Here is a 57,671-nt window from a genome sequence, read left to right on the forward strand (position 1 = left end):
TCCGAACCAGGTGATGAGTCCGAGCGCGGATACTGAGATTGAGGAAGGCTGGTTTCTGGCATTTCATCCTGATTTTATTTACGGCTCAGATTTAGGCAGAAAAATTCATAAGTACAGTTTTTTCCAATATGACAGCAATGAAGCACTTCACATTTCGGAAGATGAAAAAATTTTGCTTGATGAGGTGATTGTAAGAATTAAAAAAGAATATTCCCAGAATATTGACCAACATACACAAGGCTTGATTTTAAATCAGATTGAAATGGTTTTGAATTACTCAGACCGATTTTACGACCGGCAGTTTTTTACCCGCAACAAAACAGGAAACGATATAACACAACGCTTTGAAAGTCTCCTTAATGATTATTTTAATGATGAAGAATTGATTGAAAAAGGCATTCCCGAAGTAAAATATTTTGCCGAAAAGCTTAATCTTTCACCCAATTATTTATCGGACCTGCTTAGTAAATCTACCGGGAAAACAACCATTGAGCATATTCATCTTAATGTGGTTGAAAAAGCAAAGCATATACTTTTGGGAACTTCAAAAACGGTTAGTGAAATTGCTTATGAACTCGGATTTGAGCATCCTTCACACTTTACCAAGGTCTTTAAGGCCAAGGCCGGGATTTCGCCGCTGCACTTCAGAAAACAGTTTCCCGGGCAGAACTAAATCAAAAATATCTTAAAAAAATTTTGATGATAACTACTTCGCCGCTTCTTTTTTATACTGGACAGGTGTAACACCCACCACTTTTTTAAACAACCTTGTAAAGTAGGACGGGCTTTCGAAACCTAAATCATAGGCAATTCCGGCAACATTATTTTCTGAACTCAGCAAAAGATTTTTAGCTTCTTTAATTAAGTAAATATGAACGTGCTCTAACGCTGTTTTTCCGGTTTCCTGCTTCAGAATATCACTAAGGTAACGGGGCGAAACAGCTAATTCATTAGCCATAAAATTTACTGTAGGCAAACCATCTTCCAAGTGCTTATTTTCCTTAAAATAGTTATCTAAAACCGTAAGGAATTTTTTAACCATTGTTCCGGAAACGTTGGAACTGCGATCAATGAACTGTCTTTTGTAAAAACGGTCAGAATATTTTAAAATAGAATCGATATGTGACAGGATAATTTCCCTGCTGAACTCATCAGAATTTTCCTCATATTCTCTTCTGATTTTTTCATACAGTTCCCACATAATCACTTCTTCAGAAGGCGAGATGTGAAGCGCTTCATTAATTTCATATTCAAAATAGCCGTATTTTTTAATCTGGTCATTCAGCGGATGTCCTGACAAATAATCTTCGTGAAAAAACATCACAAACCCCTTTTCTGCAAACTGTACATTTTGCACCTCAATAATCTGTCTGGGTTTCATAAAAACCGCGGAACCATTGTTATGATCATATTTGGTCTTTCCATACAAAACGTAGCCCGATTTTATTTTCTTTAAACCAATCATATAAAAGTCTCCTGTAAAACGGTCTTCCCCTACCGAGTACGTCATCAGTTCTTTACAGGTCATTAGACTTAATAAAGGATTTTTCGGAGGTTCAAATCCGCTTTTTTCATGCAGCTCTGTGATGCTTTTATAGTGATTGATTTTTTCCATATTCAATTTGGAGTTAGAAGCTTTTATGTCTTGAATTTTTTTATTTAACCACAAAAGGCACAAAAGATTTAGATAAAATATTTAAAGTCACAAATTAAACTGAAAATAAAAACACGCAAGCTTTTAAAAATCTTTGATTTTTATCCTTTTGAGAGCTTTTTATTATCCATTTGTAAAAATTGCTTTTGTATCTTTTGTGGTTAAATTTAAAAATTAGTTTAAACAGAATTTAATCAAATTTACTCAATTAAAAATAGAAATGAAAAGCACTTCTGTTTTATATAGTAACTGACTTTATCCGTGAGCTGCTTCTGAAACTTCTTTCCAGTCGTTCCAGACCCGCAGTTTTTCTGCGTACACTCTTTCCGTTTTCCTCAATCCTACTTTTCCCAGGAATAAACGAAGCGGCGGATTCTCACTGTCAATTAATTTCAAAATCGCAGGAACCGTTGCTTCCGGTTTTCCATAATCTTCAGGTAACAGACCTTCTGCTTCTCCTAAACTCGATTTTAAAGCATCATAAGCCGGAATGGCATCACCGTGAACTGCCGAGCTTCCGCCAAAATCGGTTGTGTAACCATTAGGCTCAATCATCGTAACGTGAATTCCAAAATCTTTCACTTCTGTTGCCAAAGCTTCGCTGAAGCCTTCCACAGCAAATTTTGTCGCATTGTAAATTCCCAAAGTAGGCAAGCTCCAAACGCCCAAAACACTTGACAGCTGGATCACGTGGCCACTTCCCTGCGCTCTGAAAATCGGTAAAGCCGCCTGTGTTACCCAAAGTGTCCCGAAAACATTCGCTTCAAAAACATCTTTGGCCACCTTCTCTCCTACTTCTTCTACCGCTCCGAAAACGCCATAACCCGCATTATTAATAACAACATCCAGACTTCCAAAGTGATTTTTAACTTTATTTACTGCTTCAAAAACTGCTTCCCGGTCTGTAATGTCCAAAGAAACAGGCAAAAACTGATCTCCGTATTGTTCTGCCAGATCTTTAAAAGCTTCCACATTTCTTGATGTTGCCGCTACTTTATCGCCTCTTTTAAGAAAAGCTTCTGTCCAAAGTTTTCCAAATCCTCTTGATGCTCCTGTGATAAAAATTGTCTTTTTCATTTTTAAATTGTTTTGTTATTTAATTTTGATAAGACAAAGTTATCTCGCATCGAAGCCAAGCTTGTAGCTCAAATCAGCGGAAGAATAGCACAGAATTACGGAACGTTTCTGGCTTGTTCAATTAATTATTTTATATATGATTCTTAAGATGTTCTTCAAAAGAAACCAGCTCCTGTTCGATATTCGGATTTTTGAATACATCATAAAAAGCAAACGTCGGTAACGGCTGAACGCCCACAAACTGAAGCGTAGCTGTGAAAGGCCTGGTAAATTCTTCCATTGAATGATTTTCCAGCAACTGACCTGAGTTTCCAAAAGTTTCTTCGGGAGCGTTCCAGGTATTCACAATGATTCCTTTAGACTTCAGAAGACCGCCAGTTCCGTAGTTTCCGCCACTATTCCTGCCGTCTCCGGCATAGATTTTTCCGTAGCCGCTCATCAGAACTTTATCGATATAATCTTTTGTTTTTGCAGGCATTCCAAACCAGTTGATCGGGAAATGAAACAGAATGACATCGGCATTTACCCACTTTTCGATTTCCTCTGGAATTTCGTAGCCATTATCAATGACCGTTTCCAGAATTTCGTATCCTTTTACGTTGAAAGCCTGTTTACTTTTCTCAAAAATGGTTTTGTTAAGATTTCCTTCTGCAATTTGCGGCCATTTGATGTGCCCGTTGATGATTAATGCTTTCATTGAATTACAAATATTTTCCAAGGTTAAGTTCAACATCGCCATAGGTTTGTAATCCCTGGTCTAAGAGTTTTTTAATTCTGGTTCTCGCTTCAGGCTCTGTTAATGATGCGAAGAAGGCTATCTGCGTTTCCATAATATGTTCATTTTTTGGAATAATTACCCTTTCGTTCATCGTTGCCTTTATTTTCCTGATGATTTTCAAATCAAATGAGTCGATTCTTTTTGCCAAATTTTCTACGAATGCGTCCAGTTCATTATCCGGAAATGCTCGGTTGATCCAACCATAATCAGCGGCAGTTTGGGCATCATAATCGTCGCCGCTCAAAATAATTTCCAGAGCTCTTGCTTTCCCTGTTAACAAATGAAGACGCTCCAATCCACCTCCGCCGGGAAAAGAGCCGATTCCAATTTCGGGTTGTGCAAAAACAGCTTTTTCCTTGCTTGCAAAACGCATATCGAAAGCCTGGATAAACTCGCTTCCCAACCCTCTCGCTCTTCCTCTGATAGAGGCTATGCTTACAAACGGAGCCTGTTCGAGACGTTTGGCAACATCAGGCCAAGATTTTGAAAGTCCTGTTTTTCCCTCACCTTTCGGAAAATCAAAAATATTGACCAATTCTGCGTGAGCGACATAAAATTCCGGGTTGGAACTTTCAAAAACCACTACTTTCAAATTTTCGTTGGCTTCCAATTCATCCATTAATGTTCTTAACTGAACTGAAAATTCAGGATCGAATACGTTTACCGGAGGATGATTAATGGCTACTTTCCAATAGCTTTCTGTTATTTTTTGTGTTGTAAAAATCATAGTAATAATTTTAAATTGATGTAAATCTTTAAGACATAACTTTTTGTCTGTTCAAAATTAATTGCACAAATACTGGATTTTTAACACAAATCGGGGAATATCTTATCCTTTTCTCTGATTTCTGATTTCTGTAGGAGAAATACCTTTAATTTTCTTAAAAAATCTGGAGAAATAAGGAACGTTCGTAAAGCCTAATTGGTAAGCCACATCGCTGATATTCATATTGGTCTGAAGAAGCAGAATTTCGGCCTGTTCAATCACAAATTCCTGAATAATGCTGATGGTACTTTTCCCGGTTTCTGCACGGATAAGGTCTGTAAGATAGTTGGAAGACATATTGAGCTCTTCGGCAACAGACGAGACGGTAGGAAAATTTGAAACGGGTTTGGATAGATCGTTATAATGGTTTTGCAGGAAGCTTTTTAATTTTGAAGACACTGAAAGGGTTTTTGTGGCTTTGTCTTTAAATTGTCTTTCATAAAAAACATCTGCATACGAAAGCACGACATTTAACAGCGACAGAATAATATTGATATTGGCATTGGTTTTATTTTCCACCAGCTCCATATGAATTTTTGTAAAAAGCCAGGTAATAGTCTCTTCTTCCTCCGCAGTCATAAACAACGCATCATTGATCTCGTAACTGAAATATTTATACTGATGGATTTTGGCAGCAACCGGATTTTGTTTAATGAGATCAGGATGGAAAACAAAAGCATAACCGTCCCAGAAAGTCAGGCTATCCCAGGAAACGACCTGTCCCGGTTCGCTAAAAAGCATCAATCCGTTCTCGGTATAATATTTATTGTTTCCGTAATTGATGTCTCCGGTAAAGTTTTTCTTCAGCGAAATCTTGAACATATTAACCTGAATTTCACTACTCGCCTGCGGAAAATTTGGAATGGCCTGTTTGCAGACCCTGCTGTCCATCAATGGATGCAGAGGAGCTGTGAGATTCAGGTATTTGTTATAATTTGTAAGATCGCTGAAAGTTTTCATAGGAGCAAAGTTGCGAAATTATTATATAATTTACTTTTAATTTAGAAAAGGAATATTAAATCGTAACATCAGAAAACTTTTACCTAGAAATTTTATAAGCCAGATTCGGATCGGTGCTATCTCCCGAAATCATCCTGTACTCTTATTATATCGTCTTCATCTGAATGATTATCTTTATCTGTATGTAGCCATATTTCTGCAACAATACCCCAGTCTTCCAAACCTATCAGGCGATGTCTTTCTCCTTGTTGAAGTTTTATCTGATCTTTAGGATAGTATTCTATTAAATTTCCCTCTTCATCATTATTACTTTTTTTCACTCCGACTACTCCTTCAACCACCTGCCATATTTCGGCTCTTCTATTGTGATATTGCCAGCTTAATCTTGTTTTTGGGGCAACCAAAAGAATTTTAGGGCTTAATTTTCCGCCTATTCGCAGATTTTCTACATCAATTTTATCAAAATACTGATTGGCAAAATCCTGAGCCTGGTTTTCATCAATTACAAAAAAACCGCCCCAAGGTCTTGTGTCATCCTTCGTAACGATGTTAAAACCTTGTGATGTCAGCATTTTTTCTACTCTTTCAAATATTTGTTGTTTTTCTGCACTCATTTTTTATTTCTTTAAATATTGCTTTTGTTTATTTATTATTTTATTTTTCTTTTGACATGGAATACGGGAAATCTTTTTCCTGCGAACCTCTCTCTTTATTGGGCTGGTTATTCATTTGAAACTCTAACACTGCTCCCTGCATCAATTCTTTATGGCTCAACCAGTTTTTGGAGTACGGCTGCAGATTCAGGTTTAATGATTTTACATAAAAGTTTTTAGCACTGTTTTCAGGTGCTTTTATTTCAATTTTCTTACCATTTTCCAGATGAATTGTTGCTTGCCTGAATAATGGTGCTCCCAGAACATACTGGTCCGTTGCCGGTGTTACCGGATAAAATCCTAATGCTGAAAATACATACCATGCGGAAGTCTGCCCATTATCTTCATCTCCGCAATATCCATCCGGCGTTGCATAATATAATTTATCCATTACCTGTCGCACCCAATATTGTGTTTTGTAAGGAGCTCCGGCATAATTGTATAAATAAATCATATGTTGGATAGGCTGATTACCGTGCGCATATTGTCCCATGTTCATAATCTGCATCTCACGGATCTCATGAATGACGCTTCCATAGTAACTATCGTCAAAAATTGGCGGTAATGAGAAAACCTCATCCAGTTTGGCTTCAAATTTCTTTTTTCCGCCCATTAATTTTGATAATCCGTCAATATCCTGAAAAACAGACCATGTATAATGCCAGCTGTTTCCTTCGGTGAAGGCATCACCCCATTTAAAAGGATTGAAAGGTGACTGAAACTTTCCGTCTTTATTTTTTCCCCGCATTAAACCTGATTCCGTATCAAATACATTTTTATAGTTATATGCCCTTTTTTTATAGATTTCAATTTGAGACTCCGGCTTTCCTAAAGCTTTCCCCAATTGATAGATGGAAAAATCATCGTAAGCATATTCTAAAGTGCGGGCAGCATTTTCATTGATCTTTACGTCATATGGAACATATCCTAATGAATTGTAGTACTCCACTCCTTTTCGTCCCACTGCACTGATCGGACCTTCATTGTTGGCTCCATGTTTTACCGCCTGCCAAAGGGTTTCGATATCATAACCGCTAAGTCCTTTTATATAAGCATCTGCTACTACGGAAGCTGAATTGTTTCCAATCATGATATCAGAATATCCGGGACTGCTCCATTCCGGTAAAAATCCTCCTTCTTTATAAGCATTAGCAAGTCCTTCCTGCATTTCAACGTTGATACTTGGATAGACTAAATTCAGGAAAGGATATAAAGCACGGAAAGTATCCCAAAAGCCGGTTCCGGCAAACATTCTTCCGTCTACTATTTTGCTATTGTAAGGACTCCAATGTTTTATTTTATTTTGAGCATCTATCTCATAAAGCTTTTGCGGAAAGAATAAAGTTCTGTATAAAGAGGAATAAAAGGTCCTCATTTGTTGATCCGTCCCTCCTTTCACTTCAATTCTTCCTAAAGTTTTGTTCCAGATATTTTTGGCATCGGCTTTTACCTGTTCAAAATTACGTTTTCCGATTTCTCTGTTCAAGTTCAATTCTGCCTGTTCAAAACTGATGAATGAAGAGGCTGCTTTTGCATAAACAACATCTTTGGTTTTAAGCTTAAATCCAACAACTGCTCCTGCATGATCACTTGTGATCTCCAGTTGGTCATTGATAAATTTATCATCCTTCCAGCCTCTTGTTACATCAAAATCTTTATCAAACTGAACAACAAAATAGTTTTTGAAGTTTTCATATTTACCTCTGGAATATTTGGTGGTATAGCCTATAATTTTTCTTTCTTTGGGAAGAATCTTTATGTAAGAGCCTTTATTGAGAGCGTCAATCACAACGTACGCGCTGTCTGTTTTAGGGAAATCAAATTTAAAGTAAGCAGCTCTTTCTGTAGGCGTGAATTCTGTAGTTACATTGATATCTGCCAGATAAACACTATAAAAATAAGGTGTTGCTACTTCTGCTTTATGACTGAACCAGCTCGCTCTATCTTCTTCTTTAAATTTCAATTTTCCCACTCCAGGCATCATGGCAAAAGCCCCATAATCATTCATCCAGGGAGATGGCTGATGTGTTTGTTTAAAGCCTCTTATTTTGTCTGCGTCATAAGTATAAGACCATCCGTCACCCATTTTACCTGTCTGTGGTGTCCAGATATTCATTCCCCAGGGAAGTCCTATTGCAGGATAAGTATTTCCGTTGGATAAAGATGGTTTGGACTGCGTTCCCATCAAAGGATTTACATAATCAACAGGAGAAACCTCCTGACCGAAAACCCAAATACTGAATACAATAAAGAAAGTTGAAAATAGAGGCTTCATTATATATGTTTATTAATTCTTTGCATTTTCTTCAAGACGTAACTGGCTGCACCCAAAATAGCAGCATCTTCAAAAATAGCAGAAATTTTAACAGGCATACTGATATTATTTTTTACTAAATTCTTATTAAATTTTTCTTCAAAATAAGGATATGTTTTCGCAATATTCCCTCCTATAACCAAAACCTCAGGATCATAGAACCTAACATATTTTATGACAAATTCTGCAAGAGAGTCTGCATATTCATCAAACATTCTGGATTGTATTTCTTTTGGTTTTTCCAATAAATCTTTGGTTCCTGAGATTTGCTCACCTGTTAATGCTGTATAACGGTTGATAAACCATCGTGTTGCCAAATAGTCTTCACAGATGGAATCTTTTAGCTGAAAATTCCACAAGGCTTCATCAGTTGCTTTATTCCCGTCATAAAAAGTGGTTCCAAATCCCGTCCCCAAAGTTACACCAAAAACTCTTTTATAACCCTTGGCACAGCCTCCTAATACTTCACCCTTCAAAAAGGCTGCAGCATCATTCACAAAATGGAACTGATCTTCAGAAATGGATAATCTTTTAGCCAATTCTTCTTTAATATTAATCCTGTAAATATCAATATATTTCCCTTGCCGTATAAGAGAAATCCCTTTTTCATAATCAAAAGGTCCGGGCATTGCGATACCTATCAAAAGCCCTTCTTTTGTGAGACCTTTAGCTCCTCTTTCTATTGCGGAAACCCATTTGGAAAATATAACTTCCCTGCATTCAAAAGAATCAACATGTTCCCTGATATAAGTTGAAGCAATAATTTCACGTTTTTCAGGCTGCACCTGAGCAATCGTGATATGTGAACCTCCAATGTCAATTCCCAGTATATTTTGCATTATTTTCTCAATCTGTTTTGCTTAGCAGTTTATTATGAAATTAAATAAATAGACAAACAAGAAAGCAAGTTAAGTATTTTAATGCAAACATTGCTTATTGTCGCCTATTCCAGACTGAAACTCTAAATCCTAATTTTAGTTTTTCCGTTATATATTCTTCCGCCTTTTATGATTAAAATACTATTTGAGAGACCAGATAAAAATTATGTGACACTATTACATATCAATAGTGCCACATAATTTTTATAAGTGTCCAAAATTTTATATTTCATTATCGTCAGACTAATCCGTATTCCATCGCTAATTTTACTGCAGTACTTATATTTGTGGTTTTGAATTTGGCAATCAGGTTTTTGCGATGACTTTCTACTGTATGTGGACTGATGCACAGCTTATCCGCTATTTGAATTGTGGTAAGACCTAAAGATGCTTCCTGCAAAATTTCTTTTTCTCTACGGGTTAATTTAGGTATCGTATTTAATCCGGAATTCGCTTTCATCTCTACAATTTTTTTAGTTTGATTGCATAAAAACTTCTCCCCTTTAAGTATGGTCTGTATTCCTAAAATGATTTCTGAGACCAAAGCATTCTTCTGTATATATCCCATAGCACCTTCTTCCAGAGTACTATTGATCACTGCAAACTCATTATGCACACTCAAAATCATGATCTGAATAGCCGGATATTTTTTTAATATGGGTTTAATCAAATCTATACTATTGCCATCGGACAGGTTAATGTCTAGTAATAAAACATCTAAAGCCTGGTTTTCCAGTCCTTTAAAAAGTTCAGTTGAAGAGGAATAGCAGCCAACAATCATAAAATTCTCCTGCTGGGAAAGAATATTTTTTAGGCCTTCCAAAAGTAATGGATGATCATCGGTTATAGCAATTTTAATCATAATCTTTTTATTTGGGAAATTTGATTTCAATATTGGTTCCTATATTGATTTGGGATTCTATCTGCATTGTTCCTTTCAAAAACTCAACCCGCGAACGTATATTGTGAAATCCTGCAGAATGCAGATGATTCAGAATACTTGTGTCAAATCCTTTTCCGTCGTCTTCTGCAATAATGACGTAATCGGATTCATTTTCGATGAACTGAATAATAATTTGCTCTGCAACAGCATGTTTTACAGCATTATTGACCAATTCCTGAACAATCCTGTAAACCAACAACTGACTTTCCGGTGGCAGCTGATTGGTATAATATAAAAACTGAACATCAATATCCAGCTTCGGGGTGGCCATTCGAGACACATATTCCGTCAATGTTTCCTGAAGGCCATACTTCAGCAACAGATCCGGCATAAGATTATGGGCAACGCGGCGCAGTTCGTCAACGGCAATATCAATCTGTGCCATTGACCTTTCTATTTGCGGCTGATCTTCATCCTTTGATTTATCCTTTAATAAAAATAGATTCATTTTGGTACCGGAAAGCAAACTTCCGAGACCGTCGTGCAGATCCCGGGCAATTCTTTCCCTTTCCTGTTCCTGGCCTTTTAGCATCAATGTAAGATTGGATATTTTCGAACTCTGGGTCATCTTTTCCATTTCAAGAAGATGTAATTTTTCTTTTTGCCTGATACCTTTTGTTCTCTGAAAATAAGCATAAAGGAGAAGTACAAGCAATAAAGAAACTGAAGCTGTCAAACCAATATAAAATGTATTGATTTTCTCTTTATAACTGATCCGTTCTTTATAGAGATCCACTTCTTGTTTTCTATTAAAGGATTCCAGTTGCGACAAACGAAGTTCCTGGGCTTTTTTACTGTTTTCTATTTCAGTAAATTTCAGTTTTCTAAGCTGGTTTTCTTTCGTTAATTCAAGATTTTCCAATTTCTGAGCCTGCCGTAAACTTTGCCAACTCATTTCTTTAAGCTGCTGTTCCTGCTTTTGAGAGGCTAACTGTAAGCGGAGCAATTGTTGCTTTTGCTTCTCCCTTTCATATTGCACCTCCAGTTTTTTGCCTAAAGCCGCATTCTTTTGATCATAGATTTGTTTAAAGGTTTCTATATATTTCTTTTGGTAGAATATAGCCTCTTTAAAATTATTTTCATTTTGGAAAAGCTGGGAAAGGTTTTCAAAAATGGCCAGCTTGATCTGCGGATTAGTATCATTACTGTATTCTGATTCTGCAAGTGCTGTTAACAGATAATCTTTTGCTTCTTTATTATTCCCATTCTGTAAGGCTATTTCAGCCAGAAGACCGCTTGCGGAAGCCACATGGTCATGATTTTCTGTAGCAATACCCTGGGCTTTAGCCAAATTAGCATAATACAGCGCTTTCCCTTTGTAGGATTTAGGGAAGTAATTTAAATACAAATTAGCCAGATTTATCGCCACAAAAGAAAGATGGGAAGGAATCGGCATACGTGTCTTATTGGCATTATAAGTATCTATCGCTTTGATATAGTATGACTCTGCACTTCGGATAAAAGTTTTATTTTCAGTAGATTCATACCGCTTTTCATATACATATCCCATAGCCATATAAGCCTCAAACAAACCCATTGGATCATTTTGCTGCAAGGCAATTTCCAATGATAACTTACTGTATTTTTCCTGCAGTTCATACTCATTCCAATCGGCGTAAATGCTATTAAGTTCCCGATATACAGATGCCTTTCTACCGTTTAAACTTTCAGAATTAGTGGATTTTTCATAGAATGATAAAGCTTTTAAAAAGTAGCGGATCGCTTCAGCTTCTTTATTATTACGGGCACAGATCCAGCCCAGTCCATAGGCTACATATCCTTTTGTTTCCTGATCTTTTGTTTTTAATTCATAGAATTGGGCAAGCCTGGACGCATTTTCAGAGGCTTTAACATTATCCAACAGCTTATAATTTATTGCCGCAACTGTATATAAATAAGCAGCATATTTTCCGTCTGTCTCCTTTTTGGCATAAGCAATATTTTCATTTAAAATGGCAAGAGCTTTATTTTCTTGTTTATTAAAGAAAAGGGCTTGTGCATATTTTCCGGTTATCATCATTCGCCGGATGCTTCCCGGCTTATATTTTTGGTATTGCTGTTCCAGATTATTGGTCAATTTCTGTGCCGATGTGCCGTGGCCTGTTAATACAAGACATATAAAAATAATGGTGAAACGAAAAAAAGAAAAAATTTTGATCAGCATTTTTTAGGTGATGAAAGGGTGCAAAGTTATCACTTTATCATTTCTTCCGGGTTATTTTTCATATTCAATTATAATATGACAGTATATACTGTCAATAGAGTGATGTTAAAAATCGTTATTCTTATTCAATTTTTCAATCCCTGATTTCAGCTAATTTGCCTTCCTATTTCATTCATTAAAAATTAGCTGAAATCAGGGATTTTTTTAGAGGTTAATTTTCCTCAAATTTGCCCAAGATATTTCTAAAAACACAAATGATGAAGAAATATCTAATGATATGAATACCTGTAATTACAATAACGAATTGGAATTTTAGAGTCCCAGGATTTGCGTATTTTAAGCATATCAAAAAAAGTAAACAATGAAGAAGCGAATTATTTTTTTATCAACCCTGATTGTACTGTTTTCCTGTAAAGACAAAACAGAAAAAACCGAGCACCATACGAACAATGATAAAAAAGAAAATCATTTAAATAATAAAACTACCGAAACCAAACCCGCAGTAACTGAAAAAATAAATGATACTTTCGAAATTCTCATTCCTAAAGAATATCGGGACCAGGGGGAAGAAAATGAAGTCAATGAATTAACAAAGAACTGGCTCGATTTATACAAAAAGAATGGAAAGTATTATTTAGGTAAAGCAGATTATAATATTGCCAGAGGTTTTTCCGAATGTTCCGGGGATTCTACAAAGGTTATTCATTCTAAAAACAATTCCATTTTACTGATGAACAGTCCTCAACTGGCACTTGGTGAAGTAGAGACCATTACAATTGGGAAAAATAAAATTTGGCCAAAAGAGAAATTGAAATTCCGTTTTGCCAATCAAGAATATACATTGCGTGCAGAAGGTAAGGTACTTTCATCGGAAAAAATAACCACCGATAATGGTGAGGAAATATTTCAAAATGTAAAAAATTACAAACTGTATATATCAACAACTAATGCTCCGGAACAGCTTTTCTTAGAAGAAGAATCATTTAATGACACTTTTGTTGAGCTTCTTTTTATCGGGGATATTGATAAGGATGGGAAACCTGACTTCATTTTTGGTGCCAACAGAGATTACGAAGAAGAACGGGTGATTTTATACCTTTCTTCCAGAGCAACCAAAGGGAAATTAATTAAAAAAGTATCGGAAGCAGATATCCAATTTGATTGTTAAAATATCAACTGGTAACATTTACTTAGTTACAATAAGCCCTAAAAGCAATTTCTTTCGATTATTTAATAAAAGCACATATATGCTTTATGGCTTTTTTATATTCCTAAATCTTAAAAAAACATGAAAAAATTATTTACATCAGCGGTTCTAGCCCTGATCATAAGCATTCACGCAAGTGCACAGGAAAAAATCTATTTTGATGAAAACTGGGAAAAAACCACCCCAGGCAAAATGGAATATTATCGTGAAACAGAAAGCAAAGGAAAACTTACCTTAATCAGAGATTATTATAAAAATGGAACGCTTCAAATGGAAGGTCTTGTTTCTGATGCCACACCGGGAAGTGAAGTCTTCGAAGGTAAAATTACATGGTACAATCCTGAAGGTAAGATATTGAGTACAGGGACATTTTCCGGAGGCAACCAGATTGGGCCGGCTAAAACTTTTGATGAACAGGGAAGAATTCTGGAGGATCTGACTTATAAAGCAGATGGCACTTTTACAGGTAAGATTTACATGTATAAAAATCCGGAAGAAATGTCTTATAATAATACGGTTACAACCTATGACACTCCGGATAATTTCAGGTCGGTGGTTTATGACGAAGATATAAAAGGAATACGTTATGAAATCATCACCGATAATAAAAAAGGGTCGTATGAAACTAAATTCTATGGTGAAAAAGGAAAATATATTGGCTCCAATAACTCTGGAAATTCCGGGGATAATGTAACGGTAGAGTATTATTATGATCCGATGAAAGTTGCTAAAATTGAAAAGCAAAATAAAGACGGAATAGTAACGGAAAGTATCATCTACTCCAAAAAAGGCGACATACTACAGGAAGAAAAGAAAAGCAGAAAAGACGGCTATAAGAAAACCTATGACGAAACCGGTAAGCAAATAGGTAATCTGGCTTACATTTACGACAAAGAAAACGAGTTCTATAAACCGTTTGAAGGCGAGGATTACCAATTCAATTATCTGTATTCAGGTTTTACTTCTATCGATACTTATAAAAACGGAGCTTCCGTTCTTAAAAAGTTTTTTGATGAAGATGGGAAATTGTCTTACGAACAGACATTGAAGGATGAAATGATCCAGGACATCAAATATTATGATCCGGACGGAAAACTGAAAGGAGCAATAACTTATAAAGATGATATGCCTGATACGGGTACTCTTTACGAAGGTCTTATCGAACAGCAATATAAAGATGGCGTTTTAGTGAATTCAAAATCTCTCAGAGAAGATGGAAAATTAAAAAAAGAAACAAAGATCAATAAGGATCAAACTGTATACAATTCTACTGTTTATGATGAAAATGGAACTGTTGCCTATACGTATAGTCAGCCGGTTGACCAGGAAAGTGGTTTCACAGCACAGATTGTACAGTATGCTAAGGGAAAAGCTGCCAATAAAGCAGTTGTAAAAGATGGCGTACTTCAAAGCGGAAAAATTAAATATAAATGTCAACACGGTTTAAAGGAGCTCGAGCGTAATGGAAAATGGGTGCTGATAAAGCTTTTCAGCCAGGAAGGAAAATTAATTCAGGAATCTAAAGTTCTTGCAGAAATGGAGGAAGAGCAGGATCCTTACAATTCATTAAATACCCTGATTACCGAAGATGATCTTCAGTATGAATTTTATGAATCTTTATAAATATCTAAATATATAACAGATTATTTTAAGACCAACCAATCGCAGGAAGTATTTCACCAAATCAAATTTAAATACAAAGGACATTATAGTTTATCTCCAACAACAGTCCAAATTCAAATTCCTGCGATTTGGGTGGTAATTCATCTGATATTTATCTTTTTGTATATTCATAAGTTTTAGACTTTAATCTTCTTTCATAATCAAAGCTGTCTAAGTAAAAAGAACCTCAACAGTTATTGATGAAGCAAATTAAATTACATTAAAAGGCTGATCTTACGATCAGCCTTTTGAATTTCTACTTTATTTATCAAAATAAATATTACCAGCTTTTAATTTGTTATCTACTATTTACCAAACAAAATCACACGGCTGCTGTCTTTCTGCAATCACTCGTAATGAATTTGTGACATACAATCTAAGGAAACAATGCTGTTCTATATAATATATGGTTTTACCATTTATCTGAACTTCCAGACCATTACCTTTTTGATCAAAATTATAAATGACTATCTGTTGTTTAGGGTAAATTTTATTAAAATTAACACGCATATCAACCTGGTCCGCTACAATATGGATAAGCCTATTTCTATCATCTACATCGAGGGTGCTATAAGCATCGATTCCATATTCGTGCGGATTTAATCTAATGGCATATTTTGCATTAACAATTTCATCTCGGAGAGTAGCTATCTGACCGTCCGGAATGAACATTGTATCTGGTTTTTCCTCCTCTGATTTAAAATTTCCTATGGCCTTAACACAACCTTCAACTCTTACTTTGTTAGAGTCAATATCACCGCCAATTCCGATATTTTTTTTACCTAAATCATAATTGATTCCTTCTAATCCATCAATACTACTTCCATATTTATAATATTCACCAATTTTACCCGCTATAAATGCTTTTTGATGAATATCAATTAATCCTGATTCTCCCCCAATTTTGTCATCTGACAACATCAAACCAGTCCCTAAATTCGTAGTGAACTCTACATTTAACTGGATTTGATTCGCAAAATTAGATGACACCCAGGATTGAGTAGCCAAGAATACATAGCCATCAGTAGCATGATATATATAAGGGGCTCCCGTGGATGAGCCTGAAGAAAAACCTAGTGCATAAGCATTTTCCCAGGTATTAACTTTAGTTGCAGGATTAAAATTAGCCGAAGTCCAGAAATCACTTAAAGGTTTATGATCTCCATATCCTAATAGTACAAAATTGTTTGATGAACCTGCTTTTAAGAATCCGCCTGCTCGAACATTCTGTTTAAACTCACCAAAGCCTGTTGATGTAACTTGAAATAGATTATCAAGTGTAGAATAGTTCTTAACAGCAAATCCTGAACTTACTCCAAAACCGTCCGTATCATCTGAAAAGTGCCTAATATAATGGGCTGTATCGGATGAGCCTTTAAGATAAATAGATTGACCATTCGCCATGGCAAGAGTAGTATAAAACTCCTTTAATGCTGTTATAGCCTGTACTGTATTTGTGGTAACAAATGACTGTCCATTAATCCAATTCTGAGTAGCTATTGTAGCTATTGGAATACGTACTCTTTTAATACCTCCCGGATCTGCTGCATCAGCTATTTGATATGCTCTATTTGTCGTAGTTGTCACACCTGCTGATGTAACATCAGTTACTTTTACAGAAAATCCTTGCCAATAAGATAGTCTTGGGAACCAAAAACAAAGTTCACCATTTAGATTTAAAGCAATAATTTCCGTTAACAGTGGGTGCGTAGAATAACCAACAGCATTGATAATAGTATCATTGTAAATATAACCCTGTATCTTACAATCCATTACCATACCTCCACCATACATGTTTCCTTTAATTTCTACTAAAAATGCAGCACCAGACCATTGAGAGTAGTCTATATTAGTAAGTATTCGGGTACCTTGAGTGAAATCTCTACCTGAATGAAGCCATGCACTATCTTTTGAATCAGGATTGAAATTTCCTGCATTCCAAACTAAATTATCATTTACATATAAACCACCTGAATGATTTAGTTTTAAAGAAGCAGTATTAGCTGTTGAACCAGGCACATTGATTTCTACGTGATCTCCGTAAGTTGGATTCCAACCTCTTCCTAATAATTTTCTCTGAGCCCATCCACTTGCCCCTGCTGTTATAATATTAGTTAAAATATCCGAATAATCAATTGTTGCTCCATTATGAAAATAATCTACATACTTACTATACCTATTACCATCTTGCCAAGGTCCTTGAAATTGCCTTATTCCAAAACCATTTTTATTGAATGCGATTAAGTTTTGCTGTCCTCCTGATGCATCTGTGTAACCACCAAAGTGTAAGAAGTCTGCATAAGTCGATGTCGTTATATCATTATTCCAAGTAGTAAATCCATATGAAATTTGCATTGGAGATATCTCATTAGGATTTATTTCTCTATTATCCTGATAGTCTCTATAATTACCGGAAGCAAAGCTTGTTCTAGGTAAATGTCCTCCTCCTCCTAATAGTAAGTATGAATCATCTGAGCCTCCTTTTATAAACTTGGCAGCATTTACATCTGTCAGTAAAGTACCTGAATAATCCATAAAGTTAAATCCATTAGATCTAAAACTTAATGTAGCAGCATATTGCCCTGGTTGATGAAATCCTATTGATGGGTATACAGTAGAACCGTTACCTCTTGTTTCAATTGCTGTTAAATTATAAGAATTACCGATTGCTCCCGAAAAATATTTTCTTCCTAATATATTTTGCTCTGAATACTTATCAATATACTCTGTACCATCCAAAGAGCCATCAGCCTTTAAAAAGTGGGCGGCTGTACCGCCCACTACTCTATAGCCTTTAGAAGTATTATAATATGCGTATTTTATATCCATATTAAATGTCTTTACTGGTTACTGTTACTGATACAGTATTAGGTAAAGCAGAATCAAATTCAATATCTATTTTATTCGGATCAGTTAATTTTATTCTGCCATCAATTTTGTAAAATGTTACAGTATCATACATTGCAACATCCACATTTCTAGTTCCTAAATTGTGCGCTATACTTGAAGTTCCGGAAATAGCAGTCGTATATGATCTTACAGTATTACTTCCGGCAGTAACTCTACCTTTAGAATCAACAGTAACCTGATCATAAGTTCCGGCGGTTACTCCTGTTGCAGCCAATGTCAATGCAGAGGTAACGTTTACCGAACCGTCAAAGGTTGTCGTCCACGAAGCGTCACCTGTAGCAGAAATTGTTCGCGGTGTTGTCAGTTTTGCCGCCGATCCTGTTGTATTGATTGCTGCAGTCCCCGTTAACAATGTTGCCGGAACAGCAGTAACAGGAATTGCTACATTTCCAGAACCATCAATACTCTGTGCTGTTGCGGTTACTCCGGAAAGCGAAATAGTTCTAGGGGTAATCCATTTAGTAGCGGTAAGAACATTTTTCGCTGCATCTGCCGTATTATCAACGTTACTTAAACCGACATGAGATTTATTTAAAACTACAACACCTGTCAATCCATTTACAGAATCTACAGCACCAGAAGTGATATAAACGAACGTTGTTCCTGTCCATCTGTAAGTTTTGTTAGTGTCAAGAGATACATAAATTTTACCTGTTTCTCCAGCAATAAGATTGGTATAAGCTGCTTCTTTATAAAACTTTCCGTCAGCAGTTTTATAATATCCTTCCAAAACGTCATCCACATAAGATGGCAATTGAGATGCCGGAACCTGCCCTGCTCCATCCAAAGTAGCAACCCCATTTGCCGCACCTTTCTGAGATAATGGGATATAATTAGCCAAATCCGTTGAAGTAGGCATAGAGCCAAGATTCACCGTTATTCCGTTAGCCGTCTGAGTAATTCCGGTAACCACATTTCCTGTACCTGAAGTAGCGACTGGCAAGGAAAATGAAGTTCCTGTTAATGTCAGGCCATTACCTGCGCTATACGTTGTATCGGTAGCAGCTAATGTGATAGTATTCCCGGTTTGATTAATCGTCACGTTAGAACCTGCTGCAAGGGTCACATCGCCGGATACTAAAGATCCTGATGCACCACCTTTCAGACGGGTAATTGTGTCCGGCGTAGTAAATGATCTGTTTGCCGACAAATCATAAACTGTACCATTAATTGTTAATGTCCGCGTTTTAGGCACATAATCTAAAGGATTAAAGTTGCCATCATGCCAAAAAGAATTGATTGACCTCGTGCTACCGCCTGCGGTTAAAATGTCATTGTCTGTTTTTCCTTCGATTTTGTACCCTACAGAGCTTCGATAATAAGCGTATTTAATGTCCATAATTATATTTTTTTAATTGTTAACTGAATGATATTGGGTGGTATTGAATCAAACAACACTTCAATAGTATTGCTGTCTATTCTTCTTACCTTAAGGGGTATTGTAAACATTGTAACTGTGTCGTAAGCATCAATCACAAAACTTAATGTATCAAGATTATGTTTTATCACAGAGTCACCCCTGACTCTCTCTTCATATTTGTTTTTTTCGGAACTGGTGTCATCTTCGATAGTTTCAATTTTATCATATACCAAATCATTGAACTGATTTTGATAAGTGACAGCTCCCCAGTTTAAATAACTTCCAACAAGGCGGATTTTATCATCTGAACTATTGATAACAGCCTCTTTAAGCAATTCTATCTGTTCTTTATTTTCTTTAATATAGTCTACTATTTCCTGAAGCTCATCCAAAGAAGGATCATTGGAAAGGAGTAACCTTTTAATCTTTTCGATCTCCGATGTTAAGTCTTTATCCACATCTTTCAACTTACCAACAAAATCATCTACCTGTATTTTGGTGTACACATTACCCACTTGATCGGAGCTATCAATCGTGGCAATATTGCCAATGCCGAGCTTACTCTTCCAACTCTCTATATGAGCCGGGGCTAGATTACTGGCATCAAGCAGAGCCAGAAATTCCGAATGAGCCTTTGGATCTGTTAAATGCTCTTTAAATGCTTCTGCACTCGCAAACAATTGAAACATTTCTTCAAACCCTTCAATATTCTCTATAGGAATTAAGCTATCCTTATGATAAAAGGATGAAAACGTTTCTTTAAATTGTGCCTCTGTTGGAAAATCTCCAGCTTCAAACCAACTGAAAATTATATCTAGTGGTGTACTCATTTGATTATTTGATAATTAGTTTTGATAAAAATTGATAATTTGAGAGATTCAATAGTGGGTTACAAAACCACCTGCGTTTTTTGCTAATATTTTTGAACTCAATGATGATTCATCTTTTTTAAGAATTCAAATTTTATATTTCTTCGGCTTTTATAAAAGTTTTTTGACCTCTCTATTCTGTAGTTGCAGTACCTTTTGTTTTTTGAAATTGAATGGTACTGATTGTAATTTCAATGCTCAAAATTCACTTTTTTTTCGTTCCTGTGAAAGTTTTTTGGGGTCTCTATTCTGTAGTTGCAGCAAGTCCCAAATCTCATTTTGGTAAATTCAGAACAATTTTTCTGTACAAGGATTCAACAGATAAAAACTATTTATGTATTCCATCATACTTGTACCCGGATTTTTAGAGGTCGTGAAAAAAGTAAGAGCAATTGATTAAAAATTTTAAAAACATAAATTTTATTTTCTATATTTGCCCAGCAAAAAAAGAAATGATATTATCTAACTTAAAAAAGGGAAAGAAACAGTACTTACGTCGAACGTCGTGAGTCATTTTCCTTTGGTTAGAACCCACATACAGGAGCTTGTCATCACGACAAGCTCTTTTTTTGTTTTAATAATTAACATTTTTACCTATACTATGAAAGTTTTAAAATTTGGAGGCACTTCGGTTGGAAGTCCGGAAAGGATTGAGCAGTTATTACCTATTATCAGTTCTCAGGCAGCAGACAAACACCTGGTTGTTTTATCAGCCGTATCAGGAACCACTAATGATTTGGTAACCTTATCCACATTATATGCAAAAAAAGACATTCAAGCCGCTTACGCACACATTGACAAGCTTTATGAGCAATATAAAAAATTTGTTCATCAATTATTTAAAACGGAAGAAGGTATTTTAGAAGCTACCGAGTTCATTGACAAAATATTCGATTTATTTTACCAATTTAAGAATAAGAATTTCACCTCAACTGCTGAACGAATCATTCTTGCTCAAGGTGAAATCATTTCCACTACCCTTTTCCATTTGCATTTAAAAGAAATTGAAGTTCCTTCTGTACTTTTACCAGCGCTGGATTTTATGCTGATTGATGAAAACAACGAGCCCGATATCGAATATCTTCAAGAGCACCTAAGTGTGGAAATTGCAAAATATCCTGAGGAAAAACTGTTTATCACGCAAGGTTATATCTGCAAAAATGCTGAAGGGGAAATTGATAATCTTCGCCGTGGAGGTTCTGATTATACTGCTTCATTAATAGGTGCGGCACTACAGGTTGAAGAGATTCAGATCTGGACAGATATTGATGGATTTCACAATAATGATCCGAGATATGTACCAAATACAAAATCCATTGCCAAACTTAGTTTTGATGAAGCGGCAGAGCTGTCCTATTTTGGAGCCAAAATCCTGCATCCCCAAAGCGTTTTCCCGGCAAGAAAATATAATGTTCCTGTAAGATTACTGGATACAATGAACCCAACAGCACAAGGCACGTTGATTTCAGGAGAAACCAGCAATCAGAATCAGATTGTAGCCATCGCTGCTAAAGACGGTATTACAGCGATCCGTATTCAATCTTCCCGAATGCTGATGGCATACGGATTCTTGAGAAAGGTTTTTGAAGTTTTTGAACGTTTCAAAACTCCTATTGATATGATCACAACTTCTGAAGTAGCCGTTTCACTTACCATAGATGAAACCGGCTCTCTTCCTGAAATTATAAAAGAGCTGGAACTATTTTCTGCCGTTGAAATTGACAATGATCAATCGATCATCTGTATTGTCGGAGATTTCAGAAAAAGCAATCACGGATATGCAAGCATTGTTTCGGATGCCGTAAAACATATCCCTATTAGAATGATCTCTTACGGAGGAAGCGAAAATAATATTTCATTGCTGGTTCCTTCCACTCACAAAATTGAAGCATTAAGATCTTTACACAACAGATTATTTTAACTTATTTAAACTTATTTTATCAAAAATCACTTTACTCGTAAAGTGATTTTTGATATATATGTTCTATAAAAATAGTACATAGCTATATAATAAAAGTGGAACATAAATATTCGTAAAGTTTAAAAATTCTTTTCTAGCTTTGCTTTAATGAAAAAATTTCCAAACTTTAAAGCGCTAATTAATTATTACTCCACTGAAAAAGGAGGACTGGTAAGTCCTGTATCTACAGGATTTCGGGCAACATTTCTGTTTCCTTTTGAATTGCAGACTTATATTGGTGCTCAGACTTTTGAAGAGGAAGAGCTTATTTTTCCCGGAGACTCTGTTACCGTTGATGTTACACTGATCAATGCGGAATTATTTCTGGATAAATTGTATACCGGAATGGATTTCGAAATTTCCGACAATACCGGCACGATTGGTAACGGGATCATCGTTGCTGTTTATTCTTAATTTTTAGGCAAATCAACTATTATCTTTATTCTGAAAAGCTTTATTGGCGATTAAATTAGCCATTATTTTCATCTTTCTTTACTCTTTCATTTCACGTAAGTTGGATTTAGCCGTAAGTTTTCTTATATTTAGGCAGCAACGTACTTCTATGAAAAATCTAATATTTTTAAATCTTCTTTTATTGTTGCTTGTAAACTGCAATAACAAGGATAAAACGAAAGAATTAGCTTTAAAAGAGCAGCAGCTCTTGGAAAAAGAAAAATTATTTGCCCAAAAGGAAGCAGAATACAATGCTTTGCTGAAAATGAGAGACAGCATTTTTAATACACAACATGCAGATTCAATCAAAATTATTAAATGGCCTGATAGTATTGCTGGGTCATGGACCGGAAAAGTGGTCTGTACTGAATCTAACTGCAGCGATTATGTTGTCGGAGATCAACGAACCGATATTTGGGAATTTGCCAGTGACTCTATTCAGCTATTCACAAAAATCATCAACAATAATAATTTGGTAAGATCATATTCCGGTAATTTTGAGAATAACGAGATCAGGCTTAATTTCAAAACAGATTCTACTGCCAAAAAAAAGGTGGATATGAATGTTTTGCTCAATGATATTTCGGCAGATAAAATCCGGGGAACAAGGACTATAGCTGTTGACAATTGCATGGCAAAATTCTCAGTTGAGCTGATACGTTCTAAAAAATAAATGTTCATGACTTTACTTACCCTACATACAAATCTTCCCGTTGAAGATCCAGTACTGAAATTTCTTTTGGTTCTCATCATTATTCTGGCAGCACCACTTTTATTGAATAAGATTAAAGTTCCTCATTTACTGGGTTTAATTATAGCCGGAGCAGTTATTGGTCCCAATGGATTCAATATTCTGGCAAGAGACAGCAGTATTGTTGTGACCGGAACAACCGGGCTTCTTTATATCATGTTTTTGGCGGGTCTGGAAATAGACATGGGGGATTTTAAAAAAAATAAATGGAAAAGTCTCACTTTTGGAATCTACACCTTTACTGTACCTTTTATTTTAGGGTATCTGGGAGGAGTCTATATTCTGAATTTCTCGGTACTGACTTCCATACTTTTTGCAAGTTTATTTTCATCGCACACGTTAATAGCTTATCCTTTAGTCAGTAAATTAGGAATATCCAAAAACTCTGCAGTGAACATCACCGTGGGCGGAACAATGATTACCGATATTTTAGCACTCCTGGTCCTTGCGATTATTGTAGGAATGTCTCAGGGAGATGTTAAGACAGAATTCTGGGTCAAACTTTCAGTTTCTTTTATTGCATTTGCTTTGGTTGTACTGCTGATATTCCCGATTATCGGACGATGGTTTTTCAAAAAGGTAGATGATAAAATTTCCCAATATATCTTTGTTTTGGTAATGATTTACCTTGCTGCCCTATTAGCAGAATTTGCAGGCGTTGAAGCAATCATAGGCGCATTCTTTGCGGGGCTGGCTTTGAACAGGCTTATTCCGCATACTTCTTCATTGATGAACCGCGTAGAATTTGTAGGGAATGCGATATTCATTCCGTTCTTCCTTATCAGTGTCGGAATGCTGATAGATTTTAAAGTTTTTTTTAAAAGCTGGGAAACTTTAGAAGTGGCGGCAATTATGCTTATTGCATCTATAGGAGGAAAATATCTTTCTGCTGTTATGACCCAAAAAACTTTCAGACTTAGCAAAGAAGAAGGTCTGTTAATTTTCGGATTAAGTTCCGCATCTGCTGCTGCCACATTAGCTTCTGTAATGGTTGGATACAATATTATTCTTTCCGAAAGTGAAACAGGAGAACCCGTTAGATTATTAAATGAACACGTTTTAAATGGGAGTATTCTATTAATTCTCATCTCATGTACTATTTCATCATTTATATCAATGTCTAATGCACAAAAAATTGCAGAGCAAGATAATGAAGAGACCGTATCCGGAAACAGTCACGAACAGGAAAATATTCTTTTGGCACTGAATTATGAAACAACAGTGGAAAGAATGGTTAATCTTGGGATTTTAATTAAAGCACCTACCAATCTGGAAAGCCTGTTTGCTTTAAATGTCATTAATGAAGATAAAAATGAATCGTCCGTAAAAAATGCCGAGAAACTATTACATCAGGCTACTGATGTTGCCGCTGCCGCAGATGTAAAAATACAGTCTTTAAAAAGATATGATAATGACGTGATCAACGGAATAAACAACGTCATTAAAGAACAAAATATTACAGACCTCATCATTGGGCTGGAAGATGATAAAGGCTTCTCCCCGTCCTTTGTTTATAATCTTTATAATGGATATCTACAGAATGATGATGTGAATGTAATGGTTTACCACGCCGCACAACCTTTATCTACCATAAAAAGATACGCTGTTATGATTCCGGAGAATGCACACCGCGAAGCCGGATTTTTCCATGCTTTGCTCAGAGTATGGAATATCGCACGGAATTCCGGGGCAACCATCACTTTTTACGCTTCTGAAGAAATTATAGCAATCCTGCAGAGAATTATAAAAAAAGCCAATATTGAAGCGGAATTCATCATCCTAAATAAATGGAAAGATGGCGAAAAAACAGCAACGGAACTGAGAGATAACGAAGCGCTTATTATTTTTATGGCAAAAAGAGGAATGATATCTTATATTCCTCAGATGAGACTGATTCCTGAACTGCTGAACAGATATTTGATCGATAAAAATTATTTGCTTATTTTTCCTTTTTCTGAATTTGACAATACCAATACTGAAAAAAGGTCGGTAGGAAATCATGTTGACTTTATAGAAATCGGAAAAATCATCACTAAAATTTTTAAATAGCATTTTAATGAGTTTTTAAATTGCTCTTTAAAAATTAACGATGAAAAATAAAAGGTAAATAGCAGCTTTCTATTTACCTTTTATTTTGACATTTTATACTTGTTCTATGATATATTTTGCTACTTTTTCTTCAAGATCATCCAGATCAAAAGGTTTTGAAATATAATCATCTGCCAAAGCTTCCGATGCCAGAGCAGCAATATTATTATTTGCTGTCATGTAGATTACCGGAATATGCTTAAATTCTTCATTGTTTTTAAGGATTTTGGTAGCTTCCACGCCTCCGATCTTCGGAATCCAGTTATCCATTAAAATAACATCCGGTCTACATTCAGCTACTTTTTCAAGAATATCGTGTGAAGTCTCCGAAATCCTGACTTCGTAGCCATTTTCTTCAAAGATGATAGTAACTACTTCTAAAATAGCAGCATCATCATCAAATATTAAAATTTTCTTATTCTCCATATTTTTATGTTTAATTCATTCTATATATTATAATTGATTGATATCATTCGCTAAACTATCCGGTCTTATGATGAGATCATAATCAATTTCTTCCATGGCATGCTTAGGCATATAATCCACTTCTGCTGTTTCAGGATCCTGGATCCAGATTTTTCCTTTATACTTTTTTATGTAGCTCAATCCTTCGGTTCCATCAGCATTTGCCCCTGATAAAAGAATTCCTATCATATTTTTTCCATAAATTTCTGCCGCACTTCTAAAAGTAACATCAATGGAAGGACGGGAATAATTCATTTTCTCCGAACTGTCCAATGACATATATTTTTTGCTTTCAAACAGCAAATGATAGTCTGCGGGAACAATATATATGACATTATTCTTAATCTCAGTTTTGTCCTCAACTTCAACAACCGGTTTTCTTGTAAACTGCTCCAGCAAGGTACGCAAAATATCACCAGATTGTGCTTTGCGATGAACAACCAGTACAATGGGAATATCTACTGTGTCATCAAGATTTTTGATCATTTGTATAATGACCTGCAAACTCCCTGCTGATCCTCCGATAACAATTAACTCTATGGTACCCTGTGATTCCAATCTCTAAATTTATTTAATGATGATCAATTTTTTTCCAGATTTTCTGTTCTTCGACCTGATGATAGTTCCTCTCTATAGTAGAAAACCTAAGGGTTTCTTTCGCTCCCAGCGCCAAAAATCCCAGATTTTCCAAGCTATTATCAAACAAATTGAAAACTCTTTCCTGTAATTCCCTGTCAAAATAAATCAAAACATTTCTGCAAATAATCAGTTGAAAGCTGTTAAAAGAGCTGTCCGAAACCAAATTATGGGTAGATAAAATCAGTTTTTCCTGTAAACTTTTGTCAAACCTCACACTATCATAATTAGCGGTATAATACGTAGAAAAATCTTTAATTCCTCCTGAAAGCATATAATTCTCAGAATACTGTTTCATCTGCTGCAAAGGAAAAACACCCGCTCTTGCAGTTTCCAAAACAGAAGGATTCAGGTCCGTACCATAAATAAGAGATTTATGATAAAGCCCGGCTTCTTTCAGCAAAATGGCTATAGAATAGGCTTCTTCACCTGTTGAGCAACCGGCAATCCATATCCTGATCAGCGGATAGGTGCCAAGCTGCGGTAATATATCTTCTCTTAAAGCTTTAAAAAAAAGAGGGTCTCTGAACATTTCTGTGACGTTTACAGTGATTTCTTCTACAAAACGCGTTATATAGTCCGGATCATTCATGATCGTGTATCTAAGCTCGGCAAAGCTGGTAAACCTATCCAAGAGACATATCCTGTTCATTCTTCTTTTAAGGGAAGCTCTGCTGTAGCCCGAAAAATCATAGCCATACATCTCATAGACATCATGAATAAGGTATTCTACCTCCTGATCTTTTATGATATTCGGTTCCAGCATTTAGATAAATTTTTCTATCGCAGTTAATAAAAGATCTACATCAATGGGCTTTGAGATATAATCATTCGCACCCACTTCAATACATTTCTGACGGTCTTCAGGCATTGCCTGTGCAGTCACTGCAATAATGGGAATATCTTTGATTTCAGGAGTGTTTCTTATGATTCTGACGGCTTCATAGCCATCTATTTCGGGCATCATCATATCCATCAAAATAACAGAAAAATCGTATTCAGACTTCAGAATATCAAAAGCTTCCTGAGCCATTGTACAAGTTTCAACGGCATAACCACGCGCCTTAAGGGTTAGCTTTAAAGCAAATATATTACGTGGATCATCATCCACTATTAAAATTTTCTTATTCATCAGAATTTTATCTCTTTAACTTTCATATAACCATACTCGAAGCAATGACAAAAGCTGATCAATATCTACCGGCTTTGAAATATAATCTGAAGCTCCTGCATTAAGACATTTTTCACGATCTCCAATCATGGACTTAGCAGTCACCGCGATAATAGGCAGCTTTTTGAATGCCGGTATTTTCCTGATTTCCATAATGGATTCATAGCCATCCATTTCAGGCATCATCATATCCATTAAAATAACATCTATATCCGGATTGTCACGGAGCTGCTGAAGCGCATGCTTTCCATCCATTGCTACAATAACGTCAACTTTATATTTTTCCAGCGCTTTGGTCAAAGAAAAGATATTTCTTACATCATCATCTGTGATGAGAACTTTTTTCCCGCTTAGCACTTCCGTCAGAGATCCCAGAGCTTTTCCTCTGGTACTCTCAGCGGAGTTTTTTTTCTCTTCTACCAAATGTAAGAATAATCCCACCTCATCTAAGATTCTTTGATAAGAGTGCGCCGTTTTTACCACAATAGAGTCAGCATATTGTTTTATTTTCAATTCTTCTTCTTTTGATAAATTGTGTTCCGTAAAAATAATAATCGGAAGATTCTCCAAGCCTTCATAACTTTTTATGGATTCTATTACCTGGTATTTATTTCCTTTTAAGCTTCCGATGTCAAGAATAACGCAATCAGCTTGATTGGAAGTCAACGCTTTGACACTGTCTTCTACATTGTGCTCTACAGAAAGAGAAATATTAAAATTACTCAGATAATAAGATAATGCACTGGCATGTTTGGCATTTTCTTCAACAATAAGAACTTTTTGAGGGCCCTTTTTTAAAGCTTCTTCAATTTTTCTAAATACATCGGTCATTTTATCAAGAGCTACCGGTTTACTGATGAAGTCAACCGCACCTTTCATGAGGCTTTCTTTTTTAACGTGCAAAACAGACATCATATGCACCGGAATATGTCTGGTCTCTGTATGAGATTTTAGCTCATCCATCACCTTCCATCCGTCTTTTACAGGAAGCTGAACATCCAATAAGATGGCATTTGGCTTAAACTTCTGAGCAGCTGAAAGCCCTTGATCTCCTCTTACCACAACAACACCTTTATAATCCTGTAAATGGGCATATTTTAATAAAGCTTTCGCAAAATTGATATCATCTTCGATAATCAGAATTACTTTATCCCCATCCTTAATATTTTCTCTGTCGTCCTCTACATCTTCAGGAATTTCAAGCTTACTTACCTGAGCTGTGTCTATTCCGGTTTCATCAAGTATATGTTGAATTTCTTCAACATCCTCACGGATAATCTCTACCAAATCATTTTCTGTTTCAACCTGCCTGTTTTCAGGTACAGCATTCACAGGAATAATAAAGCTGAATTCACTTCCTTTATTAAGCTCACTCTGCAAAGTAAGTTCGCCTCCGAGAAGTTTTGCTATTTCGCGGCTTATTGATAATCCTAATCCGGTACCTCCGAATTTTCTTTTTGTAGATCCATCCGCCTGCTGGAATGCTTCAAAGATGATTTTCTGTTTGTCTTTTGCAATCCCTACTCCAGTATCTTTCACAGAGAAAATGATAAACCCAGGTTTTTCAGAATGGTTTCTGATGTGTAAATCAATACTTCCTTGGGATGTAAATTTTAAAGCGTTGGACAAAAGATTTCTTAATACCTGATCGATACGAAGGCGGTCTCCCTCAATAACCTTTTGAACATCGGGTTCAATCTGAATCTTAAACGGAAGACGTTTTTCCTGAAATACAGGATTGAAAAGACTTTTCAAATCTTTAACCACCTCTTCAATATACACATCCTGATATTCAAGAGTCATCTTACCGGATTCTATCTTGGCCAAATCAAGAATTTCATCAATCAAGGTTAACAAACTTGTTCCTGAGCTCTGAATAACTTTAGCTGATTCTACCTGGTCTTCATTAAGATTTTTTTCCGGGTTTTCGGCCATTAATCTTGATAAAAGAAGGATCGAATTCAGAGGTGTACGCAATTCATGCGACATATTGGCTAAGAATTCAGACTTATATTTGGTGCTTAAAGCCAGCTCCTCTACTTTTTTCTGAATTTCATTATTACGTTCTGCAATCAGATGATTTTTTTCTTCCAGCAATCTTGAACGTTCTTCCAGCTCAACATTTGCCTGCATCAGTTCTTCCTGCTGTACTTTTAATTCCTCTTCCGAAGCCTGAAGTTTCTGAGTCTGAGCTTCCAGTTCCGTATTCAGATTCTCGAGTTCGGAATGTTGAACCATAAGCTCTTCAGACTGAGCCTGGGTTTCTTCCAACAGCTGCTGTTCTTTTTCCCTGCCTCTTGCGGCGCTCAGTGCAATTCCGATGTTTACACAACATTCTTCAAAATAGGCAATTCTGTCTTCTTCAAAGTTAGAAGTGGATCCAAGCTCTAAAATGCCTATTATGTGCCCGTCTGCAAAGATTGGGAGCAATATAATTCCATAGATTTTGATCGTACTGCTGGCAAAAGTTACGACAAAATCATCTTCATGAAGATTATTATAGACCTGGGTTTTAGCGTTAATAAAAGCCTGGCCAACCATTCCTTCTCCCGGCTCGAAAGTCTTTTTCATATTGGCTTCCAACCCAAATGCTTTATTAAGTTTTAAAACGCCTTCATCATACAAATACAAAGAACCATTGATACATTTACCATACTCTATCAATTGTTTTAAAGCCTTACCGGAAACTTCTTTCACAGATTTGTTCCCAACAAGAGATTCATTGAGTAAAGCGAGCCCTTTTTGACGCCAGTCACTTTTATTAATTTTTTCAAAAGAATTTTTTAAAGATTCGGTCATGTAATTGAGAGATTCTGCAAGATCGCCAAGGTCGCCTCCTGCATTATCAACAACCTTTTCGGTATAATCACCGTTAGCTACTCTATTGGCAATCCTCTGGATAGCACTTACACGACGTGTCATTTCCTGGTCTTTTTCCTTGAGCATTCTTTCCAGTTTATCTCTTCTGATAAGATCCGCTCTCATTTTAATATAGAAGAATGCAGTGACTACCACAGCAGCTATAGCAGAAAAAAGAATGAAAAGAACAGTAGTATTGGATGAACGGTTTAGATCTTTATTTTTAATTTCAAGCTGGCTTTCTTCATACTGTACAAAATCATTGACAATTTTACGACACTGGTCCATATAATCTTTACTCGTAACGATTTGCTGCTGAGTCATTATATTACCTCTCCGCCTCTGTTCAACCAAATATTTCAGATTATCTGTTACCTGATTAACTGAAACTTTTAAGCTATTAAGCCTGTCCTGCTGGTTCTTATCATCCAGGCCCAATGATTCTGCGCGAACCATAGCTTTAGGATATTCTCTCATGCCCCTCTTGTAAGGCTCAAGAAAATCTTCTCTTCCGGTCAGCTGATAGCCTCGGTTTCCTGTTTCCGCATCCAGTAAGGATACCAAAACATCTTTCACCGCCGTCATTGCCAACCTGCTTTTGGAAAGATTCTCCCGATGATTCATCTGGTTCTGGATGCTCCAGTAGGAAGCAAGTGAACTGGCTATCAAAATCAATAGTGAAAGGCCTACTCCAAACTGGAGATTTCGTATAATTTTTTTTGGCATAAAACTAATTTAATGGTAAGGTGAAATAAAAGGTAGAGCCCTCATTTAAAACGCTGGAGACCCCAACAGTCCCATGATGTTGTTTAATGATTTCGGAACAGATGAACAATCCTATACCCATTCCCTGAAACTGGAGTGAAGATTCTTCCACACGATAAAACTTTTTAAATACGGCATCCTGTTTAAAGTCAGGAATTCCGATTCCAAAGTCGGTTACACTCACTCTTACCTCCTGTGCTTCTTCATCCACAAAAGTTGTAATAATCACCTGATTGTTGTGGGGAGAATACTTTATTGCATTCGTCAGAAAATTGATCAGTACCTGTTCTATACGAATTTCATCCAAAGGAATTAAAATATCCGGCTTCACCCCTTCGCGTTCAATCTTCACTTTTCGTTCCTCATGGGTTTGCTGAATGGTATCAATAGCATTACTGATAACACTTTCCAGGTTTACGGGCTTTTTATTAATCTTTAATTTTCCGTTTTCAATTTTGGACACATCCAGCAAATCTGTAATGAGCGCATTTAACTTTTCAATCTGCCCCTGAAGCTTGGTTACAAATCCGGCTTCTGAACTTTCTTTATCAAGCTTCAGCTTTCTTTCTAAGAGCTGTACATAGGCTTTAATGCTGGTTAAAGGAGTTTTTAATTCATGACTTGCAATACTTAAAAATTCATCTTTTTCTTTTTCTATCTTCTTCTGGTCATCAATATCCGTAAAAGTTCCGACCCAATTTTTAATCCGGTCTTCATCGTATACCGGAGTTACTCTCAACAAATGATAGCGATAATCAAGAGATCTAATATTTTTGATTCTAACCTCCAGCTCAAGAGCTTTTCCTTTTCTTTTACATCTTTCAAATTCTTCTCTAATATTAGCATCATCAGGATGACTTTCCGGGAAATTCTGTTCGTTTTCTGAATACTGATACCATTTACCATTCACAAAATCAACAATTCCGTCTTCATTGAGTGTAAATGCAATCTGGGGAAGAGATTCAAGCATTAAATGGAAATGATCGATCTGAGATTTCATCGTGACCTGCGATTCCCTTCTTCCTTTCACTTCCAGCTCAAGGTTCTGCTGCGTTTTTTTCATAGCGATATTCTGCTCCTGGAGATTATAGAAAGTTTTTACCTTCAGTAAAAGTATTTCCGGATCTACGGGCTTGGTCACATAGTCTTTGGCTCCGGAGGCATAACCACGTGTGATAAATTTTTTATCCGTGTTTACAGCAGACAGAAATATAATGGGAATATCTTTTGTTTTGCTATATCCTGATAATGATTCTGCCACTTCAAAACCATCCATGTCCGGCATCTGAACATCTAAAATAATTAAAGCATAATCGTTTTTTAATGCTTTACCTAGTGCCTCTTCACCGGAACCGGCTGTTTCAACTTTGAAATCCTTGGATTCAAGTAATTTTTGTAGAGAATACAGGTTACTTTGATTGTCATCAACAATTAAAATCATAGAAGTTAGAATGAATTATGAGTTACGCGTCGTTTGATTTCAAAAATACTTACAATATTTTAAAAAACGGCAATTTTTCAGGGATTATCCAAGGTTTTACATTTATTATTTTCTATAATTAAAAAATATTAAAACCTGATTAATTATTGGGGCAAAAAAGCAGTATAACCATCCGGTCATCTTTAAATATTTATTCATTAAATTTACTCTATGGAAAATAAAATTATTGATAAAGTAGCATTGATCAGCATTTCTGACAAAAAAGTTCTTACCGCACTTTCCAAACTGAAATCAAAACTCTATTTACCGGGTGGCAAAAGAGAGCCCAATGAGTCTGATACTGAATGCCTGAAAAGAGAAATCATGGAGGAGCTCAACGTTGAAATCAAAGAAGATTCGATACGCTATTTTGATACCTTTGAAGCTCCGGCTGATGGTAAAGATGAAGATATTCTGGTAAGAATGACATGCTATTTTGCAGAGTATTCAGGTACACTTCAAGCTTCAAGCGAGATAGAATCTTTTGAATGGATCGATTTTAAAGACCGTCATAGAACCTCAGCGGTTGTTGCTCTTATATTGGACCGGTTAAAAAGTCTGGATCTGATCAGCTCTTCTTAAATTTCAAAGGAGAATATTGTTTTTCCAAGCCTATTAAGCTTTCAATATTAAGATATTATTTCTTTAATTTTTACGCTTCTAATTGACAGTCACTTCTTCTACCTTTAATTTTCCTTTTCCCCTCACTTCCACGTGTGCATTTAAATCTCTGGAATAGAAATTCTACAAGAGCCTGAATACTCTTTTTTGATCACAGTGATTGAGATCATATTTTTTATGATAATTCTTACCGAATTTAGGGTTAAAAATTATTGTAAAATCCACATTAGATTATGAAAAAGAATTTTTTTGATCATTTTGCTGATCAGGCTGCATACTTTGCAGGAAGTCCGGGCGCATTCATTGGGGCAAGTCTACTGGTAATTATATGGGCTGTTACAGGACCATTTTTCAAATTTTCCGAAGTATGGCAAATGGTGATCAATACCGGGACAACCATTGTAACCTTCCTTATGGTATTTCTGATTCAGAAAGCACAGAATAAAGATTCAAAAGCAATCCAGATTAAACTGAACGAACTTGTTGCAGCACACGAAAATGCCAATAATCGTATTGTAGATATAGAAGATTTAACGGAGGAAGAACTGGATCAGATTCACAAATTTTATGAAAATCTGAGGAATTCTCGCAATAGAGATACCTCCAAAGAAGAATAAAAAATATTTTTGGAAAGTATGATTTTGTAGAGTATGTGACCTGAATCAGTTTCCTTTTTATCTCTAACTACCTTTCATTCATATTTTTGCATCATCCCCCTCTTTTTAAGGAGGGGGATTTAAACATAAATAAAAGTAAACTCATTACTTATGTAATGAAAGATTTTAATCCAGAGGTTTTCTACCAGTAATGATATTATATAAAACCACAATTATAGCAATTACCAGTAATATGTGTACCAAATATCCTGTACTTATCCCCGGTATTACGCCTAACATTCCTAAAAGCCATACAGCAATACAAATGACTGCTACTAACCATAATATACTTCTCATAACTGTCAATTTTTTAATTATACAATTACTATCTGCATATTTTATGCCTTTTTTTATGCAAAGCTTATTAATTAAAGTTTTATGCTGTATGTTTTTCCCAACATTCTTGTTGGGAATTTTCTTTAAGTATTACTTTTTTTAGGTCTTAAAATCAACCTGATAGAAGGATTATTTGTTATAAAAAGCCTTAACCAATCAAAGGCCAATCGAATTTTATTACGAAAGCCTACCAAAGGAATAATATGAATAAAAAGCCAGGTAAGCCAGGCCGGAAACCCTTTAAAAGAAAATTTAGGAAGGTCAACAACCGCATTGAATTTTGAAATAATTGCCATACTTCCCTTATCATTATACCTAAAAGGAACTAAAATCTTTTCGTCTTCAATTCTCTTCAAATTTTTTCCTAAATTTTTCCCTTGCTGAATGGCTACTTGTGCCAACTGGGGGTGACCTTTAGGATATGTTTCTTCTGTCATTTGCAGGCAAATATCTCCTACAGCATATACACTATCTAATCCCTGAACTTTATTGTATGCGTCTACCAAAATTCTTCTTCCCTTTCCTATACTTTCCTCGGGGAGACCTTTTACTTCCCGTCCGATTACTCCTGAAGTCCAGATTAACGTTTCTGTTTCGATAACCCTTCCGTCTGCCAATATTACTTTTGCATCGGTATAGTCTTTAACAGCCACATTTAAAATAATTTTAACTCCCAATTTTTGCAATTTAGTATAAGCGGCTTCCTGTGCAATCTTACTCATAGGAGACAGCAAAACCGGAAGAGCATCAATAAGATAGATATTGGAAAAACTCCGGTTAATTTCAGGATATTCTTTTTCCGCAATATACTGTCCCATTTCCGCGATCATTCCCGCAAGCTCCACTCCGGTAGGACCACCGCCGGCGATGACTATATTCTGCAGTTTTTGAGCTTCTTTAATACTTTTATTCCTTGCCGCTTCTTCAAGTGTCAGCAGAATGTAGTTTCTCAGATACAACGCTTCATCAATTGTTTTCATAGGCAATGCACATTTCTGAACATTTTCCATTCCAAAGAAATTAGATTCTGTGCCTAATGCCAGAACCAGATAATCGTAATCCAGTTTTCCGTTATCTGTTTCTATGGTTTTTGTCTCCGGAATTACTCTTACCAGACTTCCCATATAAAATTGTACATTTTTGTAGTTGGAAAACAGTCTTCTGAACGGATAGCTGATATTAGAAGCTTCAATGAAAGAAGTGGCAACCTGGTAGATAAGCGGCGGAAAAAAATGGTAATTATTCTTATCTACTAATGTTATTATAAATCTATTATCGTTTACCAAAGATTTCACCAGATTAATCCCGGCAAAACCTCCGCCAACAATGACAATGTGCTTTTTCATATGTAATGGATAAAACTGAATAACAAATAGTGTTCATTTACAAAACAAAATACTTGGGCATGAGTTCAAAAAAGTATTCGTATTTTTTCATTTCAGCTAAAAATGATTTCAGCATGGATTGCCTTATGTCTTGTTAACAGGCTTCTGCATTTCTCCCATTCTGTGTGCTGCCATACTGTCTGTGGATATATTGGTCATAGCTACAGATAATTTGTTTTTAAATCCTGAGATTACCTTATCATCACCATTCATAAGGGCATTATATCCATCAAGGGCTACCTCTTCAGGGGAAGCAAGGTTATCCGGATCTTCCAAAATTTTACTTTCATTCATATCAGCTTTATTAAAGAAATCAGTATCTGTAGGACCTGGCAATAATGCTGTAACGGTAATACCTGAGTCGATCAGTTCTTCTCTAATGGCTTCAGACCACGATAAAACAAATGCTTTTGTCCCATGACATACCGAATGCCATGGTCCCGGAGCTTTACTGGCTAGTGAAGCGAGATTAAGGATTTTTCCAAATCCCGTTGGCAACCGGTCTTTTAAAAATAGTTTAGTCAGTATAATAACAGAAACAATGTTTAAATTAATAATATCAACCTCCCGATGAATATCCGTTTCCTGAAACTTGCCATATACGCCCTGACCAGCATCATTAACAAGAATTTCCGGACTGATTCCGTTTAGTTTCAGTTCCGAATACAATGAAAAGGCATCATCCTGCAGGAAAAGATTTTTGGCCATTGTGATTACGTTGCCTCCAAAACTTTTGAACTCATCTGCTTTTTCTTTTAGTTCATCATGATTACGGGCAACAATTACAAGGTCGTACCCATTTTTTGCAAATAACTTTGCCAATTCATAGCCAATTCCGCTGGTTGCTCCTGTAATAAGGGCATATTGATTTTTACGTTCCATATTTTTTATTTTAATGTGGGTGAATATTTTTTCAAATTTTAATCTTTCCAGGGATCAAGAACTACTTTGACACAACCATCCAGCTTTTTATCGAATATTTCATATCCTTTGGCCACCTCATCCAATGACAGTCTGTGCGTTATAATATCATCCAGCTTTACACGTCCATTTACCACATGATCCATCAACTGGTCGATAATGGCATGAACATTACATTGTCCTGCTTTAACCGTAATTCCTTTGTCAAATATCTGTCCCAATTTGAAATTGTCGTAATTAACAGGATACACACCAAGAACAGAAACAATTCCGCCACGTCTTACAGCACTCATACAGGCTTCCCAATACCTTAATGGAACCTTTTTCAAAGTTTAAAACTGCTTTAGCTCTGTCTATAAAATCTCTGTCGGGTTCAAAACCTACTGCTTCAATGCAGAGATCTGCTCCTCTTCCGTCAGTCATATCCCGGATCTGCTGAACTGCATGATCTGCATCTTCCCATAAAATGGTATCACAGCCTGTTAATGCTTTAATTTTATCTAATCTGTATTGTTGGGTATCAATAACGATTACTTTTTTTGCATTGTACAGAATAGCACTTTTGGCCGCCATTGATCCAACAGGTCCTGCTCCAAATATTGCCACTGTCTCACCACCTTTTAATTCGCCCCACATAACCCCGGTATAGCCTGTGGGAAAAATGTCTGTAAGAAATAATACTTGTTCATCAGTAAGATTTTCCGGTACTTTTCTTGGACCAATATGTGCATACGGAACTCTTACATATTGGGCCTGTCCTCCATCATATCCTCCATATAGATCTGAATACCCAAAAAGAGCTCCGCCTTTATCTGTCAATATTCCTCCTTCCGGGCCATAGTGTTCGGGATTGCTTCGTTCACAGGCTGTCGGAAGATCATGTTGACAGAAAAAACAAGTTCCGCATGAAATGGGAAACGGAACTACTACTCTATCTCCCACTTTGAGATTGGTAATGTGCTGTCCTACTTCTTCCACGATGCCCATAAATTCATGCCCCATTACCATAGGTCTCGCCTGGGGAATACCTCCAGAATACATATGAAGATCACTTCCGCAAATAGCCGTTGAAGTAACTTTCAGAATGATATCATGAGATTCTTTAATCATCGGGTCATCTACGGTATCGCATGTAATGACTCCTGGTGAATGGATAACTGCTGCTTTCATATTTTAATGTTTTGGTGTGATACTGGTGTGTCTCTATATTCTGACATCTATTGTTACCCAAAATTACAACAGGTTGATTTTCTTCTCTATGACTGGAGTCATAATTGGATATATTATCATCATTATTGGTTCCTTTGGAAATTTTGAAGGTCAATCCTTCATTTTTCAGAACCGCTCATCATTTCTTTTTATTATCCCATGTTCACACCATATTTTAGCTTACTTCATCTCTAACCATTTGGCTTATTTTTTGATAAGTACAACACTAATCCCCTTAAAAACCACCTACAAAACATTAAGATATGATTATCAGTGAAGATCTTTTAATAGCTTTCGGCGGCGAATACGAGACCTACCCTGCTAATACAGTTATTTTTAGTGAAGGAAGCCAGCCGAAATTTTATTTTCAGATTGTGAATGGTAATGTTGAATTAAACAATTATCATGAAGACGGAAAAGAATTTACCCAAAATATTCTTTCTGACGGTCAAAGTTTTGGAGAGTCTCTACTTTTTAGTGACCAGCCTTATCCCATGAATGCTATAGCCACAACAGAATGCCGCATTCTGAAACTTTCAAAATCAGATTTTCTTGACCTGATCAGCCAAAATAAAAAAGTTTCTTTCGATATGTTCAAATGCTTATCGGACAGGTTGTATTACAAATATCTGATGCTGTTTAGCATTACTTCTTCCAATCCTGCCTATAAAATTAGAGCACTCATGGATTATATAAAAGGTTATAATTCTTCTGCCATTCCCAAACATTCATTTTTGGTTCCTTTTACGCGCCGTCAAATAGCAAACCTTACGGGGCTTAGAATAGAAACGGTAATCCGGACCATTAAGAAAATGGAAAATGAAAACATTTTAAAAATAGAAAACAGAAAAATATATTATTAGCATTAGTTACTCTTTTTAATCCAAACGGAGACCGAGGCAGGGTTGACATAAAAAACAGCTTTTCCGGTTTCGTCCGTCTTTACCTGCTCTTTTCTTTGTTCCAAAAAATCGATATATATGTTATTGGCATGCTCTATTCCTAAATCAATTTCTTTGTATCCATCTTCACTATTGGATAATATGACAACACAACCAGGATTGTCTGGAGTTCCTCTTCTCACCCATGCAATACAATTCGGGTGGTCAAAATAATTTACCTGTTCCCCATAGGCAAAGTATTGCCTTACCTTTAATAGCTTTGGTAAAATTTCTACTTTTGGGATAACGATATTTATTTCTTCTCCATCTTTCATATCGGTATATTCGGCCCCAAAAAGATCCGGATAAAATACGCATGGATATGCCTCTTCTGATAATAAAATAATTGCATAAGCGATTGGCTTGAACCAGTTTTGAACTGAAGACTCCAGAGCCTGTAGCTGCTGGGTATCATGATTTTCTACAAAGGAGACGGAAAATACGGGCTTTTTCTCCAGGAAACTTCCTTTCAAAATCTGGCTAAGATCATAATATTTTCCTTCTTTTGAGGCTGTAAAAAAATTATAATGCAAAGGCGCATCGAAACAAGAAACCAGATCATTCATATGATCTGAAAAAAAGGCTATTTTCTCTGCTTCATCTTTCCAAAATTCACCTAATATATAACAATCAGCCTTGAGCTCATTCTTTATATAAGAAATCCAGTCTTGTAAAAAATTTGAAGAAATATGCTTTAAAGCGTCTAAACGAAAACCATCTACTCCTGTTGTTTCCAAGTACCATTTTATCCAGTTTTTCATTTCCTTTACTACCTCAGGATTCCGATATTCTACATCTGCGCCCATCAGATAATCATAATTGCCCAGCTGATGACTTACATCATTTGTCCATTCGGTACTATATCCATTGTGAATCTTAAAGATCCCTTTTCTCTCTTCTCCATCTTTATTAATAATATCTATACCGCTAAAGCACATGTAATTCCATATAAAATCAGAATATTTCCCTTGTCTGGCAGGAAATGTGAACTTGGTATATGCAGTTGCCTGGATGGGATCACCCATTATTTCATTCCGGTTTTCACTATTTACTTCGTGTATTGTGATCTGTTCTTCTTCATCTCCTCCCATTCTATGATTGAGTACAATATCAGCATAGACAGAAATTCCCGCTTTTTGCGCTTTTTTAATTGCATTAAGATATTCATCTTTTGTTCCATATTTAGTTGCGATTCCTCCTTTCTGATCAAATTCACCTAAATCGTACAAATCATAGACATCATACCCTATTCCTTCTTTTCCTAAGCTACATTTCGTTGCTGGAGGCAGCCAAACAGCCGTAAATCCCAAGTCTTTTAAATACTGTACATTTTCTGAAAATTCATTCCATAGTTCACCGGAATGGTACCAGTGAAAATATTGTATGATCACTCCGTTCATAAATTTTTCTATTAAAATTCATCAAATAAATTTCCTACATAAAAAATTTAAAAAAAATGATTCCAATCATATTGTTTACTTTTTAATTCATAAAAAACAATTCGGTCTGATATGACGCCAGTCATAAAACTACATTTCTTTCAATTTCTATCTTTGATCAACACCAAAAAAATATAGTTATGAAATCATTATTCTTATTCATGGTATTTACGTGCTGTCTTACTTTCGTCAGCTGTACCAAAGATCCCCAACCCAGAGCTACCAACATTGACAGTTTAAATACAGGAGACAGCATGGTTTCGGGTACTGCTCCTATAACGCCTGATTCCGGGGATCAAACGCTTCCTATGGATAGTGCCTCTTACGATGTAGATTCCATTAAAAACAGTAAATAGGAATTCGCCCTTAGTACGCCTTACGTTTTTCTTATTATGAAAACGAAATTGATGCTCTACCCCTTAAAGCATCTAAGATTTAGAAACTCTCTGTACCTTCTATACTATTTCGTTATGGCAGAAACCTCATTATTTAATCAGCCCGGAATTCAGATTACCATTGTCTTACTGCTGATCATCATTATTGCCGGCCTGGTTATCGTTGTTCTGAAGTTTTTATCCGTTTATTCCCAGATATTACGAAGAAAAGAATATTCGGAAATTCAAAAAAAAATAGAAAACCTCAGCCCTGAAGAACTTAATGAATATGAACGAAGAGAAAAAGAGCTTGATTTTCAGCAGCCTGAAAATCAACTTTCCGGACATGTTTCTGCTACTGATGAAAAGGGAGTCATCCGGAATATTAATTCGGTAGAAGAATTTCGTTTTTTTCCTACTAAAAGGAGAACCTCATCTTTTCTCAATTATGTATCTCCGGAGCTCACCCGGCTTATTCTCTGGTTTCTAGGAACTGCCATATTTTGGCTTCTTATAGGAACCTCTTTCGGATTGTATGCCGGAATAAAATATGTAGCTCCCGATGTTGAGCATACGAGCTGGCTAAGCTTCGGAAGGCTCCGTCCGGCACATACCAATGCTGTATTCTGGGGATGGGCTTCTCTTGCGATGGTGGGGCTTTCCTATTATGTTGTAACTAGGGTCAGCAATATTGAAAATTATAATATTAAACAGGGATATGTTTCATTAATTCTCATGAATACTGCCGTTCTTGCCGGAACAATATCGTTGCTTTCAGGAATTAATAATGGCGGAGGAGAATACCGTGAATATATATGGCCTATTATGATCACCTTTGGAATAGGAGTAGCTATCTCGACACATAATCTTTTTAAGCCTGTTGCCAAAAGAATTGTTAAAGAAATTTATATTTCAAACTGGTATATTATTTCCGGCTTTATGTTCATTGTGGTCGTTATTTTAGTAGGTTATATTCCTGTATGGCAAAACGGTGTCGGAGAAACCATTACCCAGGGATATTATATGCATCAGGCGATCGGAATGTGGTTTATGATGATCAATCTCGGTCTGATGTATTATTTTCTTCCTCAGCAGCTTAATAAGCCTATCTACTCTTACAGTCTTGGAGCATTGGCATTCTGGACCCACATTTTGTTCTATACTTTGATTGGAACGCATCATTTTATTTTCAGTGCGATTCCCTGGAGACTGCAGACAACCGCTATTATTGCCAGTATGGGAATGCTGATTCCCGTTGCAGCAGGAACCACCAACTTTCTTCTGACCTTTAACGGAGCATGGTACCAGTTAAAAACCAGCTATACACTGCCTTTTTATTTCATGGCCATCATCTTTTATGTTACAGGCTCGTTTCAGGGAACTGTAGAAGCTTTCCGGTACACGAATCTTCTGTGGCATTTTACAGATTTTACCGTTTCGCATTCACATCTTACCATGTACGGAATTATCACCTTTATGATCTGGGGATTTTCTTACACGTTAATTCCGAGACTTACAGGAAAAGAGCCACCCAAATTATTGGTTGGTGTTCATTTTTGGTTAGCCCTGATCGGATTATTGATGTACGTGATTGCTCTTATGATAGGGGGAACACAGACCGGTCTGATGTGGATTAAGAAAAAACCTTTTATAGACGGAGTTATCAATATGTTTCCTTTCTGGCTGTGGAGAGCGATCGGCGGAACATTTATGTGGATTTCCCATCTCATTTTTGCTTACAATTTTTACCGGATGGTAAGGATAAAAGAGAATCTCCGGATTCCCCGAACCCCTGCGGAAATTTTGGCTACCAAAAGACAGCTTGGAAATACAGAGTTTAAATCTTAAAAATTACAGTTATGATGCTTCTCAATGACCATAGAATCCTTTTCGGCTCAGCATTAGGCTTGTTCTTATTTCTGACGTTTTATATCGCGATTATTCCCGCTATGGAAAATCAGAAGATCAACCAGCCTTTACCCAGACAGGCAAAAATGCTAACAAAAGATGAGAGAGCCGGAAAAATGGTATATATCGAAAATGGCTGTGTTGCCTGTCATACCCAACAGGTAAGAAGTGTGGAAATGGATAATGTTTTTGGTAAAAGACCGAGTATTCCTGCAGATTTTGCCATTAACAGAAGAACTGATTTCTGGAGAAACACGGCCAATCTTATGGGAACCCAAAGAGCCGGCCCCGACCTTACGAATGTAGGAGAGCGACAACCCAGCTCAGAATGGCACCTCATTCATCTTTATCAGCCCAGAGCAGCGGTAGAAGCTTCTATTATGCCTTCTTATGAATTTCTTTTTATCGAAAGAGACTATTTACAGCCAGGAGATGTAGAAGTAAAAGTCCCGGAGAAATTTTTAAAAAATAAAAGGAAAAAAATTGTAGCCACTCCAAAAGTTCTCTGGCTGGTTGCCTATTTGAAATCATTAAAACAAACTGATTATACAGACAAATCAATGGTTCCTGCGTTTCTCTATAAGCAGCAGAAAAAAGAAGCGGGCGGAAGTCAGGGAGGAGAAAATCTGCCTGATGGCGGAGAACTGTTCACAGCCAATTGTGCATCCTGTCATCAGGCAAACGGTGAAGGTGTTCCCGGAGCATTTCCACCATTAAAAGGAAGTCCTGTAGTCAACGGTGGAGATTTGGAATTGTATGTCACCATCATTATGAAAGGTTACGATCCGAGACCCGAGTTTGCAACCATGCCGCCTGTAGGGACAAATGCCAATTTCACCCCGGAAGACGTTACGGCCATTATGAACCATGAACGGACAAGCTGGGGCAATAATGCCAAAAAAGTGACTGTAGAAGAAGTAAAAGTAATCATGGATAAAATTAAATAATTATGAAATTTTCTGTAAAATACCTCATCACGTGGATCTCGGTTTTTTTTACGATCTATACGTTTGCCTGTGATGCATGCAAGCTTAGACAACCGAAGATAACTCAGGAATATACCCATGGAACAGGCCCTGAAAGCGATTGGGACTGGTTTATCGTAGGTATTGTTGCCCTGATAACAATTTTAGCTTTTTTTTATTCGGTAAAGTATCTGATTAAACCCGGAGAAAAGAATAAAGACCATATCAAATATTCTGTTTTACCCTAAAAAATGAATTATGACTAAAGACAAAAGTAAAGTTTTCCTTTTCATAGATAATGATCCGGCACCTATTGCCGAGCTGGACACTCCTATTGTCTTTGATCTGGATACCAGAAAACTGACCGACGGAGAACATATTCTAAAGATTATAAGTCATTCGCCCACAGGAAGAGAGGGTATCAGAACCATTCATTTTACAGTGGCCAATGGTCCGGCAATAAGAATAGAAGGACTAAAAAATAAAGATGTTGTAGATGGCACCCTGTCATTAATGATTAACGCTTATGACAAAGGGAATCAAAAGAGTTTCCTTATTAACGGAAGCGAGACTCCACAAACAATCCCTTTCTGGATATGGATAATTATTATTTTATTTATCGGCTGGGCTCTTTATTACGAAATAACCAGTGCCAACATCCAGTAAATTATGACATTGATAGACTGCCTATTGTAAGAATAATTTCTAAAATTATGTACGGTATGAAAAAGTTCAAAATATTTCCTTGCTTTCAGGCAATCTATTATTTATTTACCTCGATATGGCCTCTTATCCATATGAAAAGCTTTTTGATGGTAACCGGTGAAAAAACAGATTTATGGCTGGTAAAAACAGTAGGTATTTTGCTTCTTCCTTACTGTCTGCTTCTATTTTATCTTACGTTTAATGATAAAAAGAATCCGGTTATTATATTGAGCATTATATTCTGTTGTCTGGGACTATTTATTATTGATATTTACTATTATTTAAACGGTGTTATTAATGGAAGTTATCTTATTGATGCCGGATTTCAACTCCTGTTTATGGGATACTGGCTTTATTTTCTATCTATAAGAAAAATTCGTTAATTTTTTCTTTATAATCCACTACAGTTCAGTAGATCTTCAGAAGATTTCAATCCTGGTATTCTAATTTGGAAATTATTTATCTCTATTTTATTAAATATTCAATCTGCATTAGAAATCCAGAAATCCGTTGACTAATGTCTTCCATTGAATCTTTGAAATTCCAATCATTCCACCTGCAGCAATCAAGAGATTTCTTGCTTTGTCTATAAACTCTGCATCCATATTTGGCGTCTCATTTCTGCCATAAATTCCGGCTTGGATAAAATCCCTTCCTTTGAAGATTCCGAATGTAGAAGTAGCTTCATCCGAATAAAAATGTACAATATGTTCGGAAGTTTTATCCTGTGGATTTTTCGAAGGTCTGCACGTCATCATTATAAAATCAAGGCAAATACCATGCGTACGTTCTTCAAACAAATCTGTAATCTCTACCCAGTCAAAACCTTTGGCTTCAACCGTTCCCGGACCCGGAATGTCTATCCTTATGTAATCTCCAATTAATGGATACCGGTCCACCATTTCACCTTCTGAATCAAAAAGTTTAAAATCGGCAAAACTTTCTCCACAATAGCTTTTCCAGTTGTTTATCAACATGAATCTTTCTTTTAATCTATTGAATCCTTCATGTACTTCTTCCGGATTGGCATAGTCTTTCTTAGCTTCCGTATCATGAAAGCTACCTTTCTTATGAACAGGTACTCCAAATATTTCTTTAGGTTTCATAATCGTATTATTTTTTAATTTTCATCGTAGGCCATATCCACCGGTTTGGATTCCGGAGAACCTTTTTCCCGAAGCCATATGGATAAAATCACCAGAGATGCCACGGCTAAAAATTCGCTTTGCCAATTCTGGAAAGATTCGAACCAGAACCTGGATTCTGAAATATACTGCAATGCCGAAACTACAGGTTCATTCTTTGAAATCTGCTCCGTATTATAATCTTTAAGACTTCCGTAGAAATGCAGGATAAAACTTATCAAAAACAATATACCAAAGGCTAATGATAATGAATGTTTATATATTTTAAGCCATATTCCTCCTTTCTTTACGGGCCATGGAGCATTGGGATGAGGCTGAGGTTCTTTATCCACCTCCTCTTCTCCTTCCAAAGGCTTGGATTCGCTGGAGCCCTTCTGTCGCAAAGAGACTGTGAGTAATACATACAGCATCATCTGTAGAAATTCGCTTTCCCAGTTTTCAAATGTAGCCTGAATAAAATGGCCGCTTTGGAGGTATTGCGTTATATTCAATGCTTGCTCTCCATTTTCCACCAATTCCTTATTTTCTGTTTTCCAACCTGTTAAAAACTGTGCTAACAGGAATGAAAGCATCAAAAAGAGTAAAACTATACTCAAACTATTGCGGTAAAAAAAGCTTTTGGAATTCATTGTTTTACTATTTAGAACAGTTAAATCTTATTCGCGTTCTTCAATGTCTATTCTTTGCAGGTCTTTCACTGTAGGTCCGGTGAGCATTTTTCCATTAACATTGAATCTGGAACCATGACACGGACAGTCCCAGCTCAGCTCGGCACCGTTCCAGCGGACTTCACAGTGTACATGCGGACAGGTACTTTTCAGCACATGGATTTTCCCTTCTTTTTCTTTATATACTGCAAATGACTCGCCTTCATGTTTTATCACTTTAGCCTCGCCTTCTTTAATTTCTTCCCATGAAGCAATCTTTTCGGCCGTTATTTTATCTTTAATAAAATCGCAGGCAGCCTCGGCGGTTTCCTTTACGAATTCTGTAAATCCTGCCATCGGTTTTATTCTTGACGGGCTGAATATTTCTTCATATTTACTTTTCCCATGAATAATAATATCCGTTAAAATTTGTGCAGTTATTGTTCCGAAGATCATTCCGTTTCCTCTAAAACCTGTCGCCGTAAAATACTTTTCCTTTACTTCCCGGAAGCTTTCCGATATAGGGAAATCCGTCCACCGGTTCATAATACTGGCTCGACCAGCTGTAGTATACTGTTTCAACATCAAAATATTGCCGGACATAGTTTTCCAATCTTGAAAAACATTCTCCCGTATTTTCTTCATGGCCGGTTTTGTGATCTTCTCCTCCCGCAATCAGCAGGGTTTTTCCATCTATTTTCTGAGTTCTGTAATAGTGATACGGCTCTGTAAGGTCATATCCGAGATGCTGTGAATATTCGTCATAATTTAAGCTAAAAGCCATTGCATAGCTTCTGTAAGGAGCTGTCATGAAATGAAGGATATTGACTCCCGGAGGAATATGGGTAGCATACACAAGATTCTTCGTTTTTATTTCACCTTTTGAAGTCTTCAGAACAATTATTTCGTCCTGTTCCTCATGACTTTCACAAGTACAATCTTCCAAAATATGTCCTCCTAGCTGTAAAAAAGCTTCACACAATCCCTTTATATATTTGATGGGATGAAACTGCGCCTGGTTGGGAATAATCACGGCTTCTTTAAAAGGAATCGGAAAAGAAATTTCTTCCGTATACGTCATTTCATGTCCCACTTTAGAAGCTCCAGCCACAATATCTTTCAATTTTTCAGCCTGTCTTTCGTCTAATGCAAAAAGAACGGCCGCTTTTTCTTCAAAATCGCAGTCCAGTCCATATTTCTTAATATTATTTTTAATATGATCCTGCGCTTCTTTTCCTACTTCAGCAAATAATTTTGCCTGTTCCAGGCCAAAATCATTAATCGCTTCATCGAAAGTGGTATCAAAAAAATCATTGATATGCGCTGTTGTTCCTCCGGTGGTTCCGAAACCAATATTGGCCGCTTCCAGAAGAATGCAATTTTTGCCGTTTTCCTGCAATTTTAAAGCTGTAGAAACGCCTGTAATTCCCCCACCAACAATTACAATATCAAATAACTGCTTATCATCTGCTTCTGAAGAAATTCTTTTAATTTCTTCCTGCCATATACTTTTTCTTACTCCATCTCTGTACATGACTTTTATTTTTTAATTATCGGATATTCAAAGTATCATTTTCCGAATTATTTCCGGAAGTCTTCTTTTTTGTATTTTCACTTTCTGTAGTGTTTTCTTTAGAACCTTTTTCATCAATATCACATCTGCATGAAGTGAAAGTGCATACACTAACTATTCCTATTATTAAAGCTGCTGTTTTCATATTTTATAATTTTGGTGATTTATCCGTTAACAATCAAGCCTCCGTTTGGATGGAGAACCTGTCCCGTAATCTGAGCTGCTCCCTCTGATGCCAGAAATAAAAAGCTTTCCGCCACTTCTTTCGGTGTCGCGTTTCTTTCCAAAGGAGGTTTTCTTGGATCTTCTTCTTTTTCATCAAAAGTTTCCTTGGTAAGCGGTGTTGCCACAGGTCCGGGTGCAACGGCATTTACTCTTATCCCTTTTGGTTTCGCCTGTAATGCCAGAGACCGGGTAAAAGAAACGATGGCTCCTTTTGTTGCTGCATAGTCCAGTAATTCCGGATGTCCCTGGTAAGCTACCGCCGAAGTTGTATTGATAATGCCGTCTCCTTCTTTTAAATGCGGAAATACTACTTTGGACAGTAAGATCATCCCGATGATATTGGTATCAAATGTTTTCCGGATATTTTTTTCTTCCAGATCCTGAATACGCTCTGCCGGAAACTGGGTCCCTGCATTATTGATCAGAATATTAATTTTACCCCATTCAGAAATTAGTTTGCGGACTGTTTCTTCACAAAATTCATAATCATTGATATCTCCGGAAAATATCCTGCATTTTCTTCCTAATGATTCAATTTCCGTTTTTACTTTTTCAGCATCTTCGTCGTCTTCATGATAAATAATGGCCACATCGGCACCCTCCTTTGCCAAAAGTAACGCTACTGCTTTCCCGATTCCGCTGTCGGCTCCTGTAATAAGAACCGATTTGTTAGCTAGCTTTAATTCTTTCATTTCCATTTATTTTCAATTGTAATCTTGATTGTACTTCTTTATTTTTACTGACTTCTGTTTTAAAGCACCCCAAAATGAATTCAGTGTAATATAATTGGGCATTAAGGGCTTGGGTTTTGGGGTGCAGTTCCAGTTTTCCGGTATGGATGATTTTGCCTTTATAAGAAAATGAAAAGAAAGCGAATATTTTGTAGGATGAATTTCTGATAGGTGTGCAATAGCCTGTTGTGGCAATCGACCAATCGGTTTCATAGAGTTTTGCTACATTAAGGGCCATTGTTTCTACAATATTTTCCGAAACACAGTCGCATTTCTCCGCTTCTTCTTGATCCACGTTCAGTAATTTTACCTTCATGGGTAAAGTATAGGCTGTCATTCCTCCTTTATAAATCAATGATGCATTAGGTATCTGAGAAAAAGCCAGCTGCAAACATCCTGAGGTTACACTTTCGGCAACCGCAATCGTTTCATCTGCCGTCATTAGTGACTGACCGATATATTCCAGAAGTTTTTTATGAAATTCCATCGCATTCTATTTTTAAGTAATTGATTATTTATATTAAGAGTTCCTTTCCTGCTCCAGCTCCCACACTCTGTGCTTAGCAATTGCATGGATGAACTTTTCTGCACCATTCTTATCTTCCCAGGTAATGATTGCAGGATCTTCATGTGCTCTTGCTCCCACATTACTGTTCATGTACAAAGGTTGGGTTCCTTCATCAAAGTAAATTGCCTTACAATGTTTATAGGCTTCGTTGATGAAATGCAGAACCAAATGCTTGTTTTCGGGAATTAATAGTTCTTTGACAGCATCTTCTCCTCCCGCTATATATAAAGCATCAAAGCAAACACTTGCCGTACTTGTCAATGAATGTTTAGGAATCAAAGTAGAGCCGTCACTGGTTCTTAAAGGCGCCAAACTGGGGGCTATCAGTTCCACAGTAGCTCCTTTTTCTTCCAGTTTTGTTTTTACCTCATCGCTTGCTCCCGCATCTAGACCACCTGCAACGATGAAACCAATTTTTCTGCCTTTAACCGTATTTTTAATAGTGTTCTGCATGCTCAAGGCTTCAGAAATTTTTACCTCAGGCTCTTTCTCTTCACTCTGCAGATCGATTGGATTGGCATCTGCCGGAAGGCTCTGATTCGGAAAATCCAGTTCTTTTACCTCAACTCCTATTTTTTCTGCTACCCGCCAAGCTAAAAATTTATCGATATAGACTAATTGCCCTACCAATCTTTCTCTAATTTCCGGGATCGTTACTTTTGACAATTCAAAAATCAGTGCATTCTGAAGATGGAATTTTTCCGGAGTAGACTGACTGTTGTAGAACAATTTAGCTTGGGAATAATGATCTACAAAGCTTTTACTTCTCTCCCGAACTTTTTTCCCGGAAACTCTTTCTTCCTGCGAAGTGAAGCCACCTTCTTTCATCATAGCCTGAAACGGACAGCCTCCTCCTATAGAATTAGGTTCGTAACTCACCTTTCCTTTTACGATCTGCTGTCTCATGTGCCCGTCTCTCTGGTTATTATGAACCGTATTAATTGATCTGTTAATAGGTATTTCATGGAAATTGGGCGATCCTAATCTTGACAATTGAGTATCTGTATAAGAAAATAATCTTCCCTGCAGCAAAGGATCGTTGGTAAAATCAATCCCGGGAACAAGATGTCCCGGATGGAATGCTACCTGTTCCGTTTCTGCAAAAAAATTATCCGGATTTTTATTTAAGGTTAAAGTCCCCACAAGCTGTACAGGAACAACTTCTTCGGGTACAATTTTCGTAGGATCCAGAAGGTCGAAGTCGAATTTATGTTCATCTTCTTCAGGAATCAGCTGTACGCCGAAATCCCATTCGGGAAATATTCCTTTTTCGATGGATTCCCAAAGATCGCGCTTGTGAAAATCAGGGTCTACCCCCGAAATCCTTTGGGCTTCATCCCAAGCTACTGAATGTACTCCCAGTTTTGGTTTAAAATGAAATTTTACAAAATGTACTTTACCTTCTTCATTAATAAACTTAAATGAGTGAACTCCAAAACCTTCCATTCTGCTGAAACTTCTCGGAATTGCCCTGTCGCTCATCAGCCACATGATCATATGCATACTTTCGGGCATTAATGAGATAAAATCCCAAAATGTGTCGTGTGCAGAAGCAGCTTGAGGAATCTCATTGTCAGGTTCAGGTTTTACAGCATGCACAAGATCAGGAAATTTGATGGCATCCTGAATAAAAAATACGGGCATATTATTCGCAACCAGATCATAGTTTCCTTCTTCTGTATAGAATTTTACGGCAAACCCACGAACATCCCTTGCCAAATCTGTACTTCCCCTGCTTCCCGCTACTGTTGAAAATCTTACAAAAACAGGAGTCTCTTTTCCTTCTTCAGTTAAAAATTTAGCTTTTGTATATTGAGCAAGGCTTTTATTCAGTTTGAAAACCCCATGTGCTCCGGAACCTCTTGCATGAACCACTCTTTCCGGAATTCTCTCGTGGTCAAAGTGTGTTATTTTTTCTCTTAGGATAAAATCTTCCAGCAAAGTAGGCCCTCTGTCACCAGCTTTTAAAGAATCCTGATTGTTATTGATCTTGAGTCCCTGGTTGGTAGTCAGTTTTTCATTTTCATTCAGGGTAGTATGTACTTTCAGCTGATCTGTTTTCTCGTTGATGTTCTTATTGTCTTTCATATCTATTATTTTTGAGTTTGATGTTTCTAATTAAGGCTTTGTTTGCAAGTCACAGTTTTTCAATATTGTTTCTTTCTAAAGTCTCCAATAACCTGCTTAGGCATTCTTCTTCTTTTAACACTTTATTATAAGCGGTCTTTGCATAAAGAATAAAGGAAGAGCCCTTAGCCGAAGCTTCTTCAATCCCATTTATTATTGTATCGCGGTTATTATCTTTATATGAAACAAATATTCCTCTATATATGTATCTATCAGCTTTCTAAGAACCTCAGATCCTGTATTTTTTTTTATTTTTTCCAAAGATCTTATCAGAAAAGCCGCTCCGTAAGAGCTAACCTCTTGGGGATAAACAATTTCATTTTCGGGATAGTTATTTTTATAATGCAACACAGTAGATTTCAATAGATCATTTTCTCTCATCTTTATATTTATCGGTTTTCAGATATATGTATAAATTTTTCAAAATAATGCATATCTTCATTGTCTTTAAAAGACATATAAAACATGGTTTTTATCGGTTCTTTTTTTCCTATACTTCCCAAAGAATCAAACTGAGCAATAAGCGCCTGAACGTTTTCCGGATCGGCATCTTCTTCAATTACAAATACTAAAAAAATATTACGGTCGATTTCTTTTGCATATATTGAAGCTCCTTCATTAAACAGTTCTCCATGGTTGGGAATTTTGATAAAGCATTGCCGCTTTAACGTCTTTAAAATTTTCTTAGAATTCATAATTGTTAACGTTAAAAAGCCATATAGATCGCCTCTATATGGCTTTACTATATTTAATGGAATATTAATCTTCCTGTTCTGCGTCAAAATTGATGAATGTCTCTGCAATGTCTGTAAGATTCTCATCCGTTTCTTCTTCTTCCTGTAGTGTTTTTTCCAGAAGATCTGCAGCTTTATCATGTCCCATTGTGATAGCCAGCTGAGCTAGCCCTCCATAAGTAGCTATTTCATAATGTTCCACTTTTTGTGCTGCAATAATGAGTGCTGCATCTCTTGTCATAGAACCTTCTTCGGTAGATTTTATAACTTCTTCTCCTTCTTTGATAATCCCTTTAATCGCTTCGCATTCTTTTTTCTCAGGTTTTTCATCTATCAGTTTAAAAATCTTTTCTAATCTGCTGATGTGTTTTTTGGTCTGCAACTGGTGATCTTCAAATGCATCTTTAAGCTCTTCGGTCGTTGCTGCTTCCTGCATTTTTTCAAGAGCATCAACAATTGCATTTTCTGCATAATAAATATCCTTAAGTGCGGATACAAAAAACTTATGAAGCGGAGCATTTTTCATCTCTTTTGCATCTACAGATGCATTATCTATCGTCATATTTTTTTTCTCTGATACGGCTGTGCTGCTGTTATTATTTTCTGCTGTTTTTGTTGCCATGATGTGAATGGTGTTAAAAAGTGAATAAAAAGATTCCCCCTTTATTTTATATCGATAAAGAGGCAATCATTGAAAAAAGAATTATGAATTTCGTCTACCGCCAAATCCGGATCTACCAGAACCTGAAGATCTTCCGCCACCATGAGAAGCCTGGCCTCCCATACGGGCGATTCTTGTACGTTCTGCTTTACTCATAGAAGCAAAACCTCTTCTTGATGTTCCTGAGCCGGAATTGGAACCTCGACCTGAACCGCTGTTACCTCCTGATCTTGAGTTGGAACCTCTTCCATTTCCTGATCTTCCTGAACTGGAGCCTGAACCCGAACCGGAAGATCTTCCGCCACCATGAGAAGCCTGGCCTCCCATACGGGCAATTCTTGTACGTTCTGCTTTACTCATAGAAGCAAAGCCTCTTCTTGAAGAACCATTTCCTGATGACCTGCCTCTACCTCCTGATCTTGATCCCGAACCAGAACCGGAACGTCCACGGGAACCACCTCTACCGCCTCCGGAAGTAAATCTTCCCTGGCTGTCTCTTTGCTGGTTTCTGTTACCGCTTCTTCCTCTATTATCGTCGTCATCTTCATCGTCGTATTCATCATCATAATCATCGTCGTCATTATCATAATCATCTTCATCATCGTAGTTATCATAATCATCATCGTCGTCATCATAACTATTTTCATAGTCATCATCGAAATAATCTTCATATTCTGTGAAATCATCGTCATAATCTTCATCTCTTGATGCATCATTATAACCATGATCATACCCTAGTTGGTAAACTTCTTCAAGATTGCTGGATGAACTTCCTCTTGAACTACGATTTTTTGAATTTCTAGTGTTCATAACTGAATTTTTTATAATTAATATTAAGTGATGGCTATTGCCGGCCGTGACTAGTATTAGACAGCAATCAGTTTAATCTTATGGATATTGAACACCGAAGCAATGCTTCGTAAATGATACCTCAAAACGAGGTTAGAATAATTTGTATATCAAATGTACAGCTTAATAATTCACTAATTTATGACCTGAATCATATTGAATTTATTAATACATTTTAATTTAATTTCTATCTTTTTAAAGGGTTTCGTTTCTCTGTTCCAGTTTTAAGAGTATGTTTCTTTAGTAACTTTTTAAGATAATTCAGACGATGTCAAAATTTCGTAAAACCTGAAAGAATCAGAGGAAAACCAATCCTATTATTTTTTTACTTTTTACGATTTGCAGAATCTTTCGGATAAGAGATTGTATCGGATGGCTGTCGTTTTATTAGAGTATCCCGAGCAGGAATTGTGTCCTTTATGGTATCAGGGGTAACAAGGGTATCCTGAATCGATGCATTCCTATATTCTGTCTGCTTTTTACAGCTCATGAGTACACCTGCCAGTGCACACGAGAATAATACAATAGATTTCATAATATAAATTTTTGTGATGTGATTTCAAATTTAGAACATTCTTTTTCCCATGTGTTATGATCTTAGTCATAATGGCTGAAAAAAGTAAATTATTTCTAAAATAAAAATCCCCACTTTAAAGTGGGGATTTTTTTTATTTGGAAAAGAACAAATCAGCTTCGGCTTTTCTTCTCCGGATCAGTCCATTTAAGAGCTTACCACCTGCGGTAATGTATTTAGAAACAAACCAATTTTTAATGGTTTCCGGATCTGCTTTTTTATTAATCAAAGAAAATAGTGTATCAGATCCTCCGGTATTATAGGTATGAGATACAAGAGCATCAAATTGATTTTGGGTAAGTGCTACTCTAATTTTATTATTGACAATCTTTTCATAAGTTGGTAAAACAGATGAAAATAATTCTACTCCTTTTTCTTTACTAATTGAAGGATCTTTCATGGTCACTTTTTTCCCCTCGGGATAATATGTATTTCCATAGCCTATGGTCGGAATCCCTGCTGAATCCAGATAGGGTTTAGCACTGAAACCTTCAAATGATAAAATTAGGTTTATACCTTTTTGTGATGTTTTCATTCTATAAAACGTTTAAATATGAAAAAGGCCAGTATTAATATGATTGCTCCCAATACAATAACAATCAAGGCTCCTGCCTGAAATCCGTTCGACCGTATTTTTTTTGTGTCTTGAGATATAGCCGAAGAAATTTCTTTATCTGTTTCTTTGGAAATAACATTTTGTGATACATCCTGAACCGTACTAACAGATTCGATTTTTTTAACCTCCGACTGGTGATGATCTGCCTTTGCGTAATGATTATTGATTAAGTATTCCGCATTTCCCATGATAGAAATACTCTGAATGGTATCTTTTCCGATCACATTATGAAAAACGAATGGATTGGAGACATCAGATTTTCCTTTAATCAATACTTCTCCGGACATTTCATTTTTCTTTTCGTTCAGTAATACATCAGCAGATGAATTCTGAACTAATTTTAAGCTCTGTATGCTTAAAGAATCAGCTTTTATTTTAACCGTTTCTTTTTTATCTTCTTTGTAGCTGGTCGTTATTTTATGTTTACTCCGACAGCCCAATATAAGGCTGCTCAAAAATATCAGCAGCATAATTTTCTCTTTCATAGGTTTTGTTTTTTGAAATTAAAAGAATGTAAATCCTCTATTATCTAAGTTTTTCCGGATTTTTAAAGAATTCCGGTTTTTATGAAAATATCTTATCTTCCTTTACGTACTCTTTTTTAATGCTTTCTAATAACATCTCCAGGCTAACCCTGTAATCCGGTGCTTTTGATGCAATGGCTTTTAAGCTTACATCCTGTATCACGTTCATAATATTAGAACCGGTAAGTTCATACCGTCTGGCAATCTCTTCTAAATCAATGTCTTCAAGCTGTAATTGTTCGGGCAAATTGTGCTGCCAGATACGCAGACGCTCCTCTCGCTTTGGATTATTGAATTTGATACAGCTGTGAAAGCGTCGCGTAAAGGCTTTATCCATATTGTTTTTAAAGTTGGAAGCCAAAATAATAAGTCCCGAAAACGTTTCTATTCTTTGCAGCAAGTAAGAAACTTCCTGATTGGCATATTTATCATGAGCATCACGCACATTGGTCCGTTTTCCGAAAATAGCATCCGCCTCGTCAAAAAATAGAATCCAGTTTTTATTTTCAGCTTTGTCGAATAACTTTGCCAACTGTTTTTCTGTTTCCCCAATGTATTTCGAGACCAGCATAGAAACATCAACCCTGAAAACAGGCCGTTTCGTATATTTTCCCAGAAGGCTGGCCGCAAGAGTTTTTCCTGTTCCCGGATCTCCGTAAAACAGCACTCTAAAACCAGGCTTAAGTTTTTTCTCCATTCCCCAGTCTTCCATAAGAATCTGGCTGCTATTATACCAGGCTTCAATAGTCTGAAGCTCATTTAACGTATTCTGAGGAAGTATCAGATCAGTCCAGGATCGGCTGGTGTTTATTTGTTCCGCCGGAAAATCATTACTCATTTTTGGCAATAATTCAACTCCAAAAATGATGGTATTAAAAGCGTCCTCGTAAACATGAATCGGGCTGTTTATTGATGTATAACCCTGAACTGCAATGAGTTCATTTTTAATTAAAACCGAATCCGGATTGAAATGATCCAGCGCTTTTAACCGTTCTGAGATACTTTCTCCTCCTAAAACATACTGTACAGCCTGAACTGTCGGATAAAAGAGTCTTCCGTTTTCATTGGTTGCACAATAATCAAACAATGCACTCGTTGGGAGTTCTAAATAAATCCGTTTCAGCAATGATGGATCCAGCTTTGGTAATAAAGCTATTAAGAGAATAATAACTTCCTGATGGGTAAATTCTTTTGCTGAAATATACTCTCCTAATGGAAAGCCTTTATGATCTTTAGCTATAAATTCAGGTGCTCCTATGCTAAAATCTTCTGAAGGATTGTTTATACGCCATGTAATAACCTCTTCTAAATGAGTAAATAATTTTTGTATCTGAATGAGTTCCATTGGTTTTAGTCTTTTTTATTTTTTAAACAGGCAGTAATGGATCTGGTCTCACACTACATAATTTATTTACTTCTATTCCATCTACGTTGAAACTTATTGAAAATCCAGATGTATTATACGTGTACACATTAGCCAGATGTATGCTAACTCTCTTAATTTTAAGATGTATTTTCATATTTGTAACCGCATTTCCGTATCCACCTCCAAATATTACAGAATAGGTAACATCAGACGACCGAACTCCTGCTGAACCATTAGAACCAGTAACATACGTATTATTAGTATCTACAGTTACTACCGGTTTATTCTCCCAATCCAGAGCTTTTAAATATTGAAAATCTATATCAAATATGACATAATCTTGTTCTACATTTCTTTCCAATATTGATGAAAATACACTGAATATTTTGGGGATTGTAGTTTTAGGTTCATGCCCTACTGTACCATCGTTTTTCTGTACTAATTGTCTTGTATAACTTGTATCTCCTTGTACATTTGGTATGCTGTCACAAATAAAATTTTTAGTTGTGAATCTAATTCCATCCTCTCGAACAAGGATTCTATTAATAGGATTCTTGGGATCCTCCATTATAACCCTGCTGGAAAGCTCTATATCACCAGGAGATAATGTAAATTGACTGTCATAAGGATAACCGTCCCGATAAACATGAAATGATGCAGTCTGAGTCCTGAAAGATCCTGCTATCTGCTGAAATGGATCAGTTCCTGATGCTCTTAAATAGTTCGCCTGGGAACCATTGGATTGTTTAGATATTACCCCTTCATTATCCACAACATATCGATCGTGAGATTTGTCTTCATTGGGAACTAAATAAATATCCAAAGGCTGAACAGGTTGGGTATCACCTGATAAATCTACATAGGTGTTGTCAAAAACATTGACATATTGTATAATTATTTCTTTAAATTTTGGCATATTTTTTTATTTTAACTACTTATCGGGAAAATCCAAACTCCACCTTCATTTCCGCCTTCTATGTTTGCTATAGCATCATCAACGTATTTCTTTTGGACATAATCTAAGTCCTCCAGTCCATCGATTTCTGTA

General features: G+C 36.4%; 57 protein-coding genes (2 of these 57 running past the window's edge). 16 read left to right on the top strand and 41 right to left on the bottom strand.

Annotated features, from left to right (window positions below):
* Positions 1-673, top strand: the 3' portion of a protein-coding gene (locus tag CLV73_RS06890) for a helix-turn-helix domain-containing protein (RefSeq protein ID WP_100376106.1). It extends 245 nt beyond the left edge of the window; 673 of the gene's 918 nt are visible here — the last part of the coding sequence; its start codon lies beyond the left edge, outside the window; its stop codon occupies positions 671-673.
* A 33-nt stretch (positions 674-706) separates the two neighbouring features.
* Here the strand turns inward: CLV73_RS06890 and CLV73_RS06895 are convergent, their stop codons facing one another.
* The 10 genes from CLV73_RS06895 to CLV73_RS06940 form a co-directional block, all read right to left on the bottom strand.
* Positions 707-1,615 carry a helix-turn-helix domain-containing protein gene (locus CLV73_RS06895; protein WP_100377011.1) on the bottom strand — a complete coding sequence of 303 codons (909 nt, stop codon included), beginning with the start codon at positions 1,613-1,615 and terminating at the stop codon, positions 707-709.
* A gap of 294 nt (positions 1,616-1,909) precedes the next feature.
* Entirely contained in the window at positions 1,910-2,731 is an 822-nt protein-coding gene (locus tag CLV73_RS06900) for an SDR family NAD(P)-dependent oxidoreductase (protein ID WP_100376107.1), read from the bottom strand.
* 130 nt (positions 2,732-2,861) lie between these two features.
* Positions 2,862-3,428 (bottom strand): NAD(P)H-dependent oxidoreductase, encoded by a 567-nt coding sequence (locus CLV73_RS06905; RefSeq protein WP_157798742.1) that lies wholly within the window; start codon positions 3,426-3,428, stop codon positions 2,862-2,864.
* A gap of 4 nt (positions 3,429-3,432) precedes the next feature.
* Entirely contained in the window at positions 3,433-4,236 is an 804-nt protein-coding gene (locus tag CLV73_RS06910; protein ID WP_100376109.1) for an enoyl-CoA hydratase/isomerase family protein, read from the bottom strand.
* A gap of 102 nt (positions 4,237-4,338) precedes the next feature.
* Positions 4,339-5,235 carry a helix-turn-helix domain-containing protein gene (locus CLV73_RS06915; protein WP_100376110.1) on the bottom strand — a complete coding sequence of 299 codons (897 nt, stop codon included), beginning with the start codon at positions 5,233-5,235 and terminating at the stop codon, positions 4,339-4,341.
* Positions 5,236-5,351: 116 nt separating this feature from the next.
* A complete protein-coding gene (locus CLV73_RS06920) occupies positions 5,352-5,849 on the bottom strand; it encodes a cupin domain-containing protein (protein ID WP_100376111.1) in 498 nt (165 codons plus the stop codon).
* A gap of 40 nt (positions 5,850-5,889) precedes the next feature.
* The gene (locus CLV73_RS06925; RefSeq protein WP_100376112.1) at positions 5,890-8,163 is read right to left on the bottom strand and encodes a GH92 family glycosyl hydrolase; all 2,274 of its coding nucleotides are present in this window, start codon (positions 8,161-8,163) and stop codon (positions 5,890-5,892) included.
* A complete protein-coding gene (locus CLV73_RS06930) occupies positions 8,163-9,041 on the bottom strand; it encodes an ROK family protein (RefSeq protein WP_100376113.1) in 879 nt (292 codons plus the stop codon). Before CLV73_RS06930 ends, CLV73_RS06925 begins: the two co-directional genes overlap by 1 nt.
* A 277-nt stretch (positions 9,042-9,318) precedes the next feature.
* Entirely contained in the window at positions 9,319-9,942 is a 624-nt protein-coding gene (locus CLV73_RS06935; protein WP_100376114.1) for a response regulator transcription factor, read from the bottom strand.
* Between the two features lie 7 nt (positions 9,943-9,949).
* Entirely contained in the window at positions 9,950-12,187 is a 2,238-nt protein-coding gene (locus tag CLV73_RS06940) for an ATP-binding protein (protein ID WP_100376115.1), read from the bottom strand.
* 361 nt (positions 12,188-12,548) lie between these two features.
* Here CLV73_RS06940 and CLV73_RS06945 point away from each other — a divergent pair, with 361 nt between their 5' ends.
* Complete coding sequence (locus CLV73_RS06945) at positions 12,549-13,355, top strand: hypothetical protein (RefSeq protein WP_100376116.1); 807 nt, start codon at positions 12,549-12,551, stop codon at positions 13,353-13,355.
* A 120-nt stretch (positions 13,356-13,475) separates the two neighbouring features.
* Positions 13,476-15,017, top strand: a complete 1,542-nt coding sequence (locus CLV73_RS06950; protein ID WP_100376117.1) for a toxin-antitoxin system YwqK family antitoxin — start codon at positions 13,476-13,478, stop codon at positions 15,015-15,017.
* A gap of 348 nt (positions 15,018-15,365) precedes the next feature.
* Here CLV73_RS06950 and CLV73_RS06955 read toward each other — a convergent pair whose 3' ends face one another.
* From CLV73_RS06955 to CLV73_RS06965, 3 genes are read right to left on the bottom strand one after another with little or no spacing between them, the layout of a single operon-like run.
* Complete coding sequence (locus tag CLV73_RS06955) at positions 15,366-17,885, bottom strand: hypothetical protein (protein WP_100376118.1); 2,520 nt, start codon at positions 17,883-17,885, stop codon at positions 15,366-15,368.
* Position 17,886: 1 nt separating this feature from the next.
* Positions 17,887-19,305, bottom strand: coding sequence for a phage tail protein (locus CLV73_RS06960; protein WP_100376119.1), 1,419 nt, complete (start codon positions 19,303-19,305; stop codon positions 17,887-17,889).
* Positions 19,306-19,307: 2 nt separating this feature from the next.
* The gene (locus CLV73_RS06965) at positions 19,308-20,156 is read right to left on the bottom strand and encodes a hypothetical protein (RefSeq protein WP_100376120.1); all 849 of its coding nucleotides are present in this window, start codon (positions 20,154-20,156) and stop codon (positions 19,308-19,310) included.
* Positions 20,157-20,796: 640 nt separating this feature from the next.
* Between CLV73_RS06965 and CLV73_RS06975 the strand changes: the two genes are divergently transcribed.
* The 4 genes from CLV73_RS06975 (at position 20,797) to CLV73_RS06990 (ending at position 25,408) form a co-directional block, all read left to right on the top strand.
* Positions 20,797-22,116, top strand: coding sequence for an aspartate kinase (locus CLV73_RS06975; protein ID WP_100376122.1), 1,320 nt, complete (start codon positions 20,797-20,799; stop codon positions 22,114-22,116).
* 147 nt (positions 22,117-22,263) lie between these two features.
* A complete protein-coding gene (locus CLV73_RS06980; protein WP_100376123.1) occupies positions 22,264-22,569 on the top strand; it encodes a hypothetical protein in 306 nt (101 codons plus the stop codon).
* A 148-nt stretch (positions 22,570-22,717) separates the two neighbouring features.
* Positions 22,718-23,281 carry a hypothetical protein gene (locus CLV73_RS06985; RefSeq protein ID WP_100376124.1) on the top strand — a complete coding sequence of 188 codons (564 nt, stop codon included), beginning with the start codon at positions 22,718-22,720 and terminating at the stop codon, positions 23,279-23,281.
* Between the two features lie 6 nt (positions 23,282-23,287).
* Positions 23,288-25,408 (top strand): cation:proton antiporter, encoded by a 2,121-nt coding sequence (locus tag CLV73_RS06990; protein WP_100377012.1) that lies wholly within the window; start codon positions 23,288-23,290, stop codon positions 25,406-25,408.
* Between the two features lie 93 nt (positions 25,409-25,501).
* Here CLV73_RS06990 and CLV73_RS06995 read toward each other — a convergent pair whose 3' ends face one another.
* Genes CLV73_RS06995 through CLV73_RS07020 form a run of 6 tightly spaced genes read right to left on the bottom strand, consistent with a single transcriptional unit; the run spans position 25,502 to position 32,784 of the window.
* Positions 25,502-25,873 (bottom strand): response regulator, encoded by a 372-nt coding sequence (locus CLV73_RS06995; protein ID WP_100376125.1) that lies wholly within the window; start codon positions 25,871-25,873, stop codon positions 25,502-25,504.
* Positions 25,874-25,900: 27 nt separating this feature from the next.
* Positions 25,901-26,470, bottom strand: a complete 570-nt coding sequence (locus CLV73_RS07000) for a chemotaxis protein CheB (RefSeq protein ID WP_100376126.1) — start codon at positions 26,468-26,470, stop codon at positions 25,901-25,903.
* A 13-nt stretch (positions 26,471-26,483) separates the two neighbouring features.
* Positions 26,484-27,314: a CheR family methyltransferase gene (locus CLV73_RS07005; protein ID WP_100376127.1), complete on the bottom strand. Its 831-nt coding sequence runs from the start codon at positions 27,312-27,314 to the stop codon at positions 26,484-26,486.
* Positions 27,315-27,680, bottom strand: a complete 366-nt coding sequence (locus tag CLV73_RS07010) for a response regulator (RefSeq protein ID WP_185116760.1) — start codon at positions 27,678-27,680, stop codon at positions 27,315-27,317.
* A gap of 15 nt (positions 27,681-27,695) precedes the next feature.
* Entirely contained in the window at positions 27,696-31,304 is a 3,609-nt protein-coding gene (locus tag CLV73_RS07015; protein WP_100376129.1) for a response regulator, read from the bottom strand.
* A 4-nt stretch (positions 31,305-31,308) separates the two neighbouring features.
* Positions 31,309-32,784 (bottom strand): hybrid sensor histidine kinase/response regulator, encoded by a 1,476-nt coding sequence (locus CLV73_RS07020; protein ID WP_100376130.1) that lies wholly within the window; start codon positions 32,782-32,784, stop codon positions 31,309-31,311.
* Between the two features lie 210 nt (positions 32,785-32,994).
* Here CLV73_RS07020 and CLV73_RS07025 point away from each other — a divergent pair, with 210 nt between their 5' ends.
* Together CLV73_RS07025 and CLV73_RS07030 are read left to right on the top strand one after the other, a co-directional pair.
* Positions 32,995-33,405 carry an NUDIX hydrolase gene (locus CLV73_RS07025; protein WP_100376131.1) on the top strand — a complete coding sequence of 137 codons (411 nt, stop codon included), beginning with the start codon at positions 32,995-32,997 and terminating at the stop codon, positions 33,403-33,405.
* A 272-nt stretch (positions 33,406-33,677) separates the two neighbouring features.
* On the top strand, positions 33,678-34,061 hold the full coding sequence (locus tag CLV73_RS07030; protein WP_185116761.1) for a low affinity iron permease family protein: 384 nt from the start codon (positions 33,678-33,680) through the stop codon (positions 34,059-34,061).
* Between the two features lie 165 nt (positions 34,062-34,226).
* Here CLV73_RS07030 and CLV73_RS18880 read toward each other — a convergent pair whose 3' ends face one another.
* From CLV73_RS18880 to CLV73_RS07045, 5 genes are all read right to left on the bottom strand, one after another.
* Complete coding sequence (locus CLV73_RS18880; protein WP_157798743.1) at positions 34,227-34,397, bottom strand: lmo0937 family membrane protein; 171 nt, start codon at positions 34,395-34,397, stop codon at positions 34,227-34,229.
* 122 nt (positions 34,398-34,519) lie between these two features.
* Positions 34,520-35,782 (bottom strand): NAD(P)/FAD-dependent oxidoreductase, encoded by a 1,263-nt coding sequence (locus CLV73_RS07035; RefSeq protein WP_100376133.1) that lies wholly within the window; start codon positions 35,780-35,782, stop codon positions 34,520-34,522.
* Positions 35,783-35,905: 123 nt separating this feature from the next.
* A complete protein-coding gene (locus tag CLV73_RS07040; RefSeq protein WP_100376134.1) occupies positions 35,906-36,703 on the bottom strand; it encodes an SDR family NAD(P)-dependent oxidoreductase in 798 nt (265 codons plus the stop codon).
* Positions 36,704-36,741: 38 nt separating this feature from the next.
* Positions 36,742-37,035, bottom strand: coding sequence for an MDR/zinc-dependent alcohol dehydrogenase-like family protein (locus CLV73_RS19110; RefSeq protein WP_228424273.1), 294 nt, complete (start codon positions 37,033-37,035; stop codon positions 36,742-36,744).
* Positions 36,980-37,912, bottom strand: a complete 933-nt coding sequence (locus CLV73_RS07045; protein WP_228424275.1) for an alcohol dehydrogenase catalytic domain-containing protein — start codon at positions 37,910-37,912, stop codon at positions 36,980-36,982. Before CLV73_RS07045 ends, CLV73_RS19110 begins: the two co-directional genes overlap by 56 nt.
* Before the next feature lie 302 nt (positions 37,913-38,214).
* Here CLV73_RS07045 and CLV73_RS07050 point away from each other — a divergent pair, with 302 nt between their 5' ends.
* Positions 38,215-38,814 carry a Crp/Fnr family transcriptional regulator gene (locus CLV73_RS07050; RefSeq protein WP_100376135.1) on the top strand — a complete coding sequence of 200 codons (600 nt, stop codon included), beginning with the start codon at positions 38,215-38,217 and terminating at the stop codon, positions 38,812-38,814.
* 2 nt (positions 38,815-38,816) lie between these two features.
* On the opposite strand, the gene CLV73_RS07055 is transcribed toward CLV73_RS07050, so the two are convergent.
* Positions 38,817-40,292, bottom strand: a complete 1,476-nt coding sequence (locus CLV73_RS07055; RefSeq protein WP_100376136.1) for an alpha-amylase — start codon at positions 40,290-40,292, stop codon at positions 38,817-38,819.
* A 179-nt stretch (positions 40,293-40,471) separates the two neighbouring features.
* Here CLV73_RS07055 and CLV73_RS07060 point away from each other — a divergent pair, with 179 nt between their 5' ends.
* From CLV73_RS07060 to CLV73_RS07085, 6 genes are all read left to right on the top strand, one after another.
* The gene (locus tag CLV73_RS07060; RefSeq protein WP_100376137.1) at positions 40,472-40,687 is read left to right on the top strand and encodes a hypothetical protein; all 216 of its coding nucleotides are present in this window, start codon (positions 40,472-40,474) and stop codon (positions 40,685-40,687) included.
* A gap of 114 nt (positions 40,688-40,801) precedes the next feature.
* Complete coding sequence (locus tag CLV73_RS07065) at positions 40,802-42,553, top strand: cbb3-type cytochrome c oxidase subunit I (RefSeq protein WP_100376138.1); 1,752 nt, start codon at positions 40,802-40,804, stop codon at positions 42,551-42,553.
* An 11-nt stretch (positions 42,554-42,564) separates the two neighbouring features.
* Positions 42,565-43,560, top strand: coding sequence for a cbb3-type cytochrome c oxidase subunit II (locus tag CLV73_RS07070; protein ID WP_100376139.1), 996 nt, complete (start codon positions 42,565-42,567; stop codon positions 43,558-43,560).
* 2 nt (positions 43,561-43,562) lie between these two features.
* Positions 43,563-43,826, top strand: a complete 264-nt coding sequence (locus CLV73_RS07075; RefSeq protein WP_100376140.1) for a hypothetical protein — start codon at positions 43,563-43,565, stop codon at positions 43,824-43,826.
* Positions 43,827-43,836: 10 nt separating this feature from the next.
* Positions 43,837-44,244: a cytochrome C gene (locus CLV73_RS07080; protein WP_100376141.1), complete on the top strand. Its 408-nt coding sequence runs from the start codon at positions 43,837-43,839 to the stop codon at positions 44,242-44,244.
* A gap of 56 nt (positions 44,245-44,300) precedes the next feature.
* Positions 44,301-44,666 carry a hypothetical protein gene (locus CLV73_RS07085; RefSeq protein ID WP_157798744.1) on the top strand — a complete coding sequence of 122 codons (366 nt, stop codon included), beginning with the start codon at positions 44,301-44,303 and terminating at the stop codon, positions 44,664-44,666.
* Between the two features lie 108 nt (positions 44,667-44,774).
* Here the strand turns inward: CLV73_RS07085 and CLV73_RS07090 are convergent, their stop codons facing one another.
* The 16 genes from CLV73_RS07090 to CLV73_RS07170 all read right to left on the bottom strand — a co-directional run.
* On the bottom strand, positions 44,775-45,389 hold the full coding sequence (locus CLV73_RS07090; RefSeq protein WP_100376143.1) for a hypothetical protein: 615 nt from the start codon (positions 45,387-45,389) through the stop codon (positions 44,775-44,777).
* A 14-nt stretch (positions 45,390-45,403) separates the two neighbouring features.
* Positions 45,404-46,057, bottom strand: a complete 654-nt coding sequence (locus CLV73_RS07095) for a DUF6766 family protein (protein WP_100376144.1) — start codon at positions 46,055-46,057, stop codon at positions 45,404-45,406.
* A gap of 27 nt (positions 46,058-46,084) precedes the next feature.
* Positions 46,085-46,621, bottom strand: coding sequence for a Rieske 2Fe-2S domain-containing protein (locus CLV73_RS07100; protein WP_157798745.1), 537 nt, complete (start codon positions 46,619-46,621; stop codon positions 46,085-46,087).
* The gene (locus tag CLV73_RS07105) at positions 46,542-47,609 is read right to left on the bottom strand and encodes an NAD(P)/FAD-dependent oxidoreductase (RefSeq protein WP_100376146.1); all 1,068 of its coding nucleotides are present in this window, start codon (positions 47,607-47,609) and stop codon (positions 46,542-46,544) included. The genes CLV73_RS07100 and CLV73_RS07105 overlap by 80 nt, the downstream gene beginning before the upstream one ends.
* A 16-nt stretch (positions 47,610-47,625) precedes the next feature.
* Complete coding sequence (locus tag CLV73_RS18885) at positions 47,626-47,793, bottom strand: hypothetical protein (protein WP_157798746.1); 168 nt, start codon at positions 47,791-47,793, stop codon at positions 47,626-47,628.
* A gap of 19 nt (positions 47,794-47,812) precedes the next feature.
* Complete coding sequence (locus CLV73_RS07110; RefSeq protein WP_100377013.1) at positions 47,813-48,565, bottom strand: SDR family oxidoreductase; 753 nt, start codon at positions 48,563-48,565, stop codon at positions 47,813-47,815.
* A complete protein-coding gene (locus CLV73_RS07115; RefSeq protein ID WP_100376147.1) occupies positions 48,543-49,091 on the bottom strand; it encodes a CinA family protein in 549 nt (182 codons plus the stop codon). The genes CLV73_RS07110 and CLV73_RS07115 overlap by 23 nt, the downstream gene beginning before the upstream one ends.
* Positions 49,092-49,124: 33 nt before the next feature.
* Positions 49,125-51,260 carry a catalase gene (locus tag CLV73_RS07120; RefSeq protein ID WP_169925740.1) on the bottom strand — a complete coding sequence of 712 codons (2,136 nt, stop codon included), beginning with the start codon at positions 51,258-51,260 and terminating at the stop codon, positions 49,125-49,127.
* A gap of 428 nt (positions 51,261-51,688) precedes the next feature.
* Positions 51,689-51,994 carry a hypothetical protein gene (locus CLV73_RS07130; RefSeq protein ID WP_100376150.1) on the bottom strand — a complete coding sequence of 102 codons (306 nt, stop codon included), beginning with the start codon at positions 51,992-51,994 and terminating at the stop codon, positions 51,689-51,691.
* Positions 51,995-52,058: 64 nt separating this feature from the next.
* A complete protein-coding gene (locus tag CLV73_RS07135) occupies positions 52,059-52,655 on the bottom strand; it encodes a ferritin-like domain-containing protein (protein WP_100376151.1) in 597 nt (198 codons plus the stop codon).
* A gap of 81 nt (positions 52,656-52,736) precedes the next feature.
* Positions 52,737-53,504, bottom strand: coding sequence for a KGG domain-containing protein (locus tag CLV73_RS07140; RefSeq protein ID WP_100376152.1), 768 nt, complete (start codon positions 53,502-53,504; stop codon positions 52,737-52,739).
* 707 nt (positions 53,505-54,211) lie between these two features.
* Entirely contained in the window at positions 54,212-54,652 is a 441-nt protein-coding gene (locus CLV73_RS07150) for a lysozyme (protein WP_100376154.1), read from the bottom strand.
* The gene (locus tag CLV73_RS07155; RefSeq protein ID WP_100376155.1) at positions 54,649-55,218 is read right to left on the bottom strand and encodes a hypothetical protein; all 570 of its coding nucleotides are present in this window, start codon (positions 55,216-55,218) and stop codon (positions 54,649-54,651) included. Before CLV73_RS07155 ends, CLV73_RS07150 begins: the two co-directional genes overlap by 4 nt.
* 79 nt (positions 55,219-55,297) lie before the next feature.
* Positions 55,298-56,602, bottom strand: coding sequence for an ATP-binding protein (locus CLV73_RS07160; RefSeq protein ID WP_100376156.1), 1,305 nt, complete (start codon positions 56,600-56,602; stop codon positions 55,298-55,300).
* A 22-nt stretch (positions 56,603-56,624) separates the two neighbouring features.
* Positions 56,625-57,539, bottom strand: a complete 915-nt coding sequence (locus tag CLV73_RS07165) for a hypothetical protein (protein WP_100376157.1) — start codon at positions 57,537-57,539, stop codon at positions 56,625-56,627.
* Positions 57,540-57,550: 11 nt separating this feature from the next.
* A protein-coding gene (locus CLV73_RS07170) for a hypothetical protein (protein ID WP_100376158.1) crosses the window boundary here: on the bottom strand, positions 57,551-57,671 show its 3' portion. Its footprint extends 113 nt past the window's final position; the window shows 121 of its 234 coding nt (coding positions 114-234); the start codon falls outside the window, past its right edge — the gene reads right to left on this strand; it ends in the stop codon at positions 57,551-57,553.

The organism is Chryseobacterium geocarposphaerae (genome assembly GCF_002797535.1).
In the GTDB taxonomy this organism is placed as follows: Bacteria; Bacteroidota; Bacteroidia; order Flavobacteriales; family Weeksellaceae; genus Chryseobacterium; species Chryseobacterium geocarposphaerae.

Coding starts and splice junctions, on each gene's coding strand:
- CLV73_RS06920 (WP_100376111.1), bottom strand. CDS start 5,849: ATGAGTGCAGAAAAACAACAAATATTTGAAAGAGTAGAAAAAATGCTG.
- CLV73_RS18880 (WP_157798743.1), bottom strand. CDS start 34,397: ATGAGAAGTATATTATGGTTAGTAGCAGTCATTTGTATTGCTGTATGG.
- CLV73_RS06925 (WP_100376112.1), bottom strand. CDS start 8,163: ATGAAGCCTCTATTTTCAACTTTCTTTATTGTATTCAGTATTTGGGTT.
- CLV73_RS06910 (WP_100376109.1), bottom strand. CDS start 4,236: ATGATTTTTACAACACAAAAAATAACAGAAAGCTATTGGAAAGTAGCC.
- CLV73_RS06995 (WP_100376125.1), bottom strand. CDS start 25,873: ATGGAGAATAAGAAAATTTTAATATTTGATGATGATGCTGCTATTTTA.
- CLV73_RS06960 (WP_100376119.1), bottom strand. CDS start 19,305: ATGGACATTAAATACGCTTATTATCGAAGCTCTGTAGGGTACAAAATC.
- CLV73_RS07060 (WP_100376137.1), top strand. CDS start 40,472: ATGAAATCATTATTCTTATTCATGGTATTTACGTGCTGTCTTACTTTC.
- CLV73_RS07070 (WP_100376139.1), top strand. CDS start 42,565: ATGATGCTTCTCAATGACCATAGAATCCTTTTCGGCTCAGCATTAGGC.
- CLV73_RS07100 (WP_157798745.1), bottom strand. CDS start 46,621: ATGAACCGGTGGACGGATTTCCCTATATCGGAAAGCTTCCGGGAAGTA.
- CLV73_RS07055 (WP_100376136.1), bottom strand. CDS start 40,292: ATGAACGGAGTGATCATACAATATTTTCACTGGTACCATTCCGGTGAA.
- CLV73_RS06935 (WP_100376114.1), bottom strand. CDS start 9,942: ATGATTAAAATTGCTATAACCGATGATCATCCATTACTTTTGGAAGGC.
- CLV73_RS07075 (WP_100376140.1), top strand. CDS start 43,563: ATGAAATTTTCTGTAAAATACCTCATCACGTGGATCTCGGTTTTTTTT.
- CLV73_RS07010 (WP_185116760.1), bottom strand. CDS start 27,680: ATGAATAAGAAAATTTTAATAGTGGATGATGATCCACGTAATATATTT.
- CLV73_RS06975 (WP_100376122.1), top strand. CDS start 20,797: ATGAAAGTTTTAAAATTTGGAGGCACTTCGGTTGGAAGTCCGGAAAGG.
- CLV73_RS19110 (WP_228424273.1), bottom strand. CDS start 37,035: ATGAGTGCTGTAAGACGTGGCGGAATTGTTTCTGTTCTTGGTGTGTAT.
- CLV73_RS06900 (WP_100376107.1), bottom strand. CDS start 2,731: ATGAAAAAGACAATTTTTATCACAGGAGCATCAAGAGGATTTGGAAAA.
- CLV73_RS07150 (WP_100376154.1), bottom strand. CDS start 54,652: ATGAAAACATCACAAAAAGGTATAAACCTAATTTTATCATTTGAAGGT.
- CLV73_RS07120 (WP_169925740.1), bottom strand. CDS start 51,260: ATGAAAGACAATAAGAACATCAACGAGAAAACAGATCAGCTGAAAGTA.
- CLV73_RS07080 (WP_100376141.1), top strand. CDS start 43,837: ATGACTAAAGACAAAAGTAAAGTTTTCCTTTTCATAGATAATGATCCG.
- CLV73_RS07135 (WP_100376151.1), bottom strand. CDS start 52,655: ATGGCAACAAAAACAGCAGAAAATAATAACAGCAGCACAGCCGTATCA.
- CLV73_RS06940 (WP_100376115.1), bottom strand. CDS start 12,187: ATGCTGATCAAAATTTTTTCTTTTTTTCGTTTCACCATTATTTTTATA.
- CLV73_RS18885 (WP_157798746.1), bottom strand. CDS start 47,793: ATGAAAACAGCAGCTTTAATAATAGGAATAGTTAGTGTATGCACTTTC.
- CLV73_RS06950 (WP_100376117.1), top strand. CDS start 13,476: ATGAAAAAATTATTTACATCAGCGGTTCTAGCCCTGATCATAAGCATT.
- CLV73_RS06895 (WP_100377011.1), bottom strand. CDS start 1,615: ATGGAAAAAATCAATCACTATAAAAGCATCACAGAGCTGCATGAAAAA.
- CLV73_RS06955 (WP_100376118.1), bottom strand. CDS start 17,885: ATGGATATAAAATACGCATATTATAATACTTCTAAAGGCTATAGAGTA.
- CLV73_RS07085 (WP_157798744.1), top strand. CDS start 44,301: ATGAAAAAGTTCAAAATATTTCCTTGCTTTCAGGCAATCTATTATTTA.
- CLV73_RS07040 (WP_100376134.1), bottom strand. CDS start 36,703: ATGGAACGTAAAAATCAATATGCCCTTATTACAGGAGCAACCAGCGGA.
- CLV73_RS07045 (WP_228424275.1), bottom strand. CDS start 37,912: ATGAAAGCAGCAGTTATCCATTCACCAGGAGTCATTACATGCGATACC.
- CLV73_RS06980 (WP_100376123.1), top strand. CDS start 22,264: ATGAAAAAATTTCCAAACTTTAAAGCGCTAATTAATTATTACTCCACT.
- CLV73_RS07140 (WP_100376152.1), bottom strand. CDS start 53,504: ATGAACACTAGAAATTCAAAAAATCGTAGTTCAAGAGGAAGTTCATCC.
- CLV73_RS06985 (WP_100376124.1), top strand. CDS start 22,718: ATGAAAAATCTAATATTTTTAAATCTTCTTTTATTGTTGCTTGTAAAC.
- CLV73_RS07095 (WP_100376144.1), bottom strand. CDS start 46,057: ATGAATTCCAAAAGCTTTTTTTACCGCAATAGTTTGAGTATAGTTTTA.
- CLV73_RS06930 (WP_100376113.1), bottom strand. CDS start 9,041: ATGCAAAATATACTGGGAATTGACATTGGAGGTTCACATATCACGATT.
- CLV73_RS07110 (WP_100377013.1), bottom strand. CDS start 48,565: ATGAAAGAATTAAAGCTAGCTAACAAATCGGTTCTTATTACAGGAGCC.
- CLV73_RS07115 (WP_100376147.1), bottom strand. CDS start 49,091: ATGGAATTTCATAAAAAACTTCTGGAATATATCGGTCAGTCACTAATG.
- CLV73_RS07030 (WP_185116761.1), top strand. CDS start 33,678: ATGAAAAAGAATTTTTTTGATCATTTTGCTGATCAGGCTGCATACTTT.
- CLV73_RS06945 (WP_100376116.1), top strand. CDS start 12,549: ATGAAGAAGCGAATTATTTTTTTATCAACCCTGATTGTACTGTTTTCC.
- CLV73_RS07165 (WP_100376157.1), bottom strand. CDS start 57,539: ATGCCAAAATTTAAAGAAATAATTATACAATATGTCAATGTTTTTGAC.
- CLV73_RS07090 (WP_100376143.1), bottom strand. CDS start 45,389: ATGAAACCTAAAGAAATATTTGGAGTACCTGTTCATAAGAAAGGTAGC.
- CLV73_RS07025 (WP_100376131.1), top strand. CDS start 32,995: ATGGAAAATAAAATTATTGATAAAGTAGCATTGATCAGCATTTCTGAC.
- CLV73_RS06990 (WP_100377012.1), top strand. CDS start 23,288: ATGACTTTACTTACCCTACATACAAATCTTCCCGTTGAAGATCCAGTA.
- CLV73_RS07130 (WP_100376150.1), bottom strand. CDS start 51,994: ATGAATTCTAAGAAAATTTTAAAGACGTTAAAGCGGCAATGCTTTATC.
- CLV73_RS07050 (WP_100376135.1), top strand. CDS start 38,215: ATGATTATCAGTGAAGATCTTTTAATAGCTTTCGGCGGCGAATACGAG.
- CLV73_RS07020 (WP_100376130.1), bottom strand. CDS start 32,784: ATGATTTTAATTGTTGATGACAATCAAAGTAACCTGTATTCTCTACAA.
- CLV73_RS07105 (WP_100376146.1), bottom strand. CDS start 47,609: ATGTACAGAGATGGAGTAAGAAAAAGTATATGGCAGGAAGAAATTAAA.
- CLV73_RS07035 (WP_100376133.1), bottom strand. CDS start 35,782: ATGAAAAAGCACATTGTCATTGTTGGCGGAGGTTTTGCCGGGATTAAT.
- CLV73_RS06915 (WP_100376110.1), bottom strand. CDS start 5,235: ATGAAAACTTTCAGCGATCTTACAAATTATAACAAATACCTGAATCTC.
- CLV73_RS07005 (WP_100376127.1), bottom strand. CDS start 27,314: ATGCTGGAACCGAATATCATAAAAGATCAGGAGGTAGAATACCTTATT.
- CLV73_RS07065 (WP_100376138.1), top strand. CDS start 40,802: ATGGCAGAAACCTCATTATTTAATCAGCCCGGAATTCAGATTACCATT.
- CLV73_RS07155 (WP_100376155.1), bottom strand. CDS start 55,218: ATGAAAGAGAAAATTATGCTGCTGATATTTTTGAGCAGCCTTATATTG.
- CLV73_RS06965 (WP_100376120.1), bottom strand. CDS start 20,156: ATGAGTACACCACTAGATATAATTTTCAGTTGGTTTGAAGCTGGAGAT.
- CLV73_RS07160 (WP_100376156.1), bottom strand. CDS start 56,602: ATGGAACTCATTCAGATACAAAAATTATTTACTCATTTAGAAGAGGTT.
- CLV73_RS07015 (WP_100376129.1), bottom strand. CDS start 31,304: ATGCCAAAAAAAATTATACGAAATCTCCAGTTTGGAGTAGGCCTTTCA.
- CLV73_RS06905 (WP_157798742.1), bottom strand. CDS start 3,428: ATGAAAGCATTAATCATCAACGGGCACATCAAATGGCCGCAAATTGCA.